The 47,237-nt window shown below is 42.3% G+C and carries 45 protein-coding genes and 1 pseudogene (1 of these 46 cut by a window edge); 43 read left to right on the forward strand and 3 right to left on the reverse strand.

The window, feature by feature from the left end:
* Both uvsE and cls read right to left on the reverse strand, forming a co-directional pair.
* Positions 1-726, reverse strand: the 5' portion of a protein-coding gene (uvsE, locus tag ACIROD_RS19580; protein WP_101223862.1) for a UV DNA damage repair endonuclease UvsE. 228 nt of this gene lie to the left of the window's left edge; the window shows 726 of its 954 coding nt (coding positions 1-726); it begins with the start codon at positions 724-726; the stop codon falls past the left edge of the window.
* Between the two features lie 29 nt (positions 727-755).
* Positions 756-1,958, reverse strand: coding sequence for a cardiolipin synthase (cls, locus tag ACIROD_RS19585; RefSeq protein ID WP_402943292.1), 1,203 nt, complete (start codon positions 1,956-1,958; stop codon positions 756-758).
* A 293-nt stretch (positions 1,959-2,251) separates the two neighbouring features.
* Here cls and ACIROD_RS19590 point away from each other — a divergent pair, with 293 nt between their 5' ends.
* The 10 genes from ACIROD_RS19590 to ACIROD_RS19635 all read left to right on the forward strand — a co-directional run bounded on the left by ACIROD_RS19590 (position 2,252) and on the right by ACIROD_RS19635 (position 16,151).
* Complete coding sequence (locus ACIROD_RS19590; RefSeq protein ID WP_402944032.1) at positions 2,252-4,381, forward strand: (Fe-S)-binding protein; 2,130 nt, start codon at positions 2,252-2,254, stop codon at positions 4,379-4,381.
* A 200-nt stretch (positions 4,382-4,581) separates the two neighbouring features.
* Entirely contained in the window at positions 4,582-5,772 is a 1,191-nt protein-coding gene (locus tag ACIROD_RS19595) for an acetyl-CoA C-acetyltransferase (protein ID WP_402943295.1), read from the forward strand.
* A 36-nt stretch (positions 5,773-5,808) separates the two neighbouring features.
* Positions 5,809-6,660, forward strand: a complete 852-nt coding sequence (locus ACIROD_RS19600) for a 3-hydroxybutyryl-CoA dehydrogenase (protein WP_402943298.1) — start codon at positions 5,809-5,811, stop codon at positions 6,658-6,660.
* Between the two features lie 35 nt (positions 6,661-6,695).
* Positions 6,696-7,832 (forward strand): acyl-CoA dehydrogenase, encoded by a 1,137-nt coding sequence (locus ACIROD_RS19605; RefSeq protein ID WP_402943301.1) that lies wholly within the window; start codon positions 6,696-6,698, stop codon positions 7,830-7,832.
* 27 nt (positions 7,833-7,859) lie between these two features.
* Positions 7,860-8,999 (forward strand): acyl-CoA dehydrogenase, encoded by a 1,140-nt coding sequence (locus ACIROD_RS19610; protein WP_101223858.1) that lies wholly within the window; start codon positions 7,860-7,862, stop codon positions 8,997-8,999.
* A gap of 112 nt (positions 9,000-9,111) precedes the next feature.
* Positions 9,112-9,762 carry a TetR/AcrR family transcriptional regulator gene (locus ACIROD_RS19615; RefSeq protein ID WP_101223857.1) on the forward strand — a complete coding sequence of 217 codons (651 nt, stop codon included), beginning with the start codon at positions 9,112-9,114 and terminating at the stop codon, positions 9,760-9,762.
* A gap of 11 nt (positions 9,763-9,773) precedes the next feature.
* Positions 9,774-13,040, forward strand: coding sequence for a fused isobutyryl-CoA mutase/GTPase IcmF (gene icmF, locus ACIROD_RS19620; protein WP_402943305.1), 3,267 nt, complete (start codon positions 9,774-9,776; stop codon positions 13,038-13,040).
* Positions 13,041-13,178: 138 nt separating this feature from the next.
* Entirely contained in the window at positions 13,179-13,340 is a 162-nt protein-coding gene (locus ACIROD_RS19625) for a hypothetical protein (protein WP_157831069.1), read from the forward strand.
* A gap of 210 nt (positions 13,341-13,550) precedes the next feature.
* Positions 13,551-14,141 (forward strand): DNA-directed RNA polymerase subunit delta, encoded by a 591-nt coding sequence (gene rpoE / locus ACIROD_RS19630; protein WP_402943309.1) that lies wholly within the window; start codon positions 13,551-13,553, stop codon positions 14,139-14,141.
* 402 nt (positions 14,142-14,543) lie between these two features.
* On the forward strand, positions 14,544-16,151 hold the full coding sequence (locus ACIROD_RS19635) for a CTP synthase (RefSeq protein WP_101223854.1): 1,608 nt from the start codon (positions 14,544-14,546) through the stop codon (positions 16,149-16,151).
* Positions 16,152-16,198: 47 nt separating this feature from the next.
* Here ACIROD_RS19635 and ACIROD_RS19640 read toward each other — a convergent pair whose 3' ends face one another.
* Entirely contained in the window at positions 16,199-16,726 is a 528-nt protein-coding gene (locus ACIROD_RS19640; RefSeq protein ID WP_101223853.1) for a DUF2529 domain-containing protein, read from the reverse strand.
* A gap of 300 nt (positions 16,727-17,026) precedes the next feature.
* Between ACIROD_RS19640 and ACIROD_RS19645 the strand changes: the two genes are divergently transcribed.
* The 33 genes and pseudogenes from ACIROD_RS19645 to ACIROD_RS19805 all read left to right on the forward strand — a co-directional run.
* Entirely contained in the window at positions 17,027-17,398 is a 372-nt protein-coding gene (locus tag ACIROD_RS19645; protein WP_101223852.1) for a response regulator, read from the forward strand.
* A 246-nt stretch (positions 17,399-17,644) separates the two neighbouring features.
* Positions 17,645-18,502, forward strand: coding sequence for a class II fructose-bisphosphate aldolase (locus ACIROD_RS19650; protein WP_101223851.1), 858 nt, complete (start codon positions 17,645-17,647; stop codon positions 18,500-18,502).
* Positions 18,503-18,674: 172 nt separating this feature from the next.
* Positions 18,675-19,325, forward strand: a complete 651-nt coding sequence (gene fsa, locus ACIROD_RS19655) for a fructose-6-phosphate aldolase (protein WP_063234171.1) — start codon at positions 18,675-18,677, stop codon at positions 19,323-19,325.
* 209 nt (positions 19,326-19,534) lie between these two features.
* Complete coding sequence (locus tag ACIROD_RS19660) at positions 19,535-20,818, forward strand: UDP-N-acetylglucosamine 1-carboxyvinyltransferase (RefSeq protein WP_101223850.1); 1,284 nt, start codon at positions 19,535-19,537, stop codon at positions 20,816-20,818.
* A 99-nt stretch (positions 20,819-20,917) separates the two neighbouring features.
* Positions 20,918-21,880, forward strand: a complete 963-nt coding sequence (gene glpX / locus ACIROD_RS19665; protein WP_101223849.1) for a class II fructose-bisphosphatase — start codon at positions 20,918-20,920, stop codon at positions 21,878-21,880.
* A 318-nt stretch (positions 21,881-22,198) separates the two neighbouring features.
* Positions 22,199-23,488 (forward strand): transcription termination factor Rho, encoded by a 1,290-nt coding sequence (gene rho / locus ACIROD_RS19670; RefSeq protein WP_034315849.1) that lies wholly within the window; start codon positions 22,199-22,201, stop codon positions 23,486-23,488.
* Between the two features lie 149 nt (positions 23,489-23,637).
* A complete protein-coding gene (gene rpmE, locus ACIROD_RS19675; RefSeq protein WP_034315847.1) occupies positions 23,638-23,838 on the forward strand; it encodes a 50S ribosomal protein L31 in 201 nt (66 codons plus the stop codon).
* A gap of 138 nt (positions 23,839-23,976) precedes the next feature.
* The gene (locus ACIROD_RS19680) at positions 23,977-24,582 is read left to right on the forward strand and encodes a thymidine kinase (protein ID WP_101223848.1); all 606 of its coding nucleotides are present in this window, start codon (positions 23,977-23,979) and stop codon (positions 24,580-24,582) included.
* Positions 24,583-24,792: 210 nt separating this feature from the next.
* Positions 24,793-25,248 carry a hypothetical protein gene (locus tag ACIROD_RS19685; RefSeq protein ID WP_101223847.1) on the forward strand — a complete coding sequence of 152 codons (456 nt, stop codon included), beginning with the start codon at positions 24,793-24,795 and terminating at the stop codon, positions 25,246-25,248.
* Between the two features lie 160 nt (positions 25,249-25,408).
* A complete protein-coding gene (gene prfA / locus ACIROD_RS19690) occupies positions 25,409-26,479 on the forward strand; it encodes a peptide chain release factor 1 (RefSeq protein WP_402943316.1) in 1,071 nt (356 codons plus the stop codon).
* On the forward strand, positions 26,472-27,341 hold the full coding sequence (gene prmC / locus ACIROD_RS19695) for a peptide chain release factor N(5)-glutamine methyltransferase (protein WP_402943319.1): 870 nt from the start codon (positions 26,472-26,474) through the stop codon (positions 27,339-27,341). The genes prfA and prmC overlap by 8 nt, the downstream gene beginning before the upstream one ends.
* A 150-nt stretch (positions 27,342-27,491) precedes the next feature.
* The gene (gene spoIIR / locus ACIROD_RS19700) at positions 27,492-28,424 is read left to right on the forward strand and encodes a stage II sporulation protein R (RefSeq protein ID WP_402943321.1); all 933 of its coding nucleotides are present in this window, start codon (positions 27,492-27,494) and stop codon (positions 28,422-28,424) included.
* A gap of 290 nt (positions 28,425-28,714) precedes the next feature.
* A complete protein-coding gene (locus ACIROD_RS19705; protein ID WP_402943324.1) occupies positions 28,715-29,764 on the forward strand; it encodes an L-threonylcarbamoyladenylate synthase in 1,050 nt (349 codons plus the stop codon).
* A gap of 75 nt (positions 29,765-29,839) precedes the next feature.
* Positions 29,840-30,406 (forward strand): manganese efflux pump MntP, encoded by a 567-nt coding sequence (locus ACIROD_RS19710; protein ID WP_101223844.1) that lies wholly within the window; start codon positions 29,840-29,842, stop codon positions 30,404-30,406.
* A 144-nt stretch (positions 30,407-30,550) separates the two neighbouring features.
* Positions 30,551-30,994 carry a low molecular weight protein arginine phosphatase gene (locus ACIROD_RS19715; protein WP_260358793.1) on the forward strand — a complete coding sequence of 148 codons (444 nt, stop codon included), beginning with the start codon at positions 30,551-30,553 and terminating at the stop codon, positions 30,992-30,994.
* A 375-nt stretch (positions 30,995-31,369) separates the two neighbouring features.
* A complete protein-coding gene (gene rpiB, locus ACIROD_RS19720) occupies positions 31,370-31,816 on the forward strand; it encodes a ribose 5-phosphate isomerase B (RefSeq protein ID WP_101223842.1) in 447 nt (148 codons plus the stop codon).
* Positions 31,817-31,886: 70 nt separating this feature from the next.
* Positions 31,887-32,480 (forward strand): TIGR01440 family protein, encoded by a 594-nt coding sequence (locus tag ACIROD_RS19725; protein ID WP_101223841.1) that lies wholly within the window; start codon positions 31,887-31,889, stop codon positions 32,478-32,480.
* A 370-nt stretch (positions 32,481-32,850) separates the two neighbouring features.
* On the forward strand, positions 32,851-34,092 hold the full coding sequence (locus tag ACIROD_RS19730; RefSeq protein ID WP_101223840.1) for a serine hydroxymethyltransferase: 1,242 nt from the start codon (positions 32,851-32,853) through the stop codon (positions 34,090-34,092).
* A 237-nt stretch (positions 34,093-34,329) separates the two neighbouring features.
* On the forward strand, positions 34,330-34,959 hold the full coding sequence (upp, locus tag ACIROD_RS19735; RefSeq protein WP_101223839.1) for a uracil phosphoribosyltransferase: 630 nt from the start codon (positions 34,330-34,332) through the stop codon (positions 34,957-34,959).
* A gap of 23 nt (positions 34,960-34,982) precedes the next feature.
* Positions 34,983-36,125: a non-hydrolyzing UDP-N-acetylglucosamine 2-epimerase gene (wecB, locus tag ACIROD_RS19740; RefSeq protein WP_402943330.1), complete on the forward strand. Its 1,143-nt coding sequence runs from the start codon at positions 34,983-34,985 to the stop codon at positions 36,123-36,125.
* Positions 36,126-36,211: 86 nt separating this feature from the next.
* On the forward strand, positions 36,212-38,437 hold the full coding sequence (locus ACIROD_RS19745; protein ID WP_402943332.1) for a S8 family serine peptidase: 2,226 nt from the start codon (positions 36,212-36,214) through the stop codon (positions 38,435-38,437).
* Between the two features lie 286 nt (positions 38,438-38,723).
* A complete protein-coding gene (locus ACIROD_RS19750) occupies positions 38,724-39,092 on the forward strand; it encodes an ATP synthase subunit I (RefSeq protein ID WP_402943335.1) in 369 nt (122 codons plus the stop codon).
* Positions 39,093-39,114: 22 nt separating this feature from the next.
* Positions 39,115-39,831, forward strand: a complete 717-nt coding sequence (gene atpB, locus ACIROD_RS19755) for a F0F1 ATP synthase subunit A (protein ID WP_402943338.1) — start codon at positions 39,115-39,117, stop codon at positions 39,829-39,831.
* Between the two features lie 73 nt (positions 39,832-39,904).
* Positions 39,905-40,129, forward strand: a complete 225-nt coding sequence (gene atpE, locus ACIROD_RS19760; protein WP_034315818.1) for a F0F1 ATP synthase subunit C — start codon at positions 39,905-39,907, stop codon at positions 40,127-40,129.
* 150 nt (positions 40,130-40,279) lie between these two features.
* Entirely contained in the window at positions 40,280-40,798 is a 519-nt protein-coding gene (gene atpF, locus ACIROD_RS19765; RefSeq protein WP_057278186.1) for a F0F1 ATP synthase subunit B, read from the forward strand.
* The gene (locus tag ACIROD_RS19770) at positions 40,795-41,331 is read left to right on the forward strand and encodes a F0F1 ATP synthase subunit delta (RefSeq protein WP_096339142.1); all 537 of its coding nucleotides are present in this window, start codon (positions 40,795-40,797) and stop codon (positions 41,329-41,331) included. The genes atpF and ACIROD_RS19770 overlap by 4 nt, the downstream gene beginning before the upstream one ends.
* Positions 41,332-41,355: 24 nt before the next feature.
* On the forward strand, positions 41,356-42,864 hold the full coding sequence (gene atpA / locus ACIROD_RS19775; protein WP_034315812.1) for a F0F1 ATP synthase subunit alpha: 1,509 nt from the start codon (positions 41,356-41,358) through the stop codon (positions 42,862-42,864).
* Positions 42,865-42,901: 37 nt separating this feature from the next.
* Positions 42,902-43,762, forward strand: a complete 861-nt coding sequence (locus tag ACIROD_RS19780) for a F0F1 ATP synthase subunit gamma (RefSeq protein WP_034315808.1) — start codon at positions 42,902-42,904, stop codon at positions 43,760-43,762.
* An 87-nt stretch (positions 43,763-43,849) separates the two neighbouring features.
* Positions 43,850-45,247: a F0F1 ATP synthase subunit beta gene (gene atpD / locus ACIROD_RS19785; RefSeq protein WP_352924052.1), complete on the forward strand. Its 1,398-nt coding sequence runs from the start codon at positions 43,850-43,852 to the stop codon at positions 45,245-45,247.
* 25 nt (positions 45,248-45,272) lie between these two features.
* Entirely contained in the window at positions 45,273-45,674 is a 402-nt protein-coding gene (locus ACIROD_RS19790) for a F0F1 ATP synthase subunit epsilon (RefSeq protein WP_034315803.1), read from the forward strand.
* Between the two features lie 345 nt (positions 45,675-46,019).
* A complete protein-coding gene (locus tag ACIROD_RS19795; protein ID WP_076368347.1) occupies positions 46,020-46,394 on the forward strand; it encodes an NADH-quinone oxidoreductase subunit A in 375 nt (124 codons plus the stop codon).
* 26 nt (positions 46,395-46,420) lie between these two features.
* A complete protein-coding gene (locus ACIROD_RS19800) occupies positions 46,421-46,897 on the forward strand; it encodes a NuoB/complex I 20 kDa subunit family protein (RefSeq protein WP_170946902.1) in 477 nt (158 codons plus the stop codon).
* Positions 46,898-47,237: pseudogene (locus tag ACIROD_RS19805) on the forward strand (NADH-quinone oxidoreductase subunit C); the annotation flags it as partial.

Consider the following 47,237-nt stretch of genomic DNA (forward strand, 5'->3'; position numbering starts at 1 on the left):
TGGTACCGCCCCTGCCTGACTCCAAGTGGTGAACACCTCGGTGAGCAGCTCGTTAAGCGGCTCATCTGAAAGGTTTGCGAGATGATGGTGGTAATCGAATACAAGTGGGATGCCCTCCCTCTTACATACACCCAGGGTTTCAGATGCTGTATAGGTTTTATCATCATTCTCCAAAGTCATTCTTTCCTTGACGTGCATAGGCAGCGATTTAAGGTTGTCATGAACCCTTACAAGGGCGGACTCTTTATCACCATAAGCTCCACCGACATGGATATTGATGAAAGAGGTGTCCGCTATGCCCATTGCATCAAGCATTTTATAATGGAACTCCATATCTTTTACGGCATTTTGTGTAATCTCGGGTTTTGGGCTGGTAAATAGCGTAAACTGATTCGGATGAAAGCTGAGCCTCATCTTGTGTGCAGTGGCCCAATCACCAAGCTGTTTCCACTCTTTTTTAAAAGGAGTAACGAAATCCCATTCTATTTCGGGATGTGTGGCTAAAGGAACAATGGAACTGGACATCCGGTATATTTCAATTTGGTGTGCCGTGTTATATTGAAGGACCCTTAAGGTATTTTCAATGTTCTGCCTAGTCACATCCAGGAGTTTTTCCTTTCCTTTTTCTGGGCCAAGTGTGCTATATCTCTTGAAAGTAAGTGTCTTAGCCGGAGAAGCTTCCCATAAACAGGTGGCATTGGATACGAATCCAAATCTAATTTTCATTATATTTTTTCTCCTTGAGCAACAGGTTGTCAAAGAAAAGGAGAAAGGATGGAAGCCAGCGATTCTTTTGCAGAACGGACTACATTCATGCTGGAAAGCTCTTCCCCGTTTAGCGGCTTGGATTCGGCCAGGTCCACTGCCAATTCCTTTTCTACACCTTTTATAAATGTCCGGTCAAATATGATGCAGTTTATTTCACTATTTAAAAAACAACTGCGTTTATCAAAATTAGCCGTACCGATATCACACATTATATCATCGATCAGTATCACTTTAGAATGGTAGAACCCTCTTTGAAATTGCATGATTTCAGCCCCGTCTTTTATTAGTACCCGGAAATAGGGAAAAGAAGCTTCCTTGACAAGGGAGTGGTCTGAAATTTCAGGTACGATGACCGTAACGGAAACATTGCGTGCAAGTGCTTCCCTTAATTCTTGAAATAAAGTTTCACTGGGAATGAAGTATGGAGTCCCGATAATGATTTTCTTAGTGGCTTGACGAATCATGTGTGTCAGTGACTGTTCAAGATCACTGCCATTCGTGACGAAAACCTGATGTGCCTGCGTCCCGAGAGTCAATGTCGGGAAATAGGCAGGTGCTCCTCTGTAATCCTCATTTGTATCATAGAACCAATCCGAAAGAAAGACTTCCTGAAGGTCCTTTACACCCTCACCGGTCATTTTTAAATGGTAATCTCTCCATGGGTTCAGCTTCTCCCCCTGGTTTATATACTCCTTACCGATATTAAAGCCGCCAAGATAGCCAATTTTTCCGTCTATCACCGTAATCTTACGGTGGTTTCTTTTTTGTATTGTATAGAAAAGGAAGGGGAGCTTCGGTTTAAAGCTGAAAGAAAAATGAACACCGCTTTCAGTCAGCTCCTGAATGGTTTGACGGGACATCTTTTTACTTCCTATCCAATCGACTAAAAGCCGCACTTCCACGCCCGCTTCCGCTTTTGACTGCAGTAACTTCAAAAAGTCCTTGCTGAATTTATCATTTTTTACTATATAAAAAAGGATATGGATGGAATCCTGAGCTTGCCTGACTTCCTCAATATAATCTTCAAACAGGATTTTCCCTGATGTGAATACAGTCATTTCGCTTTTCCGAGGCGGATATTTAATGTTGGTTGTGTGCTTCAAATAACGCTTATGCCCTACCTTAAGATCAACCCAGCACCAAGAGAAGATCAATAAAAATATAGAGGCAATCGTAGTGATTATCTTCAAAAAAAATCCCCCCTAAATGATTATATTTAGTTTGGCTCTAATTCCCTGTCAGTAACCATTAAAAAGCGGAGAAAGGGTCCTCATTTTTTCAGAATGAAGAAGGGTAATACACAGAATTGTCGAATTATATAATCAAGTAACCGAAAAATTAAATTGATTTAGAAAGAAAAAAGTTGACTGAATGCTCATTCATTATATAATGGAGTTAATCAAATTTCAGAAAAATGCCAAATTTCCCATAATGGTTCCTGGCATTTTACAAATTACTAAAGAGGGGGAAAGACTGCATGGAAATGAATGGCCTACTGTGGATCAACTTAGTTGCATTCCTGCTTGTAACCGCTTACGCCGCCGGTTTATTTGTCTATTTGATAAAGACTCGTATAGCTTATATAAAACTTGGCAAAAAAGTGGAATTCGATAACCGTGTGAAGGATCGTCTTGTTAAAATTGGGGTTTATGTATTTGGACAGAAGAAGCTCTTTAAAGATAAAAAGAGCGGGATCATTCATGCCTTGTTATTTTATGGTTTCATCTTAGTGCAATTTGGCGCACTTGACTTTTTCGTTAAAGGCTTAAGACCGGGGTGGCATTTACCGTTTGGCCCTGTTTATCCGGCCTTTACTTTCTTCCAGGAAATTGTGACGCTTACCGTTCTTGTTGCAATCCTATGGGCGGCATACCGTCGTTATGTCGAAAAGCTCGTTCGCTTGAAAAGGGATTTCAAAGCAGGCCTGGTTGTCATCTTCATTACCGGAATCATGATTACCGTATTGCTGGGGAATGGAATGGGAATGATCTGGCATGGACACGATGCAACTTGGTCGGAGCCAGTCGCATCAAGCATCGCTTTCCTATTCGGCTGGATGGGGACAACAGCGGCGACCGTCGTTTTTTATGTAGCTTGGTGGCTGCATTTACTGATCATATTATCTTTCCTTGTTTATATCCCGCAATCTAAGCACGCTCACTTGATTGCCGGTCCGGTAAATGTATTCCTGAATCGCCTGGACAATCCCGGGAAATTGACACCGGTAGATTTGGAAGAAGAGATTCTCGACAAAGAAGGAAATCAATATTATGGTGCCAAATATATCGAAGACTTGACGCAATATCAAATGGTGGACCTCTATGCCTGTGTGGAGTGCGGACGCTGTACGAATATGTGCCCTGCTACAGGTACCGGTAAAATGCTGTCACCGATGGATATCATAATCAAGATGCGTGACCATTTAACAAATACAGGCGCTGCCGTTACTACGAAGCAGCCATGGGTGCCATCTTTTGTTTTTGGGAATACGAAAGGAAATAAGATTGCTTTGGCTGGTGCCGCGCAGGGGGCGCAGGAATCAGCTGCAGCAACAGAAGCTTACAGTCCGAGCCTGATTGGCGAAGTCATTACGGAAGAAGAACTTTGGGCTTGTACCACATGCCGGAACTGTGAAGATCAATGCCCGGTAATGAATGAACATGTTGACAAAATCATCGATATGCGCCGTTATCTAGTGTTGACGGAAGGCAGACTTGATCCTGATGCGCAACGTGCCATGACGAATATTGAGCGTCAAGGGAACCCGTGGGGACTGAATCGTAAAGAGAGAGAAGATTGGCGAAGCCTTCGGGAAGATGTCAGCGTCCCAACCGTAAAGGAATTAAAAAAGGCAGACGAAGAATTCGAGTATTTATTTTGGGTGGGTTCAATGGGGTCGTATGATAACCGGAGCCAGAAGATTGCCCTTTCCTTTGCTAAATTGTTGAATGAAGCAGGCGTTAAATTTGCAATTCTCGGAAATAAGGAGAAAAACTCAGGGGATACTCCGCGTCGATTGGGTAATGAGTTTGTTTTCCAGGAGCTTGCAATGAAAAATATAGAAGAATTCCAGAAGAATGAAATCAGGAAAATCGTTACCATCGATCCGCATGCATACAATATCTTTAAGAATGAGTATCCGGATTTTGGCTTGGAAGCTGAAGTGTATCACCATACTGAATTGTTAGCCAAACTTGTCAGTGAAGGCAGGTTGGTCCCTCAGTATCCTGTTAATGAGACGATTACATTCCACGACTCCTGTTACTTGGGAAGGTACAATGAAGTTTACAGCCCGCCGCGTGAAATCTTGCAATCCATTGCTGGTGTGAAACTTATTGAAATGGAGCGTAACCGTGAAAAGGGTATGTGCTGTGGAGCAGGAGGCGGTTTGATGTGGATGGAAGAGGAAACAGGAAATCGCATTAATGTGGCCCGTACCGAACAAGCTTTGGCCGTCAGTCCAACAGTGATCAGTTCAGGATGTCCTTATTGCCTGACCATGCTATCCGATGGGACGAAAGCAAAAGAGGTTGAGGAAAATGTTAAAACGTATGATGTAGCAGAACTGCTCGAAAAAGCGGTCATTGGTGAAAACAAATCGATTGCCTCTTAATTTAAATTGAATTGCCTGCTTCTTTTATAAAAGATAAAACAAAAGGGAGCAGGCAATTTTTTTCAATATTTATAAACTAAATATTTTCATTTTTGAGAAAAATGTGTAATATATTATAATATTAAGCGCTTACAACACTATTTTTTTAACTCCAAATTGAGCGAGCGTTCAATCAATGTTACTTATAGGGGGAAATAATGATGGCGAAAACAGTGATTATTAGCGGTGTGAGAACACCTTTTGGTAAATTTGGCGGTGGCCTTAGCAGTTTGACGGCATCACAGCTTGGTGGAATAGCAATCAAAGAGGCACTTGTTCGGGCAGGGATTGAAGGCAGCCAAGTAGATGAGGTCATCATGGGGAATGTGCTTCAGGCTGGCCAAGGCCAAATACCGTCCCGCCAGGCAGCCCGCCATGCTGGATTGCCATGGGAAGTGAAAACGGAAACCATTAATAAAGTATGCGCATCAGGACTTCGCAGTGTGACATTGGCTGATCAGATCATTCGTTTAGGTGAAGAAGAAATCATTGTTGCAGGCGGAATGGAATCGATGAGCAATGCTCCTTATATCCTTCCGAAAGCAAGGTGGGGCCTAAGGATGGGTGATGGAGAGCTTAAGGATACGATGATTTCGGATGGACTTAGCTGCAGCTTTACGGGCGTGCATATGGGGACTTACGGAAACAGTACTGCCGAGGACCTTGAAATCACCCGTGAGGAACAGGATAGCTGGGCTTACGAAAGTCATCAAAAAGCGATAAAAGCAATCGATGGCGGTATCCTTGCAGAAGAAATCATTTCCGTACAGGTGCCTGTGCGGAAAGGCGAGCCAATTACCGTTGAACATGATGAAGCCCCAAGAAAAGATACCTCTGCCGGGAAGTTAGCTAAATTAGGTCCAGCTTTCAGTAATGAGGGGACCATTACGGCAGGTAATGCACCAGGTGTCAATGATGGGGCAGGTGCACTCGTATTGATGAGTGAGGAACGTGCGGAAAAGGAAGGGAAAACGCCTTTTGCCTATATTTTAGCTCATGCAGAAGTGGCAGTGGAAGCAAAGGACTTCCCTAAAACGCCAGGTTTGGTCATAAATGAACTCCTGAAGAAGACAGGTAAATCGATAGAGGAAATTGATTTGTTTGAAGTGAACGAAGCATTTGCTGCGGTTGCGCTGGCCAGTGGGAAAATTGCCAACATCGAGCCGGGAAAAGTGAATGTAAACGGAGGGGCTGTAGCATTAGGTCACCCGATCGGGGCGAGTGGTGCCCGCATCATCATTACGCTGATGCATGAACTGAAACGCCGCGGAGGGGGATTGGGCATCGCAGCGATCTGCAGTGGCGGCGGTCAGGGAGATGCCATTTTAATTGAAGTGCCTAAGCAAGGATAATAGTTTCATAGATAGATACATGAGGAGGGATTTTTCATGGGCATTCAAAAAGTGATGGTCATTGGTGCTGGACAGATGGGATCTGGCATTGCCCAGGTCTGTGCAATGAGCGGTTATGAAGTTCTTTTACATGATTTAAAAGATGAATATGTAGAAAAGGGGTTAGGGACAATTACCAAGAACCTTTCCCGGCAGGTTGAAAAAGGAAAAATGGAAGCTGAAGAAAAAGGTGCAATCCTTTCCCGGCTGACTTCATCGACGGATTTAAATAATGCGGCTGCGGTGGATTTAGTGATTGAAGCTGCAGTGGAAAACATGGAAATAAAAACAAAAATATTCGCCGATTTGGATGAAATCACGCCACAACACGTCATTCTTGCATCCAATACTTCTTCGCTTCCGATTACCGAGATAGCCGCTGCCACGAAAAGGCCGGAAAAGGTAATTGGCATGCACTTTATGAACCCCGTTCCAGTCATGAAGCTGGTTGAGATCATCCGTGGCCTGGCTACAGCGGATGAGGTTTATAAAGAAGTTGAAGAGATGGCTGAATCCTTGAACAAGGTACCGGTGGAAGTTAATGATTTTCCAGGTTTTGTAGCGAACCGGATTTTGATGCCGATGATCAATGAGGCCATCTATACCCTTTATGAAGGCGTCGCCACTAAAGAGGCGATTGACGACGTGATGAAGCTGGGAATGAACCATCCGATGGGCCCGCTTACGCTAGCTGACTTCATTGGACTGGACACATGCCTGTATATAATGGAAACGCTTCACCAAGGTCTCGGAGACGATAAATACCGACCGTGTCCGCTGTTAAGGAAATATGTAAAGGCTGGATGGCTAGGCAAGAAATCAGGACGGGGCTTTTACGAATATAACTAATCTTAGAAAGATGTGCAGCTAGGGAGGGATGAAGGGTGGATTTCAAGTTTACAGAAGAACAGGGAATGATGCGGAAAATGGTAAGCGCTTTTGCGGAGAATGAGATTACCCCTCATATCGAGGCAATGGAAACAGGCGTGTTTCCAAAAAAGATTCTGCAAAAAATGGGTAAGCTTGGTTTGATGGGAATCCCGATTTCAGAAGAATACGGTGGCGCGGGTATGGACTTCATGTCTTATATCATCGCCATTAATGAGATTTCCAAAGTTAGTCCAACTCTCGGTGTCATACTTTCCGTTCATACTTCTGTTGGAACAAATCCAATCGTTTATTTTGGAACGGAAGAGCAGAAGCGGAAGTATGTGCCTAAGTTAGCCGCTGGTATATATTTAGGCGCCTTTTGCTTGACTGAGCAAAGCTCAGGTTCCGATGCTGCGAGTTTGAAATCGAAGGCAGTGGCAGTAAAGGAAGACGGAAGATATCGAATAAATGGGTCCAAGGTTTTTATCACCAATGGCGGGGAAGCGGATGTATTCATTGTTTTTGCTTCAACCGACCCTCAGAAGGGAAGCAAGGGAATCTCTGCTTTTATTGTAGAAAAAGGGACGCCAGGCTTAATCATCGGTAAAGATGAACGTAAAATGGGCCTTCATGGCTCGAGCACCGTACAGGTGACGTTCGAGGATATGAAAGTGCCTGCAGCCAATCTCCTTGGAAAAGAAGGAGAAGGCTTTAAGATCGCAATGGCCAACTTGGATGCTGGAAGGATAGGCATTGCTGCTCAAGCGCTGGGAATTGCAGAAGGCGCCATGGAACATGCTGTCAAATATGCAAAAGACAGAGTTCAATTCGGCAAACCTATTGCAGCACAACAGGGGATTGGTTTCAAGCTTGCTGAAATGGCAACGAGTATAGAAGCTTCAAGGTTACTTGTCTATCGAGCGGCGTATTTACGCTCACAGGGATTGAAGTGCGGTAAAGAGGCGGCAATGGCTAAGCTATTCGCTTCGAGGACGGCTGTTGATGTGGCGATAGAAGCAGTCCAGGTGTTCGGAGGCTATGGATACACGACGGAATATCCTGTCGAACGCTATTTCAGGGATGCAAAAGTAACTGAAATTTATGAGGGTACCAGCGAAATACAGAGGATGGTCATCAGTAAGAATCTCTAATTCACGAAATGCTTAGGAGGCATAGACATGCAATTTAAACTAACGGAAGAACATGAAATGATCAGGAAAATGGTGCGCGATTTTGCCCAGAATGAAGTGGCTCCGACAGCTGCCGAGAGGGATGAAGAAGAACGATTCGACCGTGAAATCTTCGATAAAATGGCCGAACTTGGATTGACTGGGATTCCTTGGCCTGAGGAATACGGCGGTATTGGAAGTGATTATTTAGCGTATTGCATAGCGATTGAGGAACTTTCCCGCGTTTGCGCTTCCACTGGGGTGACTTTATCAGCCCATACTTCCCTTGCAGGATGGCCAATATATAAGTTTGGATCTGAAGAGCAAAAACAAAAATACCTTCGTCCAATGGCACAGGGTGAAAAAATCGGTGCATATGGGCTGACCGAGCCTAGCTCAGGCTCTGATGCAGGCGGTATGAGAACGACTGCTAAGCTTGTAGGTGATGAATATATTATCAGCGGTTCAAAAATCTTCATTACGAACGGCGGGATTGCGGATACATATGTCGTCTTTGCATTGACGGATCCAGAATCCAAACAAAAAGGAACGAGTGCCTTTATCGTTGAAAAGGACTTCCCGGGTTTTAGTGTCGGCAAAAAAGAGAAGAAGCTTGGAATCCGTTCATCACCGACCACGGAAATCATTTTTGATGAATGCCGAGTGCCTAAAGAAAATCTCCTTGGAAAAGAAGGAGAGGGCTTTAAAATAGCGATGATGACGCTAGATGGCGGCCGTAATGGGATTGCAGCCCAGGCAGTGGGCATAGCCCAAGGTGCATTGGATGCCGCAGTTGATTATGCAAAAGAGCGCGTCCAATTCGGCAAGCCAATTTCTGCACAGCAAGGAATCGGTTTTAAATTGGCGGATATGGCAACGGGTGTTGAAGCATCAAGGCTATTAACCTATCAGGCTGCCTGGTTGGAATCAGTGGGCCTTCCTTATGGAAAAGAGTCGGCCATGTCCAAACTTTTTGCTGGAGATACAGCCATGAAAGTGACGACAGAAGCCGTGCAGGTCTTTGGAGGTTATGGATATACAAAGGATTATCCTGTAGAACGGTATATGCGTGATGCGAAAATCACCCAAATCTATGAAGGTACACAGGAAATTCAAAAGCTGGTCATCTCACGGATGATTACTAAATAGGATTGAAATTGAGGTTTTCCGATGAGGCATTGCCTTTACCGGAATTCCCTTTTCAATTTCTTTAGAATGTCTTTGGCAATTAAATGATGGGCTTTTTAAAAGGAGTTTGAAAATGGAAAAAAGAGAGGTTCTTGCATCTGTAAAGGATGAACGCCTGGTTGAAAAAAGGCGTACACAAATGATTAAAGGGGCGGTGACCCTTTTTAAGGAAAAGGGATTTCATCGTACGACTACCAGGGAAATTGCCAAAGCGGCCGGCTTTAGTATCGGCACGTTATACGAGTATATCCGAACAAAGGAAGATATATTATATCTCGTTTGCGACTTTATCTACGATGAAGTACAGGAAAAGCTTCAGAAAGAAATAGATCAGAGCGATGGGACACTTGAAAGCTTGAAGCTTACGATCGCCTATTTTTATAAAGTGATGGATGATATGCAGGACGAAGTGCTGGTCATGTATCAAGAGGTGAAGGCACTGACGAAAGATGCTTTACCTTATGTATTGAATAAAGAACTTCGGATGGTCGGCATGTTTGAAAAGGTGATTACGAAATGTGTTGAGAATGGGGAGCTATCGTTGACGGCAAAACAAATAAGCCTTGTTTCTCATAATATTTTCGTTCAGGGACAAATGTGGAGTTTTAGAAGATGGGCTTTACACAAAGAGTATACGCTTCAAGAATATGTTGAACTGCAGACGCAATTATTGATTCAAAATATATCGCTTCAGAAAAATACTGAGTTAAATTCGTTTCAATAAGGAGGAGCTCAATGGGTACAGTTGAGGTGTATAAACCGAAGAACCATATTAGATTCGTTACTGCTTCGAGTTTATTTGATGGACATGATGCATCTATCAATATTATGAGGAGAATCCTTCAGTCCAGCGGTGCAGAAGTCATTCATCTAGGTCATAATCGTTCGGTGGAAGAGATCGTGAATGCGGCCATCCAGGAAGATGTTCAAGGCATAGCCATGTCATCTTACCAAGGCGGACATGTGGAATATTTTAAATATATGTATGACCTGCTGAAGGAAAAGGGAGCCGGGCACATTCGTATTTTTGCCGGCGGCGGCGGGGTCATCATCCCAAGGGAAATTAAAGAACTCCATGATTATGGGATAGCCCGGATCTTTTCTCCTGATGAAGGGCGGGAATATGGGCTTCAAGGAATGATAAACGTATTGATGGAGGAGTGTGATTTCTCGACAGTCAAACCATCTTTACAGGAACGTTTTGATGAATTGGTTGCTGGGGGAACAAATGCCATTGCCCAATTCATTACCTTTGCCGAAAACAGACTCGATGCTTCACAGGAATCAGCGGCAGCGGTTGAGAGTCTTTTTGAGCAGATCAAGACTTCCGAAAAGAAGGTTCCTGTTCTAGGGATTACGGGAACTGGCGGTGCTGGAAAAAGTTCATTGACTGATGAATTGATACGAAGGTTCATTAACGAAATACCAGACGAGAGAGTCGCCATTTTATCTGTAGACCCGACCAAACAGAAAACGGGCGGTGCCCTGCTTGGTGACAGGATTAGAATGAACTCGATTTTTTCAGAGCGTGTTTATATGCGGAGCCTGGCCACGCGTCATTCAAAAAGTGAGTTGTCTTTGGCGATAAAAGATGCCATTTCAGTCGTGAAGGCAGCTGGCTTCGATTTAATCATCGTTGAAACGAGCGGAATTGGTCAGGGAGATGCAGAAATTGCTGAGATATGCGATGTATCCATGTATGTAATGACGAGTGAATTCGGAGCACCTTCGCAACTTGAAAAAATCGATATGATTGATTATGCAGACTTGATAGTCATTAACAAATACGAGCGCAAAGGCTCAGAGGATGCAAAAAACCAAGTTCAAAAGCAATACCAAAGAAGCCGTACACTTTTTGATCAAGATCCATCTGAAATGCCGGTATACGGTACCATCGCTTCTCAATTCAATGATCCAGGCACCAATGCATTATTCGCTGCACTGATTGAAAAGCTTAATGAAAAATCAGGGACGGTTTGGAGTACCGCCTTTTCGAAGGAAGCGGATGTTTACAAGCAAAATGTCATCATCCCTACTGACCGTCGGTATTATTTACGTGAAATCAGTGATACGGTCAGATCTTATCATAAGCGTGCGGCTGAACAAGTACGTATTGCCCGCAGGCTTTTCCAGCTTGAAGGAGCAATTGATGCAATTAAGGAAAATGATAACAACGAAGATATGGTGGCTTCTTTAGAAAAACTGAAAAAGGAAACCGCTTCGAATTTATCACCTGAATCTAAAAAAATACTTTCTGGATGGATGGAATTAAAAGAAAAGTATGCAGGAGAGCAGTTTGTAACGAAAGTCAGGGATAAAGAAATCGTCACAAAGCTGAAAACTAAAAGTTTATCAGGTTTAATGATTCCGAGAGTGTCACTGCCTAAATATGTGGATTATGGAGAGATCTTAGGATGGGTATTCCGAGAGAACGTTCCGGGCTTCTTTCCTTACACAGCGGGAGTCTTTCCATTCAAGCGTGAAGGAGAGGACCCGAAGCGGCAATTTGCCGGTGAAGGATCACCCGACCGAACCAACAGGCGTTTTCATTATTTGTCAAAGGATGATAATGCAAAACGGCTAAGTACGGCTTTCGATTCGGTAACTTTATATGGCGAGGATCCCGATCACCGGCCTGATATCTATGGAAAGGTAGGGGAAAGCGGAGTCAGCATCTGTACGTTGGATGACATGAAAAAGCTGTATGCAGGCTTTGACCTTTGCCACCCCTCAACCTCTGTATCGATGACCATCAATGGACCGGCACCAATCATTTTGGCCATGTACATGAATACGGCAGTCGATCAGCAGATTCAACGGAAAGAAGAAGAGTTAGGCCGTCCCCTTACGGACGCAGAAGCTGAAGAAGTGCAGGCTTATACCCTTCAAACGGTACGCGGAACTGTTCAAGCGGATATTCTGAAAGAGGACCAAGGCCAGAATACTTGCATCTTCTCTACGGAATTTGCTTTAAGGCTAATGGGGGACATTCAAGCATATTTCATCGATCGAAAAGTCAGGAACTACTACTCTGTATCCATTTCCGGCTATCACATTGCAGAAGCGGGTGCCAATCCCATTTCACAGCTTGCTTTTACATTAGCGAATGGCTTTACTTACATCGAATATTATTTAAGTCGCGGAATGAATATTGATGACTTTGCCCCGAATTTGTCGTTCTTCTTCTCAAATGGGCTCGACCCGGAATATACGGTTATCGGGAGAGTGGCAAGAAGGATTTGGGCTACGGTCATGCGGGATAAATATGGTGCGAACGACCGCAGCCAGAAGCTCAAATACCATATACAGACTTCAGGGCGCTCACTTCATGCGCAAGAAATTGATTTCAATGATATCAGAACGACACTTCAGGCTTTAATGGCGCTGCAGGACAACTGTAATTCCTTGCATACTAATGCGTACGATGAAGCCATCACGACGCCTACTGAAGAATCCGTGCGCCGGGCAATGGCCATACAAATGATCATTACAAAGGAGCATGGGCTCTCAAAAAATGAAAACCCGATGCAAGGAGCCTTCATCGTAGAGGAATTGACGGATCTCGTTGAAGAGGCCGTACTGCAAGAGTTCGATCGCATCAATGATCGGGGCGGTGTGCTGGGTGCAATGGAGACGCAGTATCAGCGCGGGAAAATCCAGGATGAATCGATGCATTACGAAATGAAAAAGCATACGGGAGAATTGCCGATCATTGGTGTCAACACGTATTTGAATCCAAATCCTCCTTCCGAAGAAGCGGTGAACAGCATGGAAATTGCCCGTGCAACAAAGGAAGAAAAGGAAGGGCAAATCATAAATCTCCGGGCATTCCAAGAAAGAAATAAGGAGTTCACGGATGAGGCGCTAACTAAACTGAAATTGGCAGCCATGAATGGGGAAAATATCTTTGCTGAACTCATGAACTGCGTCAGAGTGGCCAGTCTTGGTCAGATAACGAGGGCGCTATATGATGTAGGCGGTCAATATCGAAGGAATATGTAAACTGAGAAGGAGGCTCCGAACGTTTAGGGGCCTCTTTTTTAAATAATTTCCGCATTTTTTAACAAAATGAAGATTTTACCTTATAATTATTTGGAAAAGGGGCAAAAATGAAGAATCAGCCCTATTGGAGTTGAGAAAATGAACCTGAAAATGATTGGATCGATCATAGGGTACATTCTTGCCATCATTATTTTATTTGAGCTGTATGAGCATCAATTGGGTGCCATCTCTTTTTTTATCCTGACTATTGTCTTTTTTACGGCAGCCTATCGACAGAAATCGAAAAAGGAAAGTGAATGATTTTTAGCTTTTGGTTTCCTGAATGATAGACAATAAGGTAAATCTGTGAAAGTATCAGATAGAACTAGCATAAACCCATTTAGATTGTTTATAATGGAGTATATGTCTAGCAGGAATTGTCGTTATTTTATCGAACTACTGTTTTAGATTATTTTTTTATGTGAAAAAACACGGAATTCAGTGTTTGAATAGAGAAGGGAAGTGCGGAATTTGAGTTTAAAACAATACTCAAAAGAGCAGTTATTGGAAATGTCCTTAATAGAGATGGCATATGATTTGTTAGTGGAAAGAAATGAACCGATTCCATTTAAAGACTTAATAAGTGAATTAGCTTCGCTGCACCATTTATCTAAAGCGGAAGTGGAAAAGAAAATTGCACAATTCTATACGGATTTAAATGTGGATGGCCGCTTCACTTCACTTGGGGACAACCGCTGGGGATTGAAAACATGGTACCCGGTTGACCAAATCGAGGAAGAAGTCGTACATGTTGTAAAACCTAAAAAGAAAAAGAAAGCCAAAAAGGCTGCTGCAGTTATCGACGATTTCGATGAACTTGAAGACGAAGATCTTGACTTTGAAGAAGATATCGATGATCTGGACGAGGATGAAGATGATGACGATGATGATATTCTAGGTTCTCCAGTCATCGACGAAGTGCTTTTGGATGATGACGTGGATGATGACGATGATCTGGAAGAAGAAATAATCGAAGATGATGCATTTGTCCTGGAAGATGATGAGGACGAAGACGAAGATGAAGATGACTTGGATGACTTGGATGAAGAGGCTGAGAAATAAATAATCGCCCTTGACTTTTTGAGGCGAAATTTGTAGAATCATTTTTGGGCTCCTTAAAAAAGGACACAATGATTAAATTATATCGCTCCCTTACTTTTATTGTAAGCGGAGCGTTTTTGTTTTTAATGATGGAATGAATAAATGACATCATTTTTTTATTTTTAAAAATGATTTCTCGTAGAATTGTAAAAACTATAGAGAACATATTTTTGTTTACTGTCATTTAAGGAAATTTATTCTTGTTCATGTATCCTGCATGACTCTCACTAAAGACCTTTAAGTGATTAATGGTTTGTACTGGTTTACGATTTTTTAGCTTTTAACCGCTCATGTGGCGGAAGATTTGATTCAGTTCCGATTAAGAACAGAATTGGAAGAAAACATTCTATAGGAGGATATAAAATGACAAAATATATTTTTGTGACAGGTGGAGTAGTTTCTTCCTTGGGAAAAGGGATAACGGCCGCTTCTTTAGGTAGATTATTAAAAAATAGGGGATTGAATGTTACGATCCAGAAGTTTGACCCTTATATTAACTTGGATCCAGGTACGATGAGTCCATACCAACACGGTGAAGTGTTTGTAACGGATGATGGTGCTGAAACGGATTTGGATTTGGGGCACTATGAGCGTTTCATTGATATCAACCTTGGCAAACACAGCAATGTGACTACGGGCAGAATTTATTCAACGGTCCTGAGAAAAGAACGCCGTGGCGATTATCTAGGTGGAACAGTTCAAGTCATTCCGCATATCACGAATGAAATTAAAGAACGGGTTTTCCGTTCAGGCAATGAAACGAATGCCGATATAGTCATCACTGAAATCGGCGGTACTGTAGGGGATATCGAGTCTCTTCCATTCCTTGAGGCGATTCGCCAAATCAAGAGTGATATCGGCATCAATAATGTTATGTATATCCACTGTACACTGGTTCCTTACATCAAAGCTGCTGGTGAAATGAAAACAAAACCGACACAGCATAGTGTAAAAGAATTACGCAGTCTAGGCATTCAGCCGAATATCATCGTTGCACGTACAGAAAGTCCAATTTCACAAGATATGAAGGATAAAATCGCTTTATTCTGCGATATCGATAAAAATTCCGTTATAGAATGTCTTGATGCGGATACTCTTTACTCCATCCCACTTGCGCTTCAAGCACAAAATATGGACCAAATCGTTTGTGATCACTTGCAATTGGACTGCGGCGAAGCGGATATGGAAGATTGGAAGGAACTAGTCAAAAAGGTTACTTCTTTATCAAAGAAAACAAAAATCGCTTTAGTCGGAAAATATGTTGAATTGCAAGATGCTTATCTTTCTGTAGTGGAAGCACTTAAGCATGCAGGTTACGCATTTGATGCAGATGTTGAAATCGACTGGGTGAATTCCGAAGATGTAACAAAAGAAAATGTTGCTGAACTTCTGCAAGATGCAGATGGAATCCTTGTTCCAGGCGGTTTTGGAGATCGTGGAATCGAAGGGAAAATTGCTGCTACCGAATTTGCCCGCACTACGAAAAAACCATTCTTCGGAATTTGCTTAGGCATGCAGTTGGCGTCAATTGAGTATGCTCGCAACGTCCTGGGATTGCCAGAAGCTCATTCAGCTGAAATTAATGAAGATACTCCAGATCCAATCATCGATCTTCTTCCTGAACAGAAGGATGTAGAAGATTTGGGCGGTACACTGCGTCTTGGTCTGTATCCATGTAAGCTTATCGAAGGAACTAAAGCATACGAAGCGTATAATGACGAGGTTGTTTATGAGCGTCACCGTCACCGTTATGAATTCAATAACCACTACCGTCAAGCAATGGAAGAGGCAGGATTCATCTTCTCTGGTACTAGTCCGGATGGCCGTCTAGTTGAAATCGTTGAATTGAAGGATCATCCTTGGTTTGTGGCTTCTCAATTCCATCCGGAATTCACGTCACGTCCTAACCGTCCGCAGCCGCTATTCCGTGATTTTGTCGGCATGTCTTTAAAGCGCAGCGAAAAACTTTAATAAACAAAAAAACAGCCCAATGTGGCTGTTTTTTTTTAGATGAATAATCATTCTTCTTCATACTCTTTTATGATTTCTTCAAGAGTGAATTTAATCCCATAATAAGCGAAAAGAGCGGCAATGAGGGTAGGATACCCATATCGATTTCCGGTTTCATCAGGAATCAAGCCCCGTTGGATACGTAAATCAATATGAACGTCTGCCAACTCCAAAAGAGAATCCCCTTCAGAAGGGACGGATGTAGAAACCGCAACAAATGGGATATCCTTTTCCTTGAGTTGTTTTGCCAGCAACAATGCTTCTGCATCATCCGAATGGCGGCTGAATATGAGAAACCGATCTTCCCTGGAAATAGTTTCTCCTGATTCATATCTTTTTACCTTCGGAAAGGGTTCTGCCCCATCCAAAGCCTCGGCAGTGACACCCTGCATTTCACCAAAACCGTGAATGTACACCGCACCGTCCCCAACCGCAGCCTGAGCCAGCAAGCGTCCGGCATCCTCCATTTCAAAGGCTTCATTTTCAATCATTTTCTTAAATAAACCGCTTATCTGTGTCGAAAAAATTTTTAACATGGTCAGGGACTCCTTTAAAAAATAATATACCCATTATAAAGGACTTTCCTTTGCAATGACAGGTTTCTGGGATTTTGATCCGGAAGGTTCGAATTTACTAAATCGGTCGAAAAAACAAAAAAATTAAAATTCCTCTTAGCCATACAGCAGGAATTTTGTTACAATTATCGAATATGAACAATAAATGCGTTGGACCTAAAAGTCATATGACGCAATCTATGTAACTACCCTTTTTCGGGTAATATGGCCGTATAGGCCAGTATATTTAATGGATGAATCGGGAAGGGGAGAGGTGATAAAATGCCAGGGAAAATATTGATTGTTGATGATCAGTTCGGGATTCGTATTTTATTGAACGAGGTTTTACATAAAGAAGGGTATGAAACATTTCAAGCCGCTAATGGAATTCAAGCCTTGGATGTGCTGAATAATCATTCACCTGATCTTGTATTGCTGGATATGAAGATTCCGGGAATGGATGGCATTGAGATCTTGAAAAGAATGAAAGTCGTCGATCCGGACATCCGGGTCATAATCATGACGGCATATGGTGAACTTGATATGATTCAAGAAGCAAAGGATTTAGGTGCCATGACACACTTTGCAAAGCCGTTTGATATTGATGATATTAGAAAAGCGGTTCGTGAATACTTACCGATTCAATCAAGTTAAATGTCTTGAAAATTTAATATTACTGATGGAGTAATTGCTGCGGCTATCTTTTTTTAGATGGGCCGTGTTTTTTTGGAATAAAATTTGAGGCTCGGTATAGTGTATTTGTTGCTGTTTTTTTGATGTATTGATATGCTAAAAGAGGAGAGATATTCTGATTTATAAGCGTATGCTACTTTCGTTTTAGGGAATATCTAGAAAGAATTAACTTTAAAATAATAACATCCACTAGTAGGAGGAAATCAAATGCCTTTAGTTTCTATGAAAGATATGCTGAATAAAGCCCTTGATGAAAAATATGCAGTAGGTCAATTCAATATCAACAACCTTGAATGGACTCAAGCTATTCTAGCTGCTGCAGAACAAGAAAAATCTCCAGTCATCCTTGGTGTTTCCGAAGGTGCTGCCCGCCATATGGGTGGTTTTAAAACGACTGTGATGATGGTTCAAGGATTGTTGGAAGACATGAAAATCACTGTTCCTGTGGCCATTCACCTTGACCATGGTTCAAGTTATGATAAATGTAAGGAAGCTATCGAAGCCGGATTCACTTCAGTAATGATCGATGCTTCACATCATCCGATCGAAGAAAATATCGAAACAACCAAGAAGGTTGTCGAATTCGCTCACGCACGGAATGTTTCTGTTGAAGCGGAAGTGGGCACGGTTGGCGGACAAGAAGATGATGTAATTGCTGATGGAGTCGTATATGCAGACCCTCAAGAATGTGAACAGTTGGTTAAAGAAACAAATGTCGACTGCTTTGCTCCAGCTTTGGGATCCGTTCACGGACCATACAAAGGTGAACCTAACCTTGGGTATAAAGAAATGGAAGAAGTGCGTGATTTAACGAAAAAACCTCTTGTTCTTCATGGTGGTACAGGCATCCCTACGAAAGATATCCAAAAAGCGATTTCGCTTGGAACATCAAAAATCAATGTGAATACGGAAAATCAAATTGTATTCACAAAAGCGGTTCGTGAAATTCTGAATAACGATACTGAAGTGTACGATCCTCGTAAATACATCGTTCCTGGCCGTGAAGCGATTAAAGAAACTGTCATCGGCAAAATACGTGAATTCGGTTCAAACGGCAAAGCATAATAAGGGTTCCATCCCTTTAAATGTAAGATGATAAAGGCAATATTCCCATTGGGGGGCTCCCCCCTAATGGTTTCTTTTAGATGCAGGGCTGAATCCGGGCTCTATTTTTAGAACAATTAGAATTCAGATGCATATAGGAAAATAAAAATCGATTACATACGGAGGCTATTTTATGAAATTCTTTATAGATACAGCAAACATGGAAGAAATCAAACAAGCGCATGAACTTGGCGTTTTAGCAGGTGTTACGACTAACCCATCTCTTGTTGCTAGGGAAAAGGGAGTTTCTTTCCATGATCGGCTAAAAGAAATCACAAGCCTTGTTAAGGAATCCGTTTCTGCTGAAGTCATTGCGCTTGATTTTGAAGGAATGATGGCTGAAGCCAAGGAACTAGTTGCGATTGCACCGAATATCACGATTAAAGTGCCAATGACTCCGGACGGCCTGAAGGCTGTTTCAGCACTTACAAAACAAGGTGTCAAAACAAACGTCACCCTTATTTTCAGTGCAAACCAAGCATTATTGGCAGCTAGGGCAGGAGCAACTTATGTATCGCCATTTTTAGGTCGCTTGGATGACATCGGCCAAAATGGTTTGGATCTAATTTCGGATATTGCTGACATTTTTGCGATCCATGATATCAATGCCGAAATCATCGCAGCTTCCATCCGCCATCCGATGCATATTACTGAAGCGGCTCTTAAAGGGGCGCATATTGCAACGATCCCTTATAAAGTTTTAATACAATTATTCCACCACCCATTAACGGATAAAGGAATTGAAGCTTTTTTGAACGATTGGAATTCACGTACTGAAGCATAATGCCTTGCCGCTAAGTCGCTATAGATTGCACCGTTTAAATAAAATTAACATAAATTAGAAATTTTTCTCTTTTTTTTACATGAATTTTCTACTTTTGTGTAAACTAAAGAACTAGATAGTAAATGTTGTCGGATTATGCAATTTTCTTGTGGTAAAATATTACTTTTTGGAAGTAGCTTCTAAGTGCTTAGCGTGGAAGGGAGTTTATTATGGAAAAACTTAAAATTGCCGGTGGCTATCCTCTAAAGGGAAGCATTCGTGTCAGTGGAGCAAAAAATAGTGCGGTCGCCCTTATTCCTGCAACAATTTTAGCGGACTCTCCCGTAACGATTGAAGGCCTGCCTGATATCTCGGATGTACAGATGCTGAAAGCGTTAATGGAGGAGATTGGCGGCGAGGTATCCTTTGATGAAGGAGAAATGACAGTCAACCCCAGCAGGATGATTTCAATGCCTCTTCCCAATGGAAGGGTCAAGAAGTTACGTGCCTCTTATTATTTAATGGGGGCAATGCTTGGTAAATTCAAAAAGGCAGTGATCGGCTTGCCTGGTGGCTGCCATTTAGGACCTCGCCCGATAGATCAGCATATTAAGGGGTTTGAAGCACTGGGCGCACAGGTGACGAATGAACAAGGAGCCATTTACCTTAGGGCGGACGAGCTAAGGGGAGCACGCATATATTTGGATGTCGTTAGTGTAGGGGCAACGATCAATATCATGCTTGCTGCCGTTTTGGCCAAAGGCCGCACTGTGATAGAAAATGCTGCGAAAGAACCTGAAATCATCGATGTTGCCACATTGTTGACCAATATGGGAGCGAAAATAAAGGGTGCAGGGACGGATATCATTCGTATTGATGGTGTGGAAAGTTTGCACGGGTGCAAGCATACGATCATACCGGATCGGATTGAAGCCGGCACTTTCATGATTCTAGCGGCTGCTGTCGGAGAAGGAATTCTGATTGATAATGTCATTCCCCAGCATTTGGAGTCATTGACTTCCAAGTTGAGGGAAATGGGGATTAATATTGAAGCGGGTGATGACCAGATATTTGTCTCACCGGGAGAACAATATAAATCCGTTGATATCAAGACATTGGTTTACCCTGGATTCCCAACGGATCTTCAGCAACCTTTCACTTCCCTCTTAACAAAAGCAACCGGTTCTAGCATGGTCACCGATACGATATACGGGGCCCGCTTTAAGCATATTGATGAACTGCGACGCATGAATGCGAAGATAAAGGTCGAGGGCAGAGCGGGCATCGTCGATGGTCCTGTCCAACTTCATGGGGCAAAAGTGAAGGCAAGCGATTTACGTGCCGGAGCGGCTCTTGTAATAGCCGGTTTAATGGCTGAAGGGATTACAGAAGTGACCGGGCTTGAACATATAGATCGCGGATATAGCCATCTTGTTGAAAAACTTTCAGGTTTGGGAGCAACGATTTGGCGTGAAGAAATGACGCAAGAAGAAGTGGAGCAGCTTAAAAGCTGATCCCTTTTCTTGTTACCTCATTGTGTTACTATATATGATATAATGTGTTATACTAATATATAAATAAATCATGCTAGTGTACATGAGGGGGAACCGGAAATGGAAAGAAGTTTATCGATGGAGCTTGTCCGCGTAACAGAAGCGGCGGCACTGAATTCAGCTCGTTGGATGGGAAGAGGAAAGAAAGACGAAGCAGATGATGCAGCAACAACTGCAATGCGGGATGTTTTCAATACTATTCCCATGCAAGGAACGGTTGTAATCGGTGAAGGGGAAATGGATGAAGCGCCAATGCTTTATATTGGCGAAAAACTTGGTACCGGTCTTGGGCCAATGGTGGATGTTGCGGTTGATCCATTAGAAGGAACGAACATCGTTGCATCCGGCGGCTGGAATGCATTGGCTGTATTGGCGATAGCCGATAAGGGGAACTTGCTTCATGCCCCGGATATGTATATGGATAAAATAGCTGTCGGACCAGAGGCTGTTGGTCAGATTGATATCAATGCCTCCGTGTTGGACAACCTGAAAGCGGTAGCCAAGGCAAAAAATAAAGATATCCAAGACGTGGTAGCAACAGTATTGAACCGCGATCGTCATTCGAAGATCATTCATGAACTTCGTGAGGCAGGGGCACGTATCAAGTTGATCAACGATGGAGATGTAGCGGGAGCCATAAATACGGCCTTCGATCTTACCGGTGTTGACATCTTATTCGGATCTGGCGGAGCTCCAGAAGGAGTTATTGCAGCCGTTGCCCTGAAATGCCTTGGAGGGGAAATTCAAGGCAAGCTCATTCCTCAAAGTGATGAAGAAGTGGAACGCTGTGGAAAAATGGGCCTTGAATTAGGAAGAGTCCTCAGAATGGAAGACCTTGTTCGCGGAGATGATGCAATTTTTGCAGCAACAGGTGTGACAGATGGAGAACTTTTACGCGGCGTACAATTCAAAGGGCATTACGGCGAAACACAATCCGTAGTCATGCGTGCTAAATCTGGTACAGTTCGTTTCATTGATGGTCGTCACAGTCTTAAGATTAAACCGAATGGTTTGATTGACTGATAGCGTTTTTTAGAAAAATCACTTTTAAAAAGCGAGCGGTTTCATCGCTCGCTTTCTCTTTTAAAAAATTTAAGTTGAATAATTAAAATAAAAAAAGTAAAATAAAGCTTGGTCTACTATTAATAATTTAGAATCTGCCCTTTCACTCCAAACTTCAAGAAGCCTTCAATTAATTTTCTTCTTTACATGTAAAAATGTATCATCCTTTCTAAGAAAACTCTGGTCGGGTACATGGATTGCGGTTTTTCTTCCATCTAACAAACCATTTCTTTTTCAGTATGGGTGAAAACGTTTAATTAATAAAAGTGTGGTGTCATAATGAATTTAACTATTTCTAATTTAGAAAACATGAAACTAAAGGATCTCTATGAGCACGCGCGTGAATATAAAGTTTCCTATTACAGCAAACTTTCAAAAAAGGAACTTATTTTCGCTATCCTGAAAGCACAAGCTGAGCAGGATGGTCTCCTATTCATGGAGGGCGTTTTAGAAATCATCCCTTCAGAGGGCTTCGGTTTCCTGCGTCCAATTAATTATTCTCCAAGCTCGGAGGATATTTATATTTCTGCTTCACAGATCCGCAGATTCGATTTGCGGAATGGAGATAAAGTGTCCGGTAAGGTAAGGCCGCCAAAAGAAAACGAGCGCTATTATGGATTGCTGCATGTTGAAGCAGTCAATGGCGATAATCCGGAATCAGCAAAAGAGCGTGTCCACTTTCCAGGTCTAACACCGCTGTATCCAAACAGGCAAATTAAACTGGAAACGACACCGAAGAACTTATCAACCAGGATTATGGATGTCCTGGCACCGGTAGGTTTTGGACAGCGTGGGCTAATCGTCGCACCGCCAAAAGCCGGTAAAACGATGCTCATCAAGGAAATTGCCAATGCAATAACCACAAACCATCCCGAATCGGAATTGATCGTGCTGTTGATTGATGAACGCCCGGAAGAAGTGACTGACATTGAACGGTCCGTTGCTGGGGACGTGGTAAGTTCAACGTTTGATGAAGTGCCGGAAAACCATATCAAGGTGGCTGAGCTAGTGTTAGAACGAGCCATGCGCCTTGTGGAGCATAAACGTGATGTCATCATTTTAATGGACAGCATCACTCGACTTGCCCGAGCTTACAACCTTGTCATTCCGCCGAGCGGACGTACACTATCAGGGGGGATTGACCCGGCTGCATTCCACCGTCCAAAACGCTTTTTCGGTGCGGCGAGGAATATTGAGGAAGGCGGCAGCCTGACGATCCTTGCTACAGCATTGGTAGATACGGGTTCAAGAATGGACGATGTCATTTATGAAGAATTTAAAGGTACGGGTAATATGGAGCTGCATTTAGATCGTGCCCTTGCCGAAAGACGCATCTTCCCGGCAATCGATATTCGCCGCTCAGGCACTCGTAAAGAAGAATTGTTAATTCCGAAAGATCGCCTGGATAAACTATGGGCCATCAGGAAAACAATGTCGGATTCGCCTGATTTCTCGGAGAAATTCCTTCGCCGTCTAAAACAGACAAAGGGTAATGAAGAATTTTTCAGTAAGCTGGATGAAGAGATGTCAGAAATGAAAAAGGGGCCGGCGAGCGTAAAACGTTCTTAAACCCTGTAAGAAACAAACAGTTGCACAACTAGTCTTAAGTTGTTATAATGAGTTCATGTGTTTTTACAATAAATGTGAGGGTGTTTTTCCCTCAACTTGAAGTATATAACTCTGTTTCGAATGATTCAGGGCATAAGGAGCTGAAAAGAATGAAAACTGGAATTCATCCAAATTATAAGCTTTCAAAAGTAATTTGCTCTTGCGGAAACACTTTTGAAACTGGTTCAGTTAAAGAAGAGATCAAAGTTGAGACTTGTTCAGAATGCCATCCATTCTACACTGGTCGTCAAAAATTCGCTGAAGCTGGCGGACGTGTTGATCGTTTCAACAAAAAATACGGTATTAAATAAGCCGGACTTTTTAAAAAACAGGCAAGTATTTTTCTTGCCTGTTTTTTCTTTTCCATAAACAAGTAAGAATTTATATAAAGCCGGGTCGACTTCAATTATGGCCAAGGGATCGACAGGTGGAAGGGAGTAGCTGTTTCCATGTATGTAATGAAACAAACAGGCTGGATCGAGCTTATTTGCGGAAGCATGTTTTCGGGTAAATCCGAGGAATTGATTAAACGAGTCAGCCGTGCTCAATTTGCTAAAGAGCAAATAGCTGTATTTAAACCAGCTATTGATAATCGCTATGCGGAAGAGGCTGTCGTATCACACAATGGCTCTTCTGTGATGGCAAAACCGATTGCCCATTCAACGGATATCTTTAAGTATTTGGACAAGCCCCTGGATATTATTGCAATAGATGAAGTGCAATTTTTTGATCATGAAATTATCGGGGTTGCCCAGCATCTTGCGGACAGCGGTTATCGAGTGATTATGGCTGGACTCGATCAAGATTTCCGAGGTGAACCATTCGGTCCTATGCCTGTTCTATTATCGCTGGCAGAATCGGTGACTAAGCTGCAGGCTGTGTGTGAAGTGTGCGGATCACCTGCAAGCAGGACACAGCGCTTGATAGATGGGGAGCCGGCCTCCTATGATGAGCCGATCATCCTTGTGGGTGCATCGGAATCATACGAGCCCCGCTGCCGCCATCATCACGAAGTTCCGGGTAAGCAGCCTGTTGGGATTAAAGAACGTATTTGAATGATGGTGCCCTATGATCCAATGTGGTCGTAGGGTGCTTTTTTTTATGTAGAAATGGTTGGGAATTATAATAAGGGTGGAAAAACTGCTGGAGTTATTCAAGTGGTATGACCAATACATGGAAGCGAAATAAAAGATAAATATTGCCCCATTTTGGGCAGGCTAACGAGGAAATGTTCTTCTTAACCAGTCAAAATGGAGGGAAAAAATATGAAATCAAAACTGCTTATCATGACAGCCTTTTTACTTGCTGCACTAACGGCATGCGGTCAAAATGACAATGCGATAAATAATGATTCGGAATATGGGGATCAATCCCGGGATGGCAAGGATTTTGTTGGCAATGGTTTAAAACGTGTATCCAATAATGATTGGGACAATGAAGCGGAACGGCCATCAGATCAAATCCTCAATACACCGCATCATACATCCAATAATTCACCATCCATGGGGCAGCAAATTGATGATATCCGCGGGGCCATTGAATCGGAAACCAATTATGAGGCGGGCTCCGTTTGGTTTAATGGAAATACCATACATGTTACGGTCCATGATAAAGGCAAAATCAAGACGGAAAAAGAGAGACATAAGGAAATGCAGCGAATACAAGGCATTATAAACAGGGCTGTGCCTCAATATAATATAGATGTAAAATTAAAGAAATAACGACATTTTTGAATCCTCTTTGACGTTGATTATTCACCTATACTATAATTAACCTAGAAGTGAACTGAGCTGGGGCACTGAACTACTTATTTATAGTTAGAAAAGATGGATTACTTCCAATTCGTTTCAGATGTTTTGGGAAATTTATGAGGTGAATAATTTGTTTGATCGATTGCAAGCAGTAGAAGATAGATATGAAAGATTGAATGAACTATTAAGTGACCCGGAGATCATTAATGACTCCAAGAAGCTAAGGGAATATTCTAAGGAGCAATCCAGCATACAAGAGACTGCTTCGACTTATAAAGAATATAAAGAGGTTCGTGAGCAACTCCAGGAAGCGAAGGCGATGCTTGAGGAGAAGCTTGATGCGGAAATGCGTGAAATGGTAAAAGAAGAGATCAATGAACTTGAAGATACCATACAAGGCCTTGAGGATAAACTGAAAATATTGCTTATTCCGAAGGACCCTAACGATGATAAAAACGTAATCATGGAGATCCGCGGAGCGGCAGGCGGAGATGAGGCAGCCTTATTTGCTGGTAGTCTATACCGCATGTATAGTCGTTTTGCCGAGGTGCAGGGTTGGCGGACTGAAGTCATTGAAGCAAGTCCTACAGGGCTTGGCGGCTATAAGGAAATCATATTCATGATTAATGGCAATGGCGCTTATTCAAAATTGAAGTTCGAAAATGGGGCACATCGCGTTCAGCGAGTACCTGAAACTGAATCAGGCGGACGGATTCATACATCTACAGCCACGGTTGCTGTTTTACCCGAAGCTGAGGAAGTGGAAGTTGAAATTCATGATAAGGATATTCGTGTCGATACCTTTGCATCGAGCGGTCCTGGAGGGCAAAGTGTCAATACGACAATGTCAGCGGTGCGCTTGACTCATATTCCGACGAATACGGTTGTATCCTGTCAAGATGAAAAATCACAAATCAAGAACAAAGAAAAAGCAATGAAGGTTTTGCGTGCCAGGGTGTACGATAAAATCCAACGCGAAGTACAGGCAGAGTATGACCAAAATAGGAAGCTTGCTGTTGGAACGGGCGATCGATCTGAAAGGATTCGCACTTATAACTTCCCGCAAAACCGCGTTACCGATCACCGTATTGGTTTAACGATTCAAAAGCTGGATCAAATCATGGAAGGTAAGCTGGATGAAGTGGTTGATGCATTAATCATGGAAGACCAATCTTCAAGGCTGGAAAATGCAGATGAGTAATTCTGCTGTGAAAGTGTTTGAAGCCCTTAAATGGGCTTCTTCTTTTTTAAAGGAAAATGATCGTGATGCCAATGCTGGGGAAATCCTGTTACAGCACTTTTTAAACCAAACCCGTTCCCAAATGCTGGCCAACCTTCATGATGAGCTTAGTGAAGCGGATTTTGGGCAATTTAAGGCCGCTATTGAGCTGCATGCTGAGGGGATGCCAATCCAATATATAATCGGCAGTGAAGAATTTTATGGACGGACCTTCTTTGTTAATGAAGAAGTGCTCATACCGAGACCTGAAACAGAAGAATTGATTTATTATACATTACGTAAACTCCCAGCCATTTTTATGGAGGGACAGAAGCTTCATTTAGCTGATATTGGGACCGGCAGCGGCGCAATCGCCATAACGATGAAACTTGAAAAATCAAACCTGTTGGTGACGGCCACGGACATAGCGGAAACGTCACTTGAGGTGGCGAGGAAAAATGCAGAATCACTTGGTGCCGAAGTGCAGTTCATGCAAGGTGATTTGCTTTTGCCTTTCGTGAACATGAACCAGAAGGTGGACATCCTTTTATCGAATCCGCCATATATACCAGATGATGATCATAAATCCATGTCAGTAGTCGTGACAGGACATGAACCGCATCGTGCATTATTTGCCGGTATCGATGGGCTGGATTTTTACCGCCGCTTTATGGAGCAGTTACCTTTGATCATGAAGGTGCCTGGACTGATCGGTTTTGAAGTGGGCACTGGACAGGGTAAGGCGGTTGCCGATTTATTGAAGCGAACCTTTCCTGCCGCAGAAGTATCCATTGTAAATGACATAAATGAAAAAGATCGAATGGTCTTTGCTGCATTAAAGTGATCCGTCTCCTTCCGTGAGACGGATTTTTTTATGGGCACCACCCTCATTATCCTTTGGAATCTATATTTCCAGCTATCAACTTTTTTTATTTTTACTAGTTTAAGATAGCTTGAAAATGGTGAGACTAATTCATGTGAGGGGGCGAAGGCGATGAAAACAAAACATTTAGCCATTATCTATCTATTAATCTTAACTATAGGAACGATCGTAAGTATATATATGCCTAAAGCGGAGATGGTCGGTGCAGAAGATACGAAGGTGATCCCGGATGAGGCGATTCGTCTGCGGATACTTGCTAATAGTGATGCAGAAAAGGATCAAGCGGTTAAACGTCTTATTAGGGATGAGGTAAATGAAGATATCACAAAGTGGGTCGAGGAGCTTACTTCTTTGGATGAAGCGAGGGATGTGATCACCTCGCATCTACCGGATATCCAGGCGACAGCTGAGGCAGTTATAAAGGAACAGGGTTTGGAGCAGTCAGTAAAAGTCGATTTTGGACAAGCGGAATTTCCGACAAAACTCTACGGGCAGTATTTATATCCTGCAGGGGATTATGAAGCGGTGATTATCACACTTGGTGAAGGGGAAGGCGCTAATTGGTGGTGTGTTCTATTTCCGCCATTATGTTTCTTGGATTTTTCAAATGGGACGGCTGTAAGTCAAAGTCCGATTGTCGAGGAAGAAGATGAAGGATCCCTGACTTCGGATGGGAAGGCGTATGCAGCAACGAATGAAGAGAGTGAACCTGTTGCAGAGGGAGAAACTGAAGTAGTGTTGGCTGAAAAAGAAAAAGGGCCCGAGGAAGAAGTTGAAGAAGAGGTAATGGAGGAGAATGTAAAAGAGGAAGAAACGGAAGAAACGGTAAAAGACGAGGTTGCTGAGCAAGAGGTAAAAGAAGAAGTGATGGCAGTAAAAGATAAGGAACAAGTGGCGAAGGAAGTCAATGATGGGAATGTTGAAGATAACAAGGTTGAACTTGCGGCATCCAATGAACAAGCTCAGCAATTATATGAAGGGGAAAAGGAGCCTGAGGTGGAAGTGAAATCCTTGTTTGCGGAAATCTTCAATGATCTATTTTAAAAAGGGGGCAGCGGCCCTTTTTTTTTACTTTCAGATAATTATAAAAACATATCCACAGGGTTATTAACAAAAAATCAAAAAAATCTGTCATTAATCTTTAATATCCACAAACTTATCCACGGATTCGATATGGTTATCCCCAATTTGTGGATAACACTTGAATTATGTGTATACTTCTTTTATACTTTCAAAGTATCTTTTAAGTGAAATTAGTACGTTAAATTGAAAATATCGTTCATATTAAAGCGATTATATAAAATAAGAAATGTTAAAAGGCGATGATGTTCAAAATGAAAACGAAAATTTGGTCAGTGGATAAAAATGTGGATAATTTACAAAGTTATCCCCAGATTGCACAATCAGCTGAATTATTAAAGGCTAACCAAGTGGTTGCTTTTCCTACAGAGACTGTTTATGGACTAGGTGCGAATGCCAAAAATGACGATGCGGTCAAAAAAGTGTTCGAAGCAAAGGGGCGTCCGAGTGATAATCCTTTAATCGTTCATATAGCCTCTGAAGAACAGCTGTCAGGTATTGTAGAAGAGATTCCGGAACAGGCCAGGAAGCTAATGGCAGAATTTTGGCCGGGTCCTTTGACTTTGATCATGAAACGAAAACCGGGCCAGCTATCAAATCTTGTGACAGCTGGATTGGAAACGGTGGCTGTCAGGATGCCGGATCACCAGGTTGCCCTCGGCCTTATTCGTGCGAGTGATTTGCCCATTGCGGCTCCAAGTGCAAATACTTCTGGGAAACCGAGTCCCACTTCAGCTAAACATGTTGAAGCTGACTTAATGGGCCGGATTGCAGGCATAGTCGATGGCGGGACTACCGGTGTGGGCGTAGAATCCACAGTACTTGATTGCACTGTTGAAATCCCTGTTATATTAAGGCCCGGCGGAGTGACCCTGGAACAGCTGGAAGCTGTGATAGGGGAAGTCCGGCAAGATGTCGCTTTGAAGAATCAGGAAACGGCGCCAAAAGCCCCGGGCATGAAATATACCCACTATGCTCCGAAGGCCCCTTTATATTTAGTCAAGGGTAATCAAGCTTTCCTTCAGAAGCTTGTGGATGAGAAAAGAAGTGACGGGTTAAAGGTGGGCATCATAACTGCTTATGAACATCAACAGGATTATAAGGCCGATTATGTGGTCGTCCCAGGTTCATTAGCTGATTTACATACTGTTGCGACAGGCTTATATGATGCTTTAAGACAGTTTGATGAGCTGGAGGTCGATGTCATTTTTAGTGAAATGTTTCCTGACCATGGAATAGGAGCAGCGGTCATGAACCGGCTTGAGAAGGCTGCAGGTCATCAAATCATCAAGGAACATGTGTAATAAGGACTGATTTATTCTTCTATTTCTTTTCGGACATGCATAACATGTAGTAGGCACGTCCGAGGGAGGATTGGAATGAATACATTTGCTGGAGAAATCATCACCTTATTGCTAATGGCATTCGCGTTGGGAATGGATGCCTTTTCAGTCGGCCTTGGAATGGGAATGTTTAAGCTAAGGTTGAGGCAAATTCTTTTTATAGGGCTGACAGTTGGCTTTTTTCATATTTGGATGCCCTTGCTTGGAATGGGCGCAGGCCGTTTCATTTCAGAAAAATTCGGGACCTTCGCTACATACGCCGGCGGTCTATTGTTGATCATTCTTGGTATACAGATGTTTATCCCTGGTAAAAAGGATGGAGCTGGTATCAGGGAAAATAAGATGCTGGCTCCTGTCGGGAAAGGTCTATTCATTTTTGCTTTAGGGGTAAGCCTGGACAGCTTCTCGGTAGGATTGACCCTGGGGATCTACGGTGCAAAAACGATTTTAACCATTCTCTGCTTTGGGTTTGCTGCCACCCTATTAACGTGGGCAGGGCTTTTGCTGGGTAGAAAAATTCAGGGTTTGCTAGGCGTGTATAGTGAGATTCTTGGCGGAAGCATTCTATGTGCGTTTGGATTGAAATTATTGTTCTCTTTTTGAGCCGCTTGACTTCATATCTATCCTTCCTCAACTGTTCCGATTACCGGGGCGGTTTTATTTTTTCCTAAGACATGTTGAGAGTGATTTTTTTGACTATAATAAACGGGCGATAGCTTATAATGAATAAAAAAGGAGGCGTCATAAATGATCCGTGTATTATTTGTATGTACAGGCAACACATGCAGAAGCCCGATGGCAGAAGCGATATTGAAAAATAAAAATATTGCGGGCGTTGAAGTGAAGTCCGCTGGCGTGTATGCTTCATCAGGCCAGGATGCTTCAACGCATGCAAAAAATGTATTGGTTGAAAATGATATAGTGCATAATCATCATTCAACGCCTTTATCCGAGAAGGAAATGGAATGGGCGACTCATATTTTCACCATGACGGAAGGGCATAAATCGGTCATTACCCGTGCATATCCCCAGATGGCCGATAAGACTTTTACTTTAAAAGAATTCATTATTGATGATAATTATGATAAGGACATAATAGATCCGTTTGGCGGTTCTGAAGGCATTTATCGGGAAACTTTCAGGGAGCTGCAGGAATTAATTGAAGAATTAGTCTTAAGGCTTAAAAAGTAAACAGGGTACATAATGTGGTCGCTGCAGTAAAAGATATTACTAAGCTTGTTGACCGTCAATTGGAAAGTGTACGATCAAGGCAGCACAAGAAGTTGCTGCTATTGCAGAAGAAACATCTGCTGGAGCGGAAGAAGTGACAGCTGACAAGCGAACAAGCTCATAGTCATTGGAAATGTCGAAAAATCGGCAATGGAACTTAAAGTGCAAGCGGAAAAGTTGAACAGGATCATTACCCGCTTCACTCTTGACATTTTACAGCAGGAAACCCAAGGCGGTTTCCTGCTTCTTTGAGGGGGAAAAAGGATGGACATCCTTTATCTTTTCATAATTTTGTGACACAATAAAATCAATTGAAAAAGCTAGAGGAGGATTATGATGAAAGTTGCGATTGCTTCTGATCATGGTGGTATACATATCCGTGAAGAAATAAAGAATTTAATGAATGAGTTACAGATTCCATTTGAGGACTTTGGCTGTGAATGCACTACTTCGGTGGATTATCCTGATTATGCCTTGCCTGTTGCTGAAAAAGTGGCACGCGGTGAGTTCGATCGGGGCATTTTAATCTGTGGAACTGGAATCGGAATGAGCATCGCTGCTAATAAGGTTAAAGGAATTAGATGTGCGTTGGTTCATGATGTCTATAGTGCGAAGTTGACCCGCCAGCATAATGATACTAATATGTTAGCGATGGGCGAACGTGTCATTGGCCCGGGTCTGGCCAGGGAAATTGCACAAACATGGCTGACTTCGGAATTTGAAGGCGGACGTCATCAAAACAGGATCGGTAAGATTGCGGAGTATGAAGGTAAACAAAGCTAATTTTTATGGTTTTTGGAGAGACCCCTTTTCTTTTTGTTAGCAAGTTTTCTTTTTGAAAGGATGCGTTTTCATGATAAGTGATGCTACATTTTCAAATGAGCTTGAGATATGGGAAAACCAGTTTCGGGAGCTTTTACATGAGTTTCAAGAACAGACGGCTTTAAAAGAGAAACAGCTACTGGTAATCGGCTGCAGTACAAGTGAAGTGATCGGGAAAAGGATCGGTACTGAAGGGACGCTCGATGTTGCAGGGATGATTTTTTCCGTAGTGAGGGATTTTCAAGTGAAAACGGGTGTTCAGGTTGCATATCAATGTTGTGAGCATCTTAACAGGGCGTTGGTTTTGCAAAGGGAAACCGCGATTCGATATGATTATGAAGAAGTTTCGGTTGTACCTGTAAGGACAGCTGGGGGATCGATGGCGACGTACGCCTATCAGCAATGGAAAGATGCTGTCGTCGTTGAACATATTAAAGCGGATGCGGGGATAGACATTGGAGACACCTTCATTGGCATGCATCTGAAGCATGTGGCGGTTCCAATCCGCTCTGCCATTAAAGAAATAGGGCATGCACATGTGACCATGGCCAAAACCCGCCCGAAACTGATTGGCGGGGAACGGGCCGTTTATCAGGACATCTCTGAAAACAAGAGTTGTACTTAAGGTAAGTGAGACAGCATTTCTCGGATGGGGAATGCTGTTTTTTAATAGAATCTGTTCAAAATCGTAAAGCTAAAGCTAAGGTCCACAAGAAAAATCTCTATTTGGGAGTGCTAATAGAATGGAGTTTTCGCTCGTTAAATATAGGGTGAAAGGGCTATTTACCATGATTTTGATGTCAAATACGAACATTTTTAAATAAAAAAACATTTAATGTTCGATAAAATTAGACTATCACTTCTAAATTAGACATGTTAAAATGGAGTAGAATTTTCTAATAATTATTGGTAAGGCTTTTTCATGCTTTTTTGAAGGCATGTTGCACATAAATACTAAAAAGCGAATCACGCACAATTTGAGGAGGAATTACGGAATGAATCGTTTAGCAAAGCAAGATGAGCAAGTGTTTAACGCAATTCAACTGGAATTAGGGCGTCAAAGAAGTAAAATTGAGCTTATTGCTTCTGAAAACTTCGTGAGTGAAGCTGTCATGGAAGCACAAGGGTCGGTCTTAACTAATAAGTATGCAGAAGGATACCCTGGAAAACGTTACTATGGCGGATGTGAGTATGTAGACATCGTTGAAGATCTAGCACGTGAGCGTGCGAAAGAAATTTTCGGCGGGGAGTATGTGAACGTACAGCCGCACTCTGGAGCTCAAGCCAATATGGCCGTTTACTTTACAGTGCTTCAAACCGGCGACACAGTGCTTGGAATGAACCTTTCGCATGGAGGTCATTTAACACATGGAAGCCCAGTTAACTTCAGTGGTGTTAACTACAACTTCGTTGAATATGGTGTAGACGAAAAAGATCACCGTATCGATTACAATGATGTTTTGGAAAAAGCTCGTCAGCACAAACCGAAATTGATCGTAGCGGGTGCAAGTGCATACCCACGGGAAATTGATTTCAAGCGATTCCGCGAAATTGCAGATGAAGTCGGTGCTTATTTAATGGTCGATATGGCACATATTGCAGGTTTGGTTGCAGCTGGTTTACACCAAAGCCCAATTCCTTATGCTGACTTTGTAACGACAACTACTCATAAAACACTTCGCGGACCACGCGGCGGAATGATCATCTGTAAAGAAGAATTCGGTAAGAAGATCGATAAATCCATCTTCCCTGGAATTCAAGGCGGTCCATTGATGCATGTCATATCAGCTAAGGCTGTTGCATTCGGAGAAGCGCTTCAAGATGATTTTAAAGTGTATGCACAACAAATCATCGACAATGCTAAACGTTTGGGCGAGGGTTTGAAGAAAGAAGGGTTCACACTTGTTTCTGATGGAACGGACAATCACTTGATTCTTCTTGATGTTCGCTCTACTGGATTAACGGGAAAAATCGCAGAGCATGTTTTGGATGAAATCGGTATTACCGTTAACAAAAATGCGATTCCTTATGACCCGGAAAAACCATTCGTTACAAGTGGTATTCGTATTGGGACTGCGGCAGTGACATCACGTGGCTTCGGATTGGATGACATGGATGAAATAGCTGCAATCATCGGACTTGTTTTGAAAAATAATGAGGACGCAGCTAAACTTGAAGAAGCAAAACAGCGTGTTGAAACATTAGCGAACAAATTTGAATTATATCCTTCATTGTAATATTCTTGAGCCGCTTCCTTCTAAAGGGAGCGGTTTTTTTATACCTTATGGGAGTCAGTATGTGAGAAGAATCCGAATAGTGAAAATAGGTCTGACATCTAAACCTTTATTGAAGATTGAATCGTTTTTCTGTAAAATAGGTTGAAGTGAATTTAAAAAGACACGAAAATTTTTCTATTCGATTAGGGAAATCATAAAAAAGCGCAAAACTAAGCAATGGAATTGGAGAGATGCTAAATGGGAAAAGTTTATGTTTTCGATCACCCGTTAATTCAACACAAATTAGCCTATATACGTGATATAAATACAGGAACAAAAGAATTCCGTGAACTAGTGGATGAAGTCGCTTCATTGATGGCATTTGAAATCACGAGGGATATGCCGCTAGAAGAGGTGGAAATCCAAACGCCTGTAAGCACGGCGAAAGTGAAAATGCTTTCTGGTAAAAAAGTGGGAATCGTCCCGATTTTACGTGCAGGCATCGGGATGGTGGACGGAATCATTAAGCTGATTCCTGCTGCAAAGGTCGGACATGTTGGCCTTTACCGTGATCCTGAAACTTTGAAACCTGTTGAATATTATGCGAAAATGCCAAGTGATTTGGCAGAAAGGGAATGCATTGTCGTTGACCCGATGTTAGCCACTGGCGGATCAGCAATCGAAGCGATCCATTCCATTAAAAAGCGCGGTGCAGTGAATATTAAATTCATGTGTTTGATTGCAGCTCCAGAGGGTGTGGACGCATTAAAAGAAGCCCATCCAGATGTTGATATTTATATTGCTGGCCTTGACGAAAAACTGAATGAACATGGTTATATCGTTCCAGGTCTTGGAGACGCAGGAGATCGTTTATTCGGCACAAAATAAGGAAAGAAGCTGAGGTGTCACGAATGAACAAACCGATAAAAGTCATGACCATTTTCGGGACGAGACCAGAAGCTGTCAAAATGGCTCCCTTAGTACTCGAATTTCAAAAACACCCAGAACATTTCAAGCCGATCGTTGCTGTTACGGCTCAGCATCGTCAAATGTTAGATCAAGTTCTCGAACTATTTTCCATTCAGCCGGATTATGACTTGGACATAATGAAGGAAAGGCAAACGCTTGCTGACATTACAACAAGAGCATTAAATGGTCTTGATTCCGTAATGAAGGAAGCTAAGCCTGATATTGTTCTTGTACATGGAGATACAACCACAACGTTCGTCGCAAGTCTGGCTGCCTTTTATAATCAGATTGTCATTGGGCATGTAGAAGCAGGGCTGCGCACCTGGAATAAGTATTCCCCTTATCCGGAAGAGATGAATCGACAGCTTACCGGTACGCTGGCGGATTTGCATTTTGCACCGACTTCGAAGGCGGAGGAGAATCTGCTTAACGAAAACAAGAAGGATAATATTTTCGTGACGGGAAATACAGCAACCGATGCTTTAAAAACGACTGTACGGTCCACTTATTCACATCCGGTTTTAAATGGACTTGGAGAAGACAGGCTCATTTTGCTTACCGCCCATCGCAGGGAAAATCTAGGTGAACCCATGAGGAATATCTTCAGGGCCGTGAAGAAAATCATTGCTGAGCATGATGATGTTCAAGTGGTATATCCTGTCCATTTAAATCCTCTTGTTCTGGAATTGGCGAACGAAATTCTCGGCGACGATCCGCGGATTCATTTGATCGAGCCGCTGGATGTTCTGGATTTCCATAACTTCGCTTCAAGAGCCTATCTGATTTTGACTGATTCTGGAGGAATCCAGGAAGAGGCACCGTCACTTGGTGTACCTGTCCTGGTTTTAAGGGATACGACGGAACGTCCTGAGGGGATTGCGGCTGGAACCTTAAGGTTGGCGGGTACTGATGAACAAACCATTTATAATTTGGCACATGAATTGCTCACGGATCAAGAGGTGCACGAAAAAATGTCCAAAGCTTCAAATCCATATGGGGACGGAAACGCTTCGGTCCGCATAGCTGAAGCCATCCGTTACTATTTTAAGCAAATAAATATGCCACCAACTAGATTTGACTCATAAAAAAGGAAAAGCCATGCGCTTTTCCTTTTTTTATTTGCATACTCCAAGGTTGTTGAGAAAAGATAACTGCTAAGGGGATGATTATGTTGGGAAAGAAAACGTTTCTAGTGTTTGTTTTCCTTTTTGTATTTATTTATCAAAATGAAAAGGGATTGGCATCCGTCATTCTGCCGCCTTTACCAAAACTATCAGAATCTAAGGAAGTAACGGTTGTTGTCACGATGGATAAGGCGTTTCAACGGGAAAAGATCGAAAAACTGCTTGAAAAATACCCATCCCTTCAATTACGGAATGTTTATTCGGTTGCCCTGAATGGATTTTCCCTTCATGGGAAGATGAATGAGATAGAACAACTTAAAAAGGAGGACGAAATTCAGGCTGTAACGGAAGTATCCGTTTATCAAGCCGTGTTGGATGAAAGTGTCCCGTACATAGGAGGAGGCAGGGTCAGGGGTTTCTTTGATAAGGAGAATCACCGGATAACCGGGAAAGGGGTAAAAGTAGGGATTATCGATACTGGCATTGATTATACACATCCAGATTTGCAACGAGCATATAAAGGTGGCAAGGATCTGGTTGATGGTGATGAAGACCCGATGGAAACCAAAAATCAAGGCGACCTGAATACATTACACGGTACTCATGTGGCAGGCATCATTGCAGCCAATGGAAAAATGAAAGGTGTCGCACCAGAGGCGGAGATATATGCATATCGAGCTTTGGGACCAGGTGGAGCAGGAGATACGGATCAAGTCTTGACGGCTATTGAGTCAGCCATGAAGGATAAGGTGGATGTATTGAACCTCTCTCTTGGCAATAACGTCAATGGCCCTGATTTGCCTATCTCCCTTGCATTGAATAAGGCTGTGGAAAGCGGAATAGTTGCCGTGACATCAAATGGGAATTCCGGTCCGGCTGTATGGACCGTCGGCTCACCCGGAACAGCGGAAAAAGCGATTTCCGTTGGGGCATCGACTCCTCCCTTAAGGGTTCCGTATATGATTTACGGACTTGGATCGAAAAAGCATCAATCGCATTTAACCTTGTTTCAAGGCTCTAAAAAATGGAACCTGACGTTTTCCGAGGATGTCATATATGGGGGACTGGGTAATGAAAAGGACCTGAAACATGTTCGGGATAAGATTGTTTTGATGGAACGAGGCACACTTACCTTCCAGCAGAAAGTATCCAATGCAGAAAAGGCAGGTGCAAAGGGGGTAATTGTTTATAATAATACGAGCGGTACCTTTACTGGAAGCTTGGAAAAGGAAATGAACATCCCAGCTGCTTCTATTAATAGAAGAGATGGAATGCAGCTTAAGCAAATCATGGAGCAAGGGCAAAGCAAAACCGTTCAATTTGTTTATAAGAACGAGCAGGATAGGCTCGCTGATTTTAGCTCAAGGGGACCGGTAACTGTATCATGGGGAATAAAGCCTGACGTATTGGCACCGGGAGTGGAAATTGAAAGCACCGTTCCTAAAGGATATATGTCCTTGGATGGAACAAGTATGTCCGCACCGCATGTTGCAGGAGCAGTCGCGTTAATCCTGCAAAAACACCCGGATTGGACTCCTGATCAAGTGAAATCTGCATTGATGAGCACTTCAAAGCCATTGAGGAAATCTGCGAATCAATTTTATCACACATATGAACAGGGGGCTGGACGCATTCAGGTCGACGAAGCATTAAAAGCGGACACGCTCTTGAATCCTAGCTCATTGTCCTTTGGAATGTACACAAAGAAAGAAGGAATTGAAGAGCATCATGAAACGATAGTCATAGAAAATACCGGAACGAAAATGAGGAAGTACTCTTTTATGGTCCCATTAAAAGAGACAGGGCTCACTTGGGAATTGCCGAAATCCCTTACATTGAATCCAAAGGAAAAGAAACAGATTAAAGTGGGACTGCAGGTCAACCCAGCCGAGCTTAAAAAGGGAGTCTTTGATGGATACCTCATAATAATGGAAGGAACCAAAAGAATATCACTTCCTTATTTATATGTAAAAGAAGAGCCTGATTATCCAAGGGTAATGGGATTTGATTTTGGCCAAGGGGACCAGGCTGGCACATATCGATACGAAATGTACCTTCCGCTGGGGGCTGAAGAATTCGGTATTGCCCTATATGAGGAGGATACCTTGAAATTCGCTGGATATTTGGATTGGTCGAGATCGGCACCTTCCGGTTTGATCAAAAAAGATGTATTGAAAAAGGACTTGCCGCCTAAAGGAGTGTATAAAGCGATAATATTTGCGAGAAGGGGCGGAAGGGAAGATCGGATAGAAAAGACGTTACTTATTGAGTGAACAGAGTACAATAAGTAAAATAAAACGGATGTCAATAGAAGAAAAAAGATAATTTGTGAACAATTCGTTAATAATTACAAACCTGTGACAAATTTCACTAACCACTCATTGACATTGATTCTAGCCTATTGTATGCTAACTAAGGATGTAAAATGAGAGGGGTTTCATACGTTAATAACGTGTCAAATAGAAGTGAGTTTTTGACCTTCTATTTGGACTTGTTACGGGCAAATTCTCCTAGCTAAACACAGATACTACAATATTTCTAGGGAGATTACATGACAAAATGCTAGAATTGGAAAAAATGTTCAATAGGCAGCTAAAATACATGTTGTATTTAATGGGTATTTATGTACTTGGGGTGGGCTTCACTTCACATGATTCAGTCTTCCAGGGATTATTGCTTGGAACTGCCTTCAGCCTATTTATATTCTGGTCAATGGTCAAAAAAAACAAAAAGTTCGCTCAAGAGGTTGCCGAAGGTAAGAAAACGCGCTCCCTTGGTAGTTTAACTAGAATGTCTGTAGCGGGTTTAGCTGCAATTATTGCATTGAGATATCCTGACGAGTTTCAAGTGGTCTGCGTGGTAATGGGATTAATGACAGTTTACTTTGTCATTATGATAGATTATTTTATGCAAAACATACGTAGGTAGTAAAGAAGAGAGGTGAATACTGTTGAATCATGAAGCTCCTATGTGGGAATTTATGGATACTGGAATACATTTCAACTTGGCTAATGTTCTTATGATGACTATCGCAAGTCTCATTGTCTTCATTATTGCTGTAGCAGCAACTCGAAAACTTGCGATGAAGCCAACAGGAATCCAAAACTTTATCGAATGGGTTATGGATTTTGTGAAAAACATCATCAACAGCAATATGGATTGGCGTACGGGTGGTCAGTTCCTTATGTTAGGAATGACATTAATATTGTACGTATTTGTTTCAAACATGTTAGGATTGCCGTTCTCGATTGTAATAGGGCATGAACTTTGGTGGAAATCACCTACATCAGATCCAGCAATAACTTTAACCTTGGCAGTTATGGTAATGGGTTTAACTCATTATTATGGTATCAAGATGAGAGGCATGAAAAATTATGCCAAAACTTATGTCCAACCAATGGGTTTCTTGTTTCCGTTAAAGATTATTGAGGAGTTCGCTAATACGTTAACTCTAGGATTGCGGCTTTACGGGAATATTTATGCGGGTGAGTTACTATTAACTTTACTTGCTGGACTAGGAACAAGTAGTGTTGTGGGTGCGGCCACTGCTGCATTACCGATGTTAGCTTGGGAAGGATTTAGTATCTTTGTCGGCTCCATTCAAGCTTTTATCTTTACTATGTTAACGATGGTTTATCTTTCCCATAAAGTAAGTGACGACCATTAATTATAAATATTGTTCATTTAGAACATTATATTGATGAAAAAAATAAAACAACATTTCAAGGAGGAAATTTATCATGACAGGTTCTTTAGGTCTTATAGCTGCTGCTATCGCAGTTGGATTAGGTGCACTAGGTGCGGGTATTGGTAACGGTCTTATCGTTGGGCGTACAATTGAAGGAATGGCTCGTCAGCCAGAAGCTCGTGGTATGCTTCAAACTACAATGTTCGTTGGTATTGCATTAGTTGAGGCACTTCCAATCATCGCTGTAGTTATCGCGTTTATTGTAATGGGTAAATAAGATAACTTGAAAAAGTTCAATAATGGCGAAGATGATCCAAGGAGACCCTTCGCCATTGCTCTGTGTTAAAGTGAACATTTATGGCAGTGATACTGTCAATCGAAAATACAGAACTTCAATAGTGAATCTCATGAAGGGAGTGAACCGAGCGTGTTAACAAGCAATTTTGTTCTTGGTCAAGCAGTCCACTTTAATGGTGGGGATATCATATACCAGCTTGTAATCTTTATTATTTTGTTAGCGTTGCTTAAGAAGTTTGCATGGGGTCCGCTAATGGGCATCATGAAAGAACGTGAAGAGCATGTTGCGAATGAAATTGAAGCAGCTGAAGTTAGCAGAAAAGAAGCACTGAAATATTTAGAAGAACAGCGTGAAATCGTAAAACAATCTCGCACTGAAGCGGGACAACTTATAGAGAATGCTAAGCAACAAGGCGAAGCACAACGCGAAGATATTATTAATCAAGCGCGTGCAGAGGCTGAACGTGTTAAAGAATCAGCAAAACGTGAAATCGTTCAAGAGAGAGAAAAAGCAGTTGCCGCCTTACGCGAGCAAGTAGCTTCATTATCTGTCATGATCGCTTCTAAGGTGATTGAGAAAGAACTTTCATCAGCTGATCAAGAAAAACTAATCAATGAATATATTCAAGAGGCAGGAGAAGGTAAATGAGCGATATAACTGTAGCAGGACGTTATGCTGTAGCTCTTTTCCAAATTGCGAAAGAGCAAAATCTCATTAACCAACTTGAAGAAGAGCTTCGCATAGTGAATGAAGTTTTCACAAATGATAAAGATCTATTAAGCTTCTTGGCTCATCCTAAAATGACTAGAGATGCAAAAAATACAATGCTTGCAAATGCATTTGCAAGTCTTTCGTCTTCCGTTCGAAACACTGTAATGTTAATGGTGGAGCGTCATCGTACAAGTGAAGTGACTGCCATGGCACAAGAGTTCATTGAACTTGCGAATGAAGAAAATTCAGTTGCGGATGCGACTGTTTATACAGTAAATCCATTAACTGAAGCTGAAGCGGAAGCTGTGTCTTCAGCTTTTGCTGCAAAGATCGGCAAACGTAATTTGCGTATCACTAATGTTACGGATAGCAATATTCTTGGCGGTATCAAACTTCAAATCGGTAACCGTATTTATGACGGAACGATACGTGGGAAGCTTGATCGCCTTAGCAAACAACTATTAGGTTAATATTCACAGATAGGGGTGAAATTCATGAGCATCAAAGCTGAAGAAATCAGTGCGCTGATTAAAAAGCAGATTGAAAACTATCAGTCGGAAATTAAAGTAAGCGATGTAGGTACAGTAATCACTGTTGGTGATGGTATCGCTCGCGTTCATGGTTTAGACAATGCAATGGCTGGGGAGCTCTTAGAATTTTCTAATGGTTCAATGGGATTAGCACAAAACCTTGAGCAAAATAACGTAGGTGTTGTTATTCTTGGACCATTCAGAGACATTCAAGAAGGCAGTGAAGTACGCCGTACTGGCCGTATCATGGAAGTACCAGTTGGAGAAGAATTAATCGGACGTGTCGTGAATCCGCTAGGACAACCTTTGGATGGTCTTGGTCCGATCGCTACAACAAAAACTCGTCCAATCGAAAGCCCTGCTACAGGTGTTATGGACCGTAAATCTGTTCATGAACCATTACAAACAGGAATTAAAGCAATCGATGCGCTAGTACCTATCGGACGTGGACAACGTGAGTTAATCATCGGTGACCGTCAAACTGGTAAAACATCAGTTGCGATCGATACAATCCTTAACCAAGCTGACCAAGATATGATTTGTATCTATGTGGCTATCGGTCAAAAAGAATCAACTGTTCGTGGAACTGTTGAAACACTACGGAAAAATGGTGCATTGGATTACACAATTGTTGTATCTGCTTCAGCTTCTCAACCAGCACCACTTTTATACTTAGCGCCATATGCTGGTGTGACTATGGGTGAAGAGTTCATGTTCGCTGGCAAGCACGTTCTTGTGGTATATGATGATCTTTCTAAACAAGCATCTGCATACCGTGAACTTTCCTTGCTACTTCGCCGTCCTCCAGGTCGTGAAGCATTCCCAGGGGATGTATTCTACTTGCACTCCCGTTTACTTGAGCGTGCAGCTAAATTGAATGACACTTTAGGTGCCGGTTCAATCACTGCGCTTCCATTTGTTGAAACACAAGCAGGCGACATCTCTGCTTACATTCCAACAAACGTAATTTCCATCACTGATGGACAAATCTTCTTGCAATCCGATTTGTTCTTCTCGGGTGTACGTCCTGCGATTAACGCTGGTCTATCCGTATCCCGTGTTGGTGGATCTGCACAAATTAAAGCGATGAAGAAAGTTGCTGGTACTTTACGTCTAGACTTGGCTTCTTATCGTGAATTGGAAGCATTCTCTCAATTCGGTTCTGATCTTGATGCTGCAACTCAAGCAAAACTTAACCGTGGTGCTCGTACAGTTGAGGTTCTAAAACAAGATCTAAACAAACCGATCAAAGTTGAAAAACAAGTCATGATTTTCTATGCATTGACTAAAGGTCATTTAGATGATATTCCAGTATCGGATATCCTTCGTTTTGAAGAAGAATACTATGTGTTCCTAGATCGTTCTCATCCGGAATTATTAGATCACATTCGCACAACTAAAGGTCTTCCTGAAGATGCTGCTATCGTTGCTGCAATTAACGAATTCAAAAAGAACTTCGTTATTTCTGAATAATAAGGTCTAACTAATTTATAAAGGGTGGTGAGAATGAATGGCCTCTTTACGCGATATTAAGTCTCGGATTACTTCAACGAAAAAGACGAGTCAAATTACAAAAGCGATGCAGATGGTATCTGCTTCTAAAATGAACCGTGCTGAAGCTAATGCTAAAGCATATGTTCCATATATGGATAAAATTCAAGAAGTAGTATCAAGTATTGCGAACGGAAGTACGGGTGCATCTCATCCAATGCTTGTCTCGCGTCCAGTGAAGAAGACCGGTTACCTGGTAATCACATCGGACCGCGGATTGGCAGGAGCATACAATAGTAGTATCCTTCGCCACGTTCATAAAACCATTCTTGAACGCCATAAATCCAATGATGAGTTCGTCATTATCGCAATCGGAAGGGTTGGCCGTGATTTCTTTGTCAGCCGTAACATGCACGTAGAGCTTGAAGTAACTGGAGTTCCTGATCAGCCTTCTTTCGCTGACATTAGCTCCCTTGCTAAATCAACAGTGAATTTGTATCTAAATGAACTGTGTGATGAGCTTTACATGTACTATAACCATTATGTCAGCCCAATCCAGCAGGATGTAACGGAAACGCAAGTCCTTCCGTTAGCTGACTTCAATACTTCCAATGCAGCAATGACTTCTTATGAATTTGAACCGAATGCAGAAGAAATTCTTGAGGTATTACTGCCTCAGTACGCAGAAAGTTTAATTTATGGTGCTTTGTTAGATGGTAAAGCAAGTGAGCACTCTGCACGTATGACTGCAATGAAAAATGCGACCGATAATGCTAAAGAATTGATTGATTCACTTTCATTGCAATATAACCGTGCACGTCAGGCCGCAATTACTCAAGAAATTACTGAGATTGTCGGCGGTGCAGCAGCTTTAGAATAAAATCATTAAAGGGACGGTCGGACCGGACGATGCTTGGCCGTTCCATAAACTAGATTGTCGTTATAAGCAACGTTAGGAGGGAAAACGATGAATATAGGACGCGTTACTCAAGTTATGGGTCCGGTTGTTGACGTGAAATTCGAAGACGGACAACTTCCTAAGATCTATAACGCGTTAAGAATCGAAAATACAGCGTCTGGTACAGGACTAACTCTTGAAGTAGCCCTTCAACTAGGTGATAATACAGTTCGTACTGTAGCAATGTCTTCCACTGATGGTTTAACCCGTGGTGCAGAGACTGTTGATACAGGAGCTCCAATTTCCGTTCCTGTAGGTGAAGTAACACTAGGCCGCGTTTTCAACGTATTAGGGGAAAACATTGACCTATTTGAACCACTTACAGCAGAGGTGCGCCGTGATCCAATTCACAGACAAGCACCAACTTTTGAGGATTTATCAACAACAGTTGAAATTCTTGAAACTGGTATTAAAGTAGTAGATTTACTTGCTCCTTACATCAAAGGTGGTAAAATCGGTCTCTTCGGTGGAGCCGGTGTTGGTAAAACTGTACTTATCCAAGAACTTATTAATAACATCGCACAAGAGCACGGCGGTATCTCTGTATTCGCTGGTGTAGGTGAGCGTACTCGTGAAGGAAATGACCTTTTCTACGAGATGACTGATTCTGGTGTTATTAAGAAAACAGCGATGGTATTCGGACAAATGAACGAGCCACCAGGTGCACGTATGCGTGTAGCTCTAAGTGGTTTGACAATGGCTGAATATTTCCGTGACGAACAAGGACAAGACGTTCTTTTCTTCATCGATAACATCTTCCGTTTCACACAAGCAGGTTCTGAGGTTTCTGCCCTTCTAGGCCGTATGCCTTCAGCGGTAGGTTACCAACCAACCCTTGCTACAGAAATGGGTCAATTACAAGAACGTATTACATCTACCAATAAAGGTTCTGTTACATCCATTCAAGCGATCTATGTACCTGCCGATGACTATACGGATCCGGCTCCAGCTACAACTTTCGCTCACTTGGATGCAACAACTAACCTTGAGCGTAAACTTTCTGAAATGGGTATTTACCCTGCAGTTGATCCATTGGCTTCTTCTTCTCGTGCCCTTAGCCCAGAAGTCGTTGGAGCTGAGCACTATAAAGTGGCTCGTCAAGTTCAATCAACTTTACAGAAATATAAAGAACTTCAAGATATTATTGCGATCTTGGGTATGGACGAATTAAGCGAGGACGAAAAAGTAATCGTTGCCCGTGCTCGTAGAATTCAAAACTTCTTGTCACAAAACTTCCACGTGGCTGAACAATTTACTGGTCAAAAAGGATCTTACGTACCAGTTAAAGAAACAGTCCAAGGATTCAAAGATATCCTAGCTGGAAAATATGACGAACTTCCTGAAGATGCTTTCCGTCTAGTTGGCCGCATCGAAGAAGTTGTTGCTAAAGCAAAAGAAATGGCTTAATTAAAGGGACCTAGGAGGGAATGAAATGAAGACCATTAAAGTCAATGTTGTTACTCCCGATGGCCCAGTATATGATGCAGAAGTTGAAATGGTAAGCACTAAAGCTAAAAGCGGTGAGCTTGGAATTATGGCTGGACACGTTCCAACTGTAGCTCCTCTTACCATCGGTGCTGTCCGTCTTAAAAATGGAAGCAACACAGACTATGTAGCTGTAAATGGTGGCTTCTTGGAAGTTCGCCCTGATGTGGTAACCATTTTGGCTCAATCTGCTGAAAGAGCTGAAACTATCGATCTTGCACGTGCTCAAGCAGCAAAAGCCCGTGCTGAACAAAGATTGCAGAACAATGATGGATCAAATGATGCCAAAAGAGCTGATTTAGCGCTTAAACGTGCAATCAACCGAATCCAAATTGCAGAAATGCGATAACTTTAATTGATGAAAACACCTGATCAAGCCATTCGTGGTAGGATTAGGTGTTTTTTTAAATCAAAAGGTTTTTGAGGATAGTAATATTTAATAAAAAAGGTTGTAGGATGAAAAAAAAGTCGAATTATAGAGTAAAGTATTTTCCATTTTAATCCTCAACTCGTCGACATGCTTTTAGCCTAATGCTATAATGTATACGCTTACAATTATTGCTTCATACCCCCTCCTTTCACGTTGCTTCTAAAAGAATGTCACCCTGCATAATATTTAAAAGGTATCCAAAAAGAAGACAAGCAAATCTAAATTGAACCCATTTAACATGATTTATCCATAAAGGAGATGAACATGGGACAGCTGCATATTTACCAAAATAATTATTTAATTGTATTTGTTTTCCTTTGTCTCGGCATTTTATTGCCTGTGATCGCTTTATTTCTTGGTAGACTGCTAAGGCCTTATAAACCGACAGATATGAAATATACGACTTATGAAAGTGGAATCGAGCCTTTTCAGGATTCAAGGGTTCAATTCAATGTCAGGTATTATCTATTCGGATTGATGTTCGTCATATTTGACGTGGAAACGGTTTTTCTTTACCCATGGGCGGTCGCTTATGATGAACTCGGACTGTTTGCATTGATTGAAATGCTGTTTTTTGTCCTGATCCTTATGCTAGGGTTAATCTACGCTTGGAAAAAGAAGGTGTTAAAGTGGAATTGAAATTGGATGAACTTACCCCCGCAGAAATGGAAGAAATGCGACACAGTATTTTTTTATCCACACTTGAACAAATAAAAGGCTGGGCTAGAAGTAACTCACTCTGGCCAATGACTTTCGGTTTGGCATGCTGTGCAATTGAAATGATGGGTGTCGGCTCATCACATTATGATTTGGACAGATTTGGGTCATTTTTTCGTACATCACCCAGACAATCGGATGTCATGATTGTTTCCGGAACGGTAACGAAAAAAATGGCTCCAATAATAAGTAGATTATATGAACAAATGCCAGAACCTAAATGGGTAATTGCAATGGGATCCTGTGCAACCGCTGGTGGGCCTTATGTTCACTCATACTCAGTGGTTAAAGGGGTAGATCAAATTGTACCTGTCGATGTATATATACCGGGTTGTCCCCCAAACCCAGCTGCACTTATTTATGGGATCAATAAGTTAAAAGAAAAAATCCGTTACGAGGCGAAAACCGGAAAGCGGGTGATATAGATGAGTGAAAAGGAAGACTTAGCGAAGCAAAAGGCAGCGGCAGCGGCCAAGGCGAAGGCTGTAGCTTTGGCCCGAAAACAGGCGAAAGCTGAAAGTGCGGATGCGGAAGGTGAAACGGATATAGCGAAGCAAAAGTCAGCGGCAGCGGCCAAGGCGAAAGCGGCGGCATTGGCCCGAAAACGGGCGAAAGAGGAAGCTGCGGAGAAGCCGGAAGATGAAACGGATATAGCGAAGCAAAAGTCGGCGGCAGCGGCCAAGGCGAAAGCGGCGGCATTGGCCCGAAAACGGGCGAAAGAGGAAGCTGCGGAGAAGCCGGAAGATGAAACGGATATAGCGAAGC

This window comes from Peribacillus sp. NPDC101481 (genome assembly GCF_044767165.1).
In the GTDB taxonomy this organism is placed as follows: Bacteria; Bacillota; Bacilli; order Bacillales; family DSM-1321; genus Peribacillus.

Coding starts and splice junctions, on each gene's coding strand:
- ACIROD_RS19590 (WP_402944032.1), top strand. CDS start 2,252: ATGAATGGCCTACTGTGGATCAACTTAGTTGCATTCCTGCTTGTAACC.
- ACIROD_RS19595 (WP_402943295.1), top strand. CDS start 4,582: ATGGCGAAAACAGTGATTATTAGCGGTGTGAGAACACCTTTTGGTAAA.
- ACIROD_RS19600 (WP_402943298.1), top strand. CDS start 5,809: ATGGGCATTCAAAAAGTGATGGTCATTGGTGCTGGACAGATGGGATCT.
- ACIROD_RS19610 (WP_101223858.1), top strand. CDS start 7,860: ATGCAATTTAAACTAACGGAAGAACATGAAATGATCAGGAAAATGGTG.
- ACIROD_RS19615 (WP_101223857.1), top strand. CDS start 9,112: ATGGAAAAAAGAGAGGTTCTTGCATCTGTAAAGGATGAACGCCTGGTT.
- icmF (WP_402943305.1), top strand. CDS start 9,774: ATGGGTACAGTTGAGGTGTATAAACCGAAGAACCATATTAGATTCGTT.
- ACIROD_RS19625 (WP_157831069.1), top strand. CDS start 13,179: ATGAACCTGAAAATGATTGGATCGATCATAGGGTACATTCTTGCCATC.
- ACIROD_RS19635 (WP_101223854.1), top strand. CDS start 14,544: ATGACAAAATATATTTTTGTGACAGGTGGAGTAGTTTCTTCCTTGGGA.
- ACIROD_RS19640 (WP_101223853.1), bottom strand. CDS start 16,726: ATGTTAAAAATTTTTTCGACACAGATAAGCGGTTTATTTAAGAAAATG.
- ACIROD_RS19645 (WP_101223852.1), top strand. CDS start 17,027: ATGCCAGGGAAAATATTGATTGTTGATGATCAGTTCGGGATTCGTATT.
- ACIROD_RS19650 (WP_101223851.1), top strand. CDS start 17,645: ATGCCTTTAGTTTCTATGAAAGATATGCTGAATAAAGCCCTTGATGAA.
- fsa (WP_063234171.1), top strand. CDS start 18,675: ATGAAATTCTTTATAGATACAGCAAACATGGAAGAAATCAAACAAGCG.
- ACIROD_RS19660 (WP_101223850.1), top strand. CDS start 19,535: ATGGAAAAACTTAAAATTGCCGGTGGCTATCCTCTAAAGGGAAGCATT.
- glpX (WP_101223849.1), top strand. CDS start 20,918: ATGGAAAGAAGTTTATCGATGGAGCTTGTCCGCGTAACAGAAGCGGCG.
- rho (WP_034315849.1), top strand. CDS start 22,199: ATGAATTTAACTATTTCTAATTTAGAAAACATGAAACTAAAGGATCTC.
- rpmE (WP_034315847.1), top strand. CDS start 23,638: ATGAAAACTGGAATTCATCCAAATTATAAGCTTTCAAAAGTAATTTGC.
- ACIROD_RS19680 (WP_101223848.1), top strand. CDS start 23,977: ATGTATGTAATGAAACAAACAGGCTGGATCGAGCTTATTTGCGGAAGC.
- ACIROD_RS19685 (WP_101223847.1), top strand. CDS start 24,793: ATGAAATCAAAACTGCTTATCATGACAGCCTTTTTACTTGCTGCACTA.
- prmC (WP_402943319.1), top strand. CDS start 26,472: ATGAGTAATTCTGCTGTGAAAGTGTTTGAAGCCCTTAAATGGGCTTCT.
- spoIIR (WP_402943321.1), top strand. CDS start 27,492: ATGAAAACAAAACATTTAGCCATTATCTATCTATTAATCTTAACTATA.
- ACIROD_RS19705 (WP_402943324.1), top strand. CDS start 28,715: ATGAAAACGAAAATTTGGTCAGTGGATAAAAATGTGGATAATTTACAA.
- ACIROD_RS19710 (WP_101223844.1), top strand. CDS start 29,840: ATGAATACATTTGCTGGAGAAATCATCACCTTATTGCTAATGGCATTC.
- ACIROD_RS19715 (WP_260358793.1), top strand. CDS start 30,551: ATGATCCGTGTATTATTTGTATGTACAGGCAACACATGCAGAAGCCCG.
- rpiB (WP_101223842.1), top strand. CDS start 31,370: ATGAAAGTTGCGATTGCTTCTGATCATGGTGGTATACATATCCGTGAA.
- ACIROD_RS19725 (WP_101223841.1), top strand. CDS start 31,887: ATGATAAGTGATGCTACATTTTCAAATGAGCTTGAGATATGGGAAAAC.
- ACIROD_RS19730 (WP_101223840.1), top strand. CDS start 32,851: ATGAATCGTTTAGCAAAGCAAGATGAGCAAGTGTTTAACGCAATTCAA.
- upp (WP_101223839.1), top strand. CDS start 34,330: ATGGGAAAAGTTTATGTTTTCGATCACCCGTTAATTCAACACAAATTA.
- wecB (WP_402943330.1), top strand. CDS start 34,983: ATGAACAAACCGATAAAAGTCATGACCATTTTCGGGACGAGACCAGAA.
- ACIROD_RS19750 (WP_402943335.1), top strand. CDS start 38,724: ATGCTAGAATTGGAAAAAATGTTCAATAGGCAGCTAAAATACATGTTG.
- atpE (WP_034315818.1), top strand. CDS start 39,905: ATGACAGGTTCTTTAGGTCTTATAGCTGCTGCTATCGCAGTTGGATTA.
- ACIROD_RS19770 (WP_096339142.1), top strand. CDS start 40,795: ATGAGCGATATAACTGTAGCAGGACGTTATGCTGTAGCTCTTTTCCAA.
- atpA (WP_034315812.1), top strand. CDS start 41,356: ATGAGCATCAAAGCTGAAGAAATCAGTGCGCTGATTAAAAAGCAGATT.
- ACIROD_RS19780 (WP_034315808.1), top strand. CDS start 42,902: ATGGCCTCTTTACGCGATATTAAGTCTCGGATTACTTCAACGAAAAAG.
- atpD (WP_352924052.1), top strand. CDS start 43,850: ATGAATATAGGACGCGTTACTCAAGTTATGGGTCCGGTTGTTGACGTG.
- ACIROD_RS19790 (WP_034315803.1), top strand. CDS start 45,273: ATGAAGACCATTAAAGTCAATGTTGTTACTCCCGATGGCCCAGTATAT.
- ACIROD_RS19795 (WP_076368347.1), top strand. CDS start 46,020: ATGGGACAGCTGCATATTTACCAAAATAATTATTTAATTGTATTTGTT.
- ACIROD_RS19800 (WP_170946902.1), top strand. CDS start 46,421: ATGGAAGAAATGCGACACAGTATTTTTTTATCCACACTTGAACAAATA.